Source organism: Bradyrhizobium lablabi, assembly GCF_018129385.1.
Lineage (GTDB): Bacteria > Pseudomonadota > Alphaproteobacteria > Rhizobiales > Xanthobacteraceae > Bradyrhizobium > Bradyrhizobium lablabi_C.
Map to the genome: position 1 here is coordinate 169935 of NZ_JAFCLN010000004.1, position 57671 is coordinate 227605.

Genomic DNA, 57671 nt, shown 5'->3' on the forward strand with positions numbered 1-57671 from the left:
CAGCTCCTTGTAGGTGCGCTGGCGGCCATTGCCGATCAGGGCGGTGTGATCGCCAAAGCCCTTTTCGACCATCCGGTCGGTCAGCTCGACGCCGACATTGAGATACTCAGGGTATTGGAATTCCGGGCGGTCGAGCCGCAACTCGGGCCATTGCTCAGGGGGCGGCAGATTGCGCCGCGCAAAATCATCGACATGGCCGGATGGGCCAAGCTTATGAACGTTAGCCGACATTTGCACCGCCCTCGCTTTCGGGATGGATTTGCCGTCCGGCAGCGGCTGATGCAAAACATTTTATACTTAAAGTAATTTGGCGCAATAGGCCATTTCCGGTCCGTCGCGCACTTTTTGGACCTAGCGCCCCGCCATTTCCTTCAGTCGCGCCACCATCGCTGAGGCGGGATCGGCCAGCGGCGCAATCGCGAGAAAATGGTTCGCGCCCTCGATGGTGGCGAACCGCGTCGGCAGGCCGGCGGCGCCCCACGCATCGGCGATGGTGTTGCTCTGCCGCAGATATTCCGCGCTCTCCTCGCCGCCGACGACGGCATCGAGGCTGCCGCCGGAAGGCGCCTTCCAGAACAGCGGACTGGCGGCGCGGGCCGTCGCTTCATCGAGATGCAGCGCATTGTTGATGGAGGTGCCGACCAGCGGCGTCAGGTCGAACAGACCGGAAATGGCGTAGGCAGCCTTCACGAGATCGGCCGGCAGCGAAGGATCGAACGCGCGCCAATCGGTCGCGAGCATGCAGGCCGCGAGATGCCCGCCTGCGGAATGGCCCGAGATCACCAGCGGCCGTCCAAGTTTTGCCAGCTCACGCGAGGCGGCTCGCATCTCGCTGATGATGTGCTCGATCGTGACCTCGGGACAAAGGCTGTAGCCGGCAATGGCGACGTCGATGCCGTGCGCGTTCAGGCCCGCGGCGAGATGGCTGAACCAGGAAATGTCTAGCGCCTGCCAGTAGCCGCCGTGGATGAAAACGACGATGGGTCCGGTGCCGTCGCCGGCAAAGAAATCGATCTTGTTCCGCACTCCCGGGCCATAGACCATCGCGCGCGGCGCGTGCTGTTCGCGATAGGCCGCGGCATCCCTCGCCCAACCGGCGATATGCACGGGATGTTCGGGAACGCGCGCCCGGTTGTTGTATTCGGCCTCGTAGTCTGGGGCGATCAAGGCGTTACGAGGCTCGCTGTTGCGCGGCTTTTCGCGCGGACGCTTTTGTCTTGGCGAGCAGGCGCATCAATTCGCGCACGTCCTTTGGCGTAAGATCGGCAAAGATGTCGGCGATCCACAGCTCGTGCTCGGCCGCCATTTTGCGAAACTCGGCGCGGCCGGCTTTGGTGAGACGGATCACCTGCACACGGCGATCGGAATCGGAGGTGCGGCGGTCGACATGGCCTGATTCCACGAGGCGCTCGACCAGCCCGGTGACGTTGCCGTTGGAAACCATCATGCGCTTGGAAACGTCTGATAGCGTCATGCCGTCGGGCACCTTGTCGAGCTGGGCCATCAGGTCGAAACGCGGCAGCGTCACGTCAAACCGCTCGCGCAGGCGGCTGCGCACTTCTCCCTCGATCAGGGTCGTGCAGGTCAACAGCCGCAGCCACAGCCTGATCTCGTCGCCGTGGTCCTCCGGGAGTTCGACCGCCTTGGTTTCGGAATCGAGGATCATGATGCAACCTTATGCGATTGTTTGAGCTTCAAGCAATTCAGGCCGTCCCGCAAGAGCCAATTCTTTAGATTTCAAACAATTGGCGCGGGGCTTGCATGACCGTTTGGCGAAAGGCCGCCGCTGCTCGCGTTGCTTGCGGCTGATACCGTCATCAGAATAAGCTTGAGTGTCGGCCGCGTACGGTCACCGATCGGGAGTACAGCATGAAACAGCAATTGAAGATGGCCGGACTGGCAGTCCTGTTGAGCGTGACCGCCGACGGAGCCATCGCGCAGGAAAAAATCAAGATCGGCGTGATCGTGACCTTGTCGGGACCGGCGGCCGCACTTGGTGCGCAGGTCCGCGACGGCTTTGCGCTCGGGGTAAAAGATCTCGGCGGCAAGATGGCCGGCCGTGACGTCGAGATCATCGCGGTCGATGACGAGCTCAAGCCAGACGCCGCGGTGACCAAGGTGAAAGGGCTACTCGAGCGCGAAAAGGTCGACTTCGTGGTGGGGCCGATCTTCTCCAACATCCTGCAAGCAATCCACAGGCCGGTCACTGACAACAAGACATTCCTGATCAGCCCGAACGCCGGACCGTCGAGCTATGCCGGCAAGAATTGCAGCCCGTTCTTCTATGTGACCTCGTATCAGAATGACCAGGTGCATGCGATCCTCGGCAAGGTGGCACAGGATCGTGGCTACAAGCGCATGTATCTCTTGGTGCCGAACTATCAGGCCGGGCGCGATTCCGTTGCCGGCTTCAAGCTCGACTACAAGGGCGAGATCGCCGAAGAGACCTACATGCCGCTCAACTCGCTGGATTTCCAGGTCGAGCTTTCCAAGATGGCGTCGTCCAAGCCCGACGCGCTCTTCACCTTCATGCCCGGCGGCATGGGCGTGACGCTGGTCAAGCAGTTCAGCCAGGCCGGGCTGGCCGACAAGATTCCGGTGCTATCAGCCTTCACCGTCGATGAATCCACCCTCCCCGCGCAGCAGGACGCGGCGGTCGGCATGTTCGGCGGCGCGAACTGGGCGCCTAATCTCGACAATCCCCAGAACAAGAAATTCGTCAGCGCCTTCGAGGCCGCCTACAACATCGTGCCCGGCACCTACGCCATGCAGGGCTATGACACCGCTGTTCTGATCGACAGCGCGGTGAAGGCGCTCAAGGGCGACCTCTCCAACAAGGACGCGGTTTCGGCGGCACTGAGGAAGGCGGACTTCACCTCTCTGCGCGGCAACTTCAAGTTCAACGTCAACGGCTATCCGATCCAGGACTTTTACCTGACCAAGGTCGCAAAACGCCCGGACGGGAAATTTCAGACCGAAATCGTGCAGAAGGTTTTTGAGAGTTACGGCGACAGCTACGCCAAGGAATGCACGCCGGGCAAATAAAGCGTTTTCAAGCGAAACGCCTCAAGGAAGAAGCAAAGGAAACAACCATGTTGAAGGATGAGATTGCGGGCATCACCCGCGCCAATGAAGGCATGCAGGGCATCAGCTGGAATATTCTGGGCCAGACCTATGTGCCGAAGAACCGCACCGAGCACTCCTTCTCGTGGCACGCGACCTTTCCGCCCGGCACGTTCGTGCCGCCGCACATCCATCCCGACCAGGACGAGTATCTCTATATCCTGGAGGGAAAGCTGGACTTCTTCCTCGACGGCGCCGACGAATCCGCAACGCCCGGCGACCTCGTGCGCCTGCCGATGGGCAAGCCGCACGGCATCTTCAACAAGTCGCAACAGAATGCGAAGACGCTGTTCTGGGTGTCGCCGACGCGCCGGCTCTACGAGCTGTTCTGGGCGATCCACAACATGAAGGAGCAGAACCCGGACGACGTGGTGAAGCTCGCCGCCGAGCACAACATCCACTTCCTGCCGCTGCCGCCGGGTTAGGTTAGCTTTCTTCCCTTCTCCCTTGTGGGAGAAGGTGGCGCGGAGCGCCGGATGAGGGGTTGTCTCGGCGAGGCAGACTACCTCATGAAAAATTTGCGATCGCGGAGAGAACCCCTCACCCGTCCGCGATGCTATGCATCGCGTCCACCCTCTCCCACAAGGGGAGAGGGAAAGAAGCGTGACTACCGCGACACTACCCTCGCGGCAAATCCCGCCTTCGCCGCATAGCCGCGCACGATCGCTTCACGCGACTCGTAATTCAAAATCGTATCGATATCCGAAAATCCTTGCGGTGCGAGTTGCTCGACGGCGTCGATCACGCCTTCCGGTCCGCCGCGGCGGTTAGAGGCGACGACGTCGGCGGTCATCGGCAGACGCTGGCGTTCATAGGCAACCAGCGCCTGGCGCGGATGTTCGGAACGTGCGAGCGCATCCGCCAGACAGCGTGCATCGAGGATCGCCTGCGAAGCGCCGTTTGAGCCGACCGGGTACATCGGATGCGCGGCATCGCCGAGCAGCGTGACGCGGCCGCTCGACCAGTACGGCAGCGGGTCGCGGTCACAGCAGGGATATTCCCAGAATTCCGGCGTCGCGTTGATCAGCGCGGCGAAGTCGACCTGTGGAATCGAGAAGCTCGTGACATAAGGCATCATCTCTTCGCGCCGGCCGAGGTTCGACCAGCCCTCACGGCGCGGCGGCGGCGCCGAGCCGTCGCCGATGCGCACCATCACCGCCCAGTTGGTCAGGCGGCTCGCCGGGCTCGATCCTTCCGCGATCGGATAGACCACGGCTTTGGCGTTCAATCCGCCGGCGATGATCATGGAGCGTCCCGTGAGGAACACCGGCCAGTCGGTGGCGCCGCGCCACAGCATATGGCCGTTCCAGCAGGGCGGCCCCTCTTCCGGAAACAGCGTCTGCCGCACTTTTGAATGAATGCCGTCGGCGCCGATCAGGATGTCGCCGCGGGCGGTGTGCACATGCGCGCCGCTGCGGTCGAAGAACCAAGCGGTGACGCCGCCCTCGTCCTGTGTGAACGCGCCGAGCCGGCTGCCGGTGCGGATCGCGTCCGCCCCGAGCCGCTCGATCACCGCCTGGTGGATCACGCCCTGCAAGCGGCCGCGATGGATGGAGAATTGCGGCACGTCGTGGCCGGCATCCAGCCCGCGCTTCTCGTGCCAGACCTGCTGGCCGTAGCGTGTCAGGTAAAACAGCTCATAGGTGCGGATGGCTGCGGCATCCAGCCGGTCGAGCAGGCCGAGGCCGGCGAGTTCGCGGATGGCATGCGGCAGCGTGTTGATGCCGACGCCGAGCTCGCGGATGCTGTCGGACTGCTCATACAATTCGCATGCGATGCCGCGCGAGCGCAGCATCAATGCCGTGGTGAGACCCCCGATACCGCCGCCGACGATAATGGCCTTCATCGCCAGAACTCCACGCAAACCAAACGTGATCTAAAGTTCGCACGGTCCCTTATTCGGCCGCAAGCGGCTTTGTCGCCTCAGCCCTGAGTTCGGCCCGCGTCTTGGGCTTAGCCTTAACCTTAAGCTCCTCAAAGTCCTGACGGTCGCGGACGCTGTTACGGAAGATCTGTTCCTTGCCGGGCAGATATTGCGGCGGACAGAAGGCATCGTCGGCGCCATACCAGGCCGCCGCCTTCATGGTGAAACCGGGATCGACCAGATGCGGTCGGCCGAGCGCAACCAGATCGGCGCGGCCAGCGGCCAGGATAGTATTGACCTGATCGGCCGTGGTGATGTTACCGACGCACATGGTGGCGACGTGGCCTTCGTTGCGCACCTGTTCCGAGAACGGCGTCTGGAACATGCGGCCATAGACCGGGCGGGATTCCCGCACGGTCTGGCCGGTCGAGACGTCGACGAGATCGACACCTGCTTCGCCGAAGGCGCGCGCGATCCTGACCGCGTCATCTCCGGAGATGCCGCCCTCGGCCCAGTCGGTGGCGGAAATGCGCATCGACATCGGTTTGTGCGACGGCCATGCCGCGCGCATCGCCTCGAACACCTCGAGCGGGAAGCGCAGCCGGTTTTCGAGCGAGCCGCCATATTCGTCGGTGCGGCGGTTGGTCAGCGGCGAGATGAAACTCGCCAGGAGATAGCCGTGGGCGCAGTGCAGCTCGAGCATGTCAAAACCGCAGCGTTCGCCGCGCTGCACGGCCTGCACGAATTCGCCTCTGATGCGATCCATCGCCGCGCGATCGAGCTCACGCGGAACCTGGCTGTCGGGGAAATACGGCAGCGGGGACGCCGACACCACGTCCCAACCGCCCGCCTCCAGCGGCCGGTCCATGCCCTCCCACATCAATTTGGTGGCGCCCTTGCGGCCGGCGTGGCCAAGTTGCAGGCAGATCTTTGCGGCCGAATTGGCATGAACGAAATCGACGATGCGCCGCCACGCCGCTTCCTGCTCGTCGTTCCAGAGCCCGGCGCAGCCTGGCGTGATGCGGGCATCGCGCGCGACGCAAGCCATTTCGGTGAAGACGAGGCCGGCGCCACCGATTGCGCGAGAGCCGTAATGCACCAAGTGGAAATCGCCGGGCACGCCCTCCTTCGCGGAATACATGCACATCGGCGATACCACGACGCGGTTGGCAACCTCCATCTCGCGCAAGCGGAACGGCTGGAACATCGGCACGTCAGGGTTTTCGACGTCGACGTCAAAACCCTGCGCCGCGACCTGCCGCGCGAACACGCGATCCGCCTGCTCCACGAACTTCGGCGCGCGCAGCGCAAGATTGTCGTAAGTGATCGCCTTGGAGCGCGTCATCACGCCGAAGGCAAATTGCACGGGATCGAAGTCCCAGAAGCGGTCGACATGCTCGAACCAGACCAGCGACACGTCGGCGGCATGCTGGGTCTTTTCGACCTCCTCGCGGCGGCTCTGTTCGTAGTTCTGAAGGCCCTCGGTCACAGTCGGCGCATCGCGCAGCGCATCGGCCAGCGCGATGGCATCTTCCATCGCAAGCTTGGTTCCGGACCCGATGGAGAAATGCGCGGTCGCTTTGGCGTCGCCCAGCAGGACCATGTTGTCCTTGACCCAGCGGCGGCTGCGGATCATCGGGAAGTTGCGCCACATGGAGCGGTTGATCAGCAGCGGATAGCCGTCGAGGAAGCGCTCAAAAATCCTGGCCATGCGATCGGCGGAAGCCTGCTCGCTCAGGCCTTCCAGGCCGGCGCGCCGAAACGTTTCCGGATCGGTTTCAAAAATCCAGGTCGAGTGTCCGACTTCGTATTGATAGGCGTGGGCAATGAACGGGCCCCACTCCGTCTCTTCAAAGATGAAGGTGAAGGCGTCGAGCGGCTTGGTCGACCCCATCCAGGCGAACTTGTTGGAGCGCAGATCGACCTCGGGCTCGAAATGCGCCCGGTGTTTTTCGCGGAAGCCGCTGTTGATACCGTCCGCCAGCACGATCAGATCGACGTCGGCAAACCGCGCCTCGTCGTCGACGTCTGTCTCAAACAGCAGGTGGACACCGAGTTCTCGCGCGCGATTTTGCAGGATCAACAGCAGCGTGCGGCGCGAGCAGCCGCAAAAGCCGTTGCCGCCGACGCGATGCACCGTTCCCTTGAAGTGGATGGCGATGTCGTCCCAATAGGCGAATTCATCGGTGATGCGATGGTAGCTCGGCGGATCGTACTTCTCGAAATTGTCGAGGGTGGCGTCAGAGAACACCACGCCGAAGCCGAAGGTGTCGTCGGCGCGGTTGCGCTCATACACCGTGATCTCGGCCTTCGGGCGCTGCTTCTTGAGCAGGATCGCCGCATACAGGCCGGCAGGTCCGCCACCGATGATCGCGATCTGCATGGATGCTCCGCGCTTTGATCGATCCGGATTTTATTTTAAGTCTAAAATAATTTCCCGGCAAGCCCCCGCCATGCCGGTTCCGGGGTCAGTTGCCCTGGAAAACCGGCTTCTCCTTGCGGGCGAACGCCTCAAAGGCTCGGTTGAAATCCTCGGTGGTCATGCACAGCGCCTGTGCGATCGCCTCGGACTCGATGGCTTCCTCGACCGACATCGCCCATTCCATCGCCAGCATGCGCTTGGTCATGGTGTTGGCAAAGGTCGGGCCTTCCGCGATCTCCCGGGCGAGGCCCTCGGCCTGATCAAGTACTTCAGCGGATGGCACGATGCGGCTGAAAAAGCCCCACTTTTCGCCCTCGTCCGCCGACATGAAGCGGCCGGTATAGAGCAGTTCCGAGGCGCGGGACTGGCCGATGATGCGCGGCAGGATCGCGCAGGCGCCCATGTCGCAGCCGGCAAGGCCAACTTTGTTAAAGAGGAAGGCGACCTTTGCGCCGGTGGCGGCGAAGCGCATGTCCGAGGCCATGGCGATGATCGCGCCCGCGCCGGCGCAGATGCCCTCGACCGCGGCGACGATCGGCTGCGGACAGGCGCGCATCGCCTTGACGAGATCGCCGGTCATCCGCGTAAAAGCGGTGAGGCCCTTGGTGTCCATCTTCACCAGCGGCCCGATGATTTCGAAGACGTCGCCGCCGGAGGAAAAGTTGCCGCCGGCGCCCGTCACGACAATGGCCTTCACCGCATCGTCGAAGACGCAAGCGCGGAAAAAATCCGTCAGTTCGCGGTAGCTTTCGAAGGTCAGCGGATTCTTGCGCTCGGGCCGGTTCAGCGTCACCGTCGCAACGCCGGCTTTCACCGCGAGCAGAAAATGCTTCGGCGTATAGCTCGCGAGCGGCAGGGTGACGGGGTTGGCGGTCGCGCTCATGGTTGTCTCCGCATTCGGTTGGACGGCGCGGTTGCGCCGCGAAAGGTCAGACTTCTCCGCCGGCCACCGCGATGGCCTGACCGGTGATCGAGCTGGCGCCGGGGCTGCACAGCCAGAGCACGGCGTCGGCGACTTCCGCCGGCGTGACGAGCCGCCCCTGCGGATTGTGCCTTGCGAGTTCGGCAATCGCCTGCTCGCGGCTGCGCCCGGTCTTGCTCATGATGTTGTCGATGCTGCCGGCGACGAGATCCGTGTCAGTGAAGCCGGGGCAGACCGCGTTCACGGTGACGCCGCTGCTCGCCACTTCGAGCGCGAGCGAGCGGACCAGACCGACGACCGCATGCTTGGCCGCCACATAGGCGCTCACATAGGAATAGCCCTTCACCCCCGCGGTCGACGCGATCGCGACGATGCGCCCCTGCTTCCGCTGCACCATCGGCCGCACCACGGCTTGCGCGGCGTAGACCACGCCCATGAAATTGACGTCCATCATTCGGCGGAACATCTCGGCGTCCGTCTTGCCGAACGGCGCGGATTCCGCAGCGCCGGCATTGGCGATGAGAATGTCGATCGGCTGGCGTGCAGCCGCCTCCGCAATCGCGGCATTGACGGCAGCCTGGTCGGCGACGTCGGCAATCACGGCGCCATGGGCAACACCGGCAGCGACGAGTTCATCGAGCGCAGCGCGGTTGCGGCCGAGCACGGTGACGGTGGCGCCCGCCTCCACCAGCGAGGCGGCGATCGCGCGGCCGATGCCGCGCCCTCCCCCGGTGACCAGCGCATGCGACGAACGCAAAAGTCCTGCCATGCGAAAGCCTCCCCGGAGAAGATTTATCTCATGGGCGGATATATTTTAAACTTCAAGCTTTTGCAAACGCGAGAAACCGGTTCGGGAAGTGTTCCATTGCGCCAGCCGTGTCAGGTGGCCAGCATCGAGAGGCCCGCGCGGTACATTCCGGCAGGATTGGCAGGCGTTTACGCGCCGGCCCAGGGGCAAGCCGGCAGCCGCGATGGCGAGGATCGAGCCGGCGCTAGTGCGCGAGCGACCCGGCCTCTGCGGTAGCGGCCGCGCGACGGCCCAACACCCGGCCGTTGCGCTCACCGGCCTGCCGGTCGCGCTCAAAGACCAGGTCCATCGCCGCATCGAACTCCTCGATACGATCGAGCTTGTGCAGCATCCGCCCGAGACCGTTGAAGCCGTCAGCCAGATCAGGCCGCAGCTTGACGACCTCGCGATAGGCGGCGGCAGCGTCGAGATGCTGGCTGAGCGCCTCGCAGGACTGCGCGAGGCACAGCCAGCCCTTGTAGGCGTCGGGCCGGACGCTTGTGAGCGTCTTGAACATCCGCCGCGCCGCCGTGTGGTTGCCGTTCGTGGTCAGCAATTGGCCGAGCCGATGGATGGCATCCGCATTGCCGGGCTCGACCTCGAGAATCTGCCGGTAGCCGCGTTCGGCCTGCGCCAGCTTGCGCGCCTGATGAAGCTCGGTCGCCTCCTTCAGCGCCGCGGCAACCGTGCGGCGATCGATTTTTCCGCCGATATTGCGGCCGTTCTTGGTGCCGATCACGGTGCAGCGGATGCGCCGCTCCTTCACGCCGAAAGAGTATTTGTAGGGCTCGTTGCCGCGCAGGAAGTCATACTCGGTAAAGCCGTTCTCGATCGCGTAGCGGATGCTGTGCGCATGCAGGATCACGCCGGGCGGCGGCCCGTCATAGGTTTCGTCGCGCCCGGTCATGTAAAACAGGAAGGCGCGCTTGCGCCGGTCGACCAGCGTGGCGAGGGCAGCGAGCGGGCGGTCGCCGTGCCAGAGCGTCGGCAGGTAAAGCAGGTCCGACTTGAAGCTGCGCGTCAGCATCGCCCGGTTGGAGCGGACCAGCGTGTGCACGAGATCGCCTTTGCGCGGCGTCCACTTGATCTCCCAGAAGCGCAGCAGGGTATCGAGGTCGCGCTCGATCGTCTCCGGCGTGGCCACCGTGATCCGGTATTCGCCCGAGGCCTCGAGCTGCTTCAGCAGACGCCTGATCTTCTGCCTGGTATTGGCGGAAAGACCGTCGAGATAGGCGTTCCAGTCCGGCGGCAGCGCAGCAAAGGGACACAGCGCATTGTCGATGCTGTCGACCTTGCCGACGCGGCTGACCTGGCTGATCTGGAAATTCGCTTTTGGAAAATGCGCCATCAGGAGGCGGTAGCGCGTCTCGGAGATGCGGGCGTTCTCGAGATTGAAGCGCGCCCAGTTCATCTGCTTTAGCTGCCGCGCAAAGGCCGGTATCGCCTGCGGCTCGAAGCCGGGCCGGCAGAGGATGCCGGTGTAGTCGGCGGCAAAATTGCCCGCCATGTTCAGTTCGTTGTGAAACGGGATTTCCGACGTCTTGACCGAGATCCGCAAGGGCAGAAAGGCGACATAGGGCGCATCCGGCGCCTCGCTCGCCTTCGCCGCCAGGATGAACCACGGGCCGGACAGCCATGCGAGCCAGCCGGCAAGCCACCTGTGCGACATGAACAACTGCGCGTCGGGATCGGCGTCATAGACGGCGTTCCAATCCTGCTCGAGCCGTTCGAACGACGGCATCGTCTCTATGACTTCGACACGCACAGCTTCACTCCCTCGTCAGGTTGCTCATCGCTCGCGGAACGCCCGCATCATGCTGTCGTGGATCGGCCGCACGACATATTGGAAGAATGTCCGCTCGGACGTCTTGATGTAGACCTCCGCCGGCATACCGGGCGTCGGGTGGAAGTTCGGAACGGCCATCGCCTCGGCGCTGTTGAGCTTGACGCGGATGATGTAGATGTCGGTCGGCCCGGTCTGCTGCGACTTGCGCTCGTCCGCCAGCGTATCCGCCGAAAGATAGATCACGTCGCCCGACACCATCGGCGTGATGCGCTGGTTGAGCGCGGTCAGGCGCACCATGGCGTGCTGACCGTATTTGACGCTATCGATGTCCTGCGGGCGCACCCGCGCCTCGATGATCAGCTCCTCCTGGAGCGGCAGGATTTCCATGATGTTCTTGCTGGCCTCGATCACGCCGCCCTCGGTGTGATAGCGCAGCTTGACGACGACGCCGCGGACGGGAGCCGTGATGCGGATGCGGTCGAGCACGCCCTTGGCGGCCGACATCCGCTCGCGGACGTCGGCCAGTTCGCCGCGCACCTCATGCATCTGGTCCACGGCGGCCTTGATCGCCGTCTTCCGCACGCCGTTGATCTGCTCGTTGGCCCGCGCGATGCGATCCCTGGCGTCACCGATATCGCCGAGGATGCGGCCCAGCTCGCCCTCGAGGTTGGCCTTGGTTCGCTGGAGCACCAGCAGTTCCGGTTTGCGAACCAGTCCGGTCTGTAGCAGGTAAGCCTTGGTGGCGATCTCGTCGTCGAGCAGCACGATCTGCCGTTTGACCGCGTCGAGCTGGACCCTCGAGCCCTGAATGCGCTCGTTGAGCGCGTTGATGCTCTCGTTGATCCCGGCGATGTCGCTGTTCACGTTGTTCCTGCGGGCGGTGAACGCCATTCGCTGGCTTTCCAGGATCTCCGCGACCTCCCGATCCGTGTACTGTTCGATCTCATCGGGAAACTTGACCTCGGGCTCCTCCCGCATCTCGGTCTGCAGGCGTGAATCGATCGCCGTGAGCCGTATGCGCCGCAGGAACAGGCGCCGCAACTCCGCGCGCGGCGCCGTTTCATCGAGCAGGACCAGCAACTGCCCCTGCTCGACGGTGTCGCCCTCGCGTACGTGAATGGCGCGGATAACGCCGCCTTCCAGATGCTGGACGATCTTGTTCTGGCCGGTGGCGACGAATACACCTGACGCAACGACGGCGCCCGCGATCGGCGCCATGTTGCCCCATACGCCGAAGCCCGCCACCGTGACGCCCATGATGAGGGCCCCGGCGATGGTCGGGATTTTGGTCGAGCGCGGCAGCGAATCATACCAGGTCGCCTCGACCTCGACGTTCCGGGAAACCGCTTTCGAGCGCGCCATGGCGTATCCTCACGAATTGAGCACGGGCGGTCCGCCGGACCCGTTCGGCTTCTTGCCGCTAATGAGCGGAATGATCTCTTCGCGATCGCCGAAGGCCTGCACCGCGCCGTTCTGCATGATCATGATCTTGTCGACGCTGCGCAGCAGCGCCGCGCGCTGCGTGACGGTGACGACGGTGATCTTCCTTTCCTTGGCACGAAGCAGCGCCCGCGCCAGCGCGCGCTCGCCGTTGGCGTCGAGGTTGGAATTGGGCTCGTCGAGAACCATCAGGCGCGGATTGCCGAAGAATGCGCGCGCCAGTCCGATCCGCTGCCGCTGGCCGCCGGACAGCGGGCTGCCATCCATGCCGACGACGGTCTCATAGCCTTGCGGGAAGCTCGAGATCATCTCGTGCACGTCGGCAAGTTCGGCCGCGTCGAAAATATCCGCATCGCGCGCATCGTCGCGCATCCGCGCGATATTGGCCTTGATCGATGCCGGGAAGAGCTGAACGTCCTGGGGCAAATAGCCGGTGTTCTCGCCGAACTGCCGCGCGTCCCAGTTCCGCAGATCCATCATGTCGAGGCGAACGTTGCCGGCCGTCGGGATGATCGAGCCGACCAGCATGCGCGCCAGCATGGTCTTGCCGGTGCCGGAATCCCCGACGATGGCCATCGACTCGCCGGGCTGTAGCTGGAAGGTGATGCCGTTGAGGATGACCTTCTTGGTCGGCGGCGGAACGTACAGCACGCGCTCGACGCTGAGATGGCCCTGCGGGCGCGGCAGGCGCAGCCGATCGAGATTCAGCGGCGAGCTCTGTAGCAGGGCCTTGATCCGCCCGTAGGCGGAGCGCGCCTGGACGAAGTTGCGCCAGCCTTCGATGGTGCCCTCGAGCGGCGCAAGCGCGCGGCTTGCCACGATCGAGGCCGCGATGATCATGCCGCTGGTCAATTGATTTTCCAGCGCGAGCCACGCGCCCCAGCCGAGGATCGCGATCTGGGTGCACAGGCGCAGGAACTTGGACACGCCCGTCATCATGATGTTGAGGTCTTGCCCGGCAACCTGCGCCTTCAGCGATTCCACGGTCTCGCGGCCCCAGACCACGACGCCTTCGGGGATCATTCCCATGGCATTGATGACCTGGGCATTGCGTGCCATGGCTTCCGCCTGGAGATTGGCGCGCGTGCCGTAGGCGTTCGCCCTGGTGAACGGAATCGCCGTGATCTTCTGGTTGAGCAGGGCTACCCCCATCAGCACCACGCCGGACGACAGCACGATTAGCCCGAGATGCGGATGGATGAGGAATACGACCGCGAAATAGATCGGCGCCACGGGAGAGTCGAACATCGTGAGCAGAACCGGGCCGGTGATGAACGCACGCAGGTGCTGTAGATCGGCAAGTGTCTGGAATTCCCGGCTCGATCCGCCCTGCGCAGCCTTCGCCGCGGCGCTCAGCACCGGGCCGCCCAGCCGGGCCTCGGTCTCGACCGCCACGCGCATCAGGATGATCCGGCGCATCACGTCCATCAGCGCGTGGGCCGCAATCGCGGCCACCACGATCATCGTGAGCATTACCAGCGTGTCGGTGCTGCGGCTCGTCAACACGCGGTCCGACATGTTGAACAGGTAGACCGGGATCGCCAGCACCAGCAGGTTGACCACGATCGAGAAGATGCCGACGGTCACGAGGTTCCGCCGCACGCCGGCGAGGCCCTTGCCAAGCACGTCGCGAAACTCGGCTTCGCTGGATCGCCGATGCAGGGGCGTGGAGCCGCCGCCACCTCCTCCGCCGCCACCGCCGCCACCATTGGGGGCGCCCGAGCCGCCGCCATGCCCGTTCGCTATCGCAGGCAGCGACGCGCCGTTGGAGACGGACGCCTGACCTGACGGTGGCCGCGCCTCGGCTCGCGGAGGCGGCGGTGTTGGCTGGGGCGTTGCTGTCGCTTCCGGACCGACTTGCGGCTTCGCTTCGGGTTTAGCGAGGGCCTGCACGGCGGCGACGGCCCGCTCAAGCTCGATCACGAGCGCGCTTGTGCCTTGGACGCCGGCCGGGCCCGGACGGCCCGCCGCAACGGCTGCGCCGCTGCCCTGCGCTGCCTGCTTTGGCGAAAACGAAACGACATTCGCCGTCTGGAAGCTGACGAAGTCCTCCTCCGTCGATTGCGCTGGAACGTCGGCCGTTCCGTCAACCTCGCCCTCGCCCCGTGCCATTCGCCAGCCTCCTCAGCAACGCTGCGGCCCCTTTGCGGGCCCCCTTCCAATCCTTCCGGCCGCCTGGAGCGGGATGACTTTCCTCGAGTCGTCCCCCCGCCCTGTCTTTTTGTTGGAGCGTGATCTTCTCGGAAAACCGGTATCCACTTTTCCGGATCAAGCTCTAGTGCATGACGTTCGCAACCGCGTCGTCGTGCGGCTGGGTCTGCACCGGCTGAATGGTCTGTTCCTGGTTCTGGGTCTCGTCGACGAAAGCGACCAGCTCCGTGATCAGCGTGTCGGTGTCGCCGTTGACGGCCTTGTCCATGCCGCTCGGCAGCAGGTTTGCCTGAACAAGGATGGTGTCGGTGTACACTTCGCCGTTCACGTAAGTGTCGGTCGCACCGACATCGACGATGACGGCCTCGTTGATCAACTTGTTATTGCCGGCCGATGCCGATTGGGTTCCCGGATCGTCGGGATCAATCGATGCTCCGTCGGCAGGCTTGCCAAGAAGCTGTAGCATGACGTCGACATCGGAGGTGACGTTGGTCTGCCAGATCGCGTTGACGTCGTAGTAGTCGCCGGTGATATAGAGCACGTTGATGACGCCATCCGGTCCGGCCAGAAGCTTGCCGAGCGCAGGATCGAGGCTGGTCTGGCCGCTACCGATCGCGGCGACAAGGGCCTGCGTATTGCCGTTCATCGCTTCGAAATTGTCGCCGCCGAAGGTCTCGATCGTTGCAGAATTGACGAGCTGGTTGTCGCCGGAGCTGACGTCATGGGATGAATTGAACCCGTCGGCAAGCTGCTGAACCTGGTCGTTGTCGAGCAGGATGTTGTTCTGGAAGATCACGTTCATGCCGTGATAGCCGCCTGCCACGATGATCAGATCATAGTGGACATCGCCGTCGAATATTTCCGTCAGGTTGACCTGTCCGTTGCCGCCGGCGACCAGCTCATAGTGGGCATCGGAGCTCGCTTGCACGACCACATCGTCGTCCATCAGCATGTTGGTTTGCGTCACGGTATGGACGCTGTAGTAGTCCCCGTTCACCACATCGACATTCCAGTGCCATCCCCCGAACTTCGCCGAAACCTCCGCGTAGATCCCGGGATGTTCGATGAAATCGGCGATGTTATCGGTCGTATTGTTGCCTGAAGCGACTGCCGGCCCGGCGCCGCCGCCCGCATCGATGTGGTCCTTGTCGATGAGCGAATTGGTCTGGAAGATCGCGTTGGTGCTGAAATAGTCGCCCATCACGATCATGCGCTGGCCAGTTTCCGTCAGATCGACGATCAGGGCAGCGTTGAGGCTGGTGTTGGCCCCGGCTTCGGTCCACTGCCCGACACCGTTGCCGAAATCCGGCTTCTCGTAGAGCTCCAGCGTCGGCAAGGGCGTATCCGGTGCCGGCTCCTGGAGCACGCCGTTCAGGTAGTAGCCGGCGTCGACCGAATGAGGCGACGGAGTGCCGTCACGCTCGGGATCCGAAGTCTGAAGGAATTCGACGACGCCCTGGCCGCTCTGAGGAATCCACCACTCGACGGGAATGGCGTCGTTGGCGTTGTCCGCCATCTCGCGCAGGACGGCGTCCGCATGCACCGAGAGCTGCGCGATATTGCCATCGATCGCCGGCTCCGCGCCGTACCCTTGCAGCAGCACATCATTGTCTGACAGGAGATTGTATTGATTGATCTCGAGCTGGGTTTGCTCGCCGCCGGGTTGGTACGTGACCGATATCATCTTGTCATGCCCACCGCCGCCGCCGCCGCCTCCGCCGCTGGGACGGAGCGGACCGCCGGGTGATCGCAGGTGAGGCTCGAATTCGGACTCGGAGTCCGGCGTCAGTCGCAGCCTGATCGGAAGAAGATGCGCGGCCTGCAATGCATCCAGCAGCGGAAGCTGCGGCGCCGGAGTCCCGCGAATCTCGAGGTCGTCAATATCGGGCGCGTAGACGTACTCGGGGCGCGGCGTCGTGTAGTCGTCCGGCCGATTACCGAATGCCGACGGATCGTACTCGATCCGGTCTCTCGCGATGTCGTGGATGATCTTGAAATGGCCAGCAAAATGCCAAATCGACTCAGTTAAGCCGCCGGGTACCATAGGAGCCTCCCCTGGCCAGGCTCGATTACGAATTTACGTACGGGCCGTATGAAATGATTTTTGTCGCGGAGCAAAAGAGACCCGCGCGGCGCGAAGGCCGCGCGGGTTGAACTGGTCGTTAGCCTAGACTGTGGTCGTCCGCGAAGTCGTTTCCGGCCACGCTCATTTCGATGCTGTTGAACTGGATGTTCGCACCCTGAGTGATGGTCTGGTTGAACGCGGACTGGTCGATGATCGCGTCGGCGGTCGCGTGGACGCCGGTCGCCGAGTCGCCGATAACGTCTTCCATCCTCGCGTCGAGCTTGACGTCGCCGCCTTCGGCCTTGGCGTCGAACTTCACGTCGCCGCCCTTGCCGTCATACGACAGATTCGCCAGCGAGAAGTCGTTGTCGACCAGATTGTTGACCTGATCGATGTTGAACTGGTTGCCGTCACCGTCGAGCTTCTGGTTCACCACGTCCGGCATGATGATCGAGCCGGTAACGCAGCTGAGATCCGAAAGATCGATGACCGGGCTGCTCAGTCCGTCGGCCTTGAGGTCGAGGTCGATGTTGACGTCCACATTGACCTTGGTGTCGACGGTATTCTCGACCTTGTTCTCGACACTGTTGTCGATGTCGTTGTCGACCTTGTTGTCGACGGTGTTGTCGACCTTGTTCTCGACCTCGTTCTCGTTGCTGTTCTTGTTGTCGTTGCTGTTCTTGTTGTCGTTGTCGTTTTCGTTGTCGTTCTCGCTCTTGGAGTCGAGCGACTGAACGGCGAGCTGAGCCTGGGCTTGCGCCTGGCCCTGACCCTGGCCCTGGCCCTGAAGCTGTGCCTGAAGATTGGCTTGCTTCTGGTCTTGATCCTGATCTTGCTTCTGGTCCTGATCCTGGTCCGGATCCTTACGGCGCGGCTTGTAACTCGACATGATGCACTCCCGTTGGGTAGGAGCATCGCGCCGCCTCGGAGATCGCTGATCTTCTACGTCTGCGATGACCGATGCATAACGATGCGGTTAACGTCGGGACTACCGACTGCGATCCCCTCGTAAGTTTTTACGAGACTTCGCAGCGTTAAGGTTGCTCATGAGTTAACAATGGACTAGCCGCACATTCGGGGATGGTGCTTCATCGCGGCATAGCGCGGTGGAGTTATTCGGCTAGTTGCGCCGGCCTCGCGCGTCGCTCGATCGACGAGCGCAATGGCGCCCGTCGGCCGAGAGCCATAACTCGAACGAGGTATAACAAAGGGAGGACTAGCCGTTCGAGTGACGGCGCCTATCCGTTCGGATAGTGCAGCATCGCTGCAATTGTGCAAATATTGTCCCGTTACAGATAATAGCGCGGCGAAGGAAAAGTTCACTACGCACGTCCAAGTTGTCCACCAGAACCTCGTTGGCTGGAGGAAAACTTCGCTGTGCATCGCCTCCCGCGAGGCGTTCAGGAAGGAGGTTTCTCGGTCGAACGCAGGTGGCTTTCGAGACGGGGCAGAAATTCCCAGATGTCGCGGTTGATGCGGGTCATGTCCTTTGTGGTCTTGACCATGCTCCTCAGCCGAGCCGCGTCCATAGGCTTCATTTCGCCGAATTGCAGGCTGTCCCTGGTTTGAACGATCCGCATCGATTGAGTATGGGTGATCTGTCCGCTGGCGTCGACGATGTACATGCAATGGTTGAACTCGTTGCGGACCGCGGTCGACTCGTTGAAGCGTTCGATGATCTTGGCAAGAGCCTTGTCGAGGCTCTTGTCCCTGATCGTGATCTTCGCGAGCCGCTGTATCAGATCAAGCCGCGCGCGCGTCGTGTTGAGAGTCGCGAAGGTGAGTGCCGCCGATTCCTGGCTCGTCCGCAGCAGGATCATGAGGACGTAGATGAACATGCTCTCGTTGTTGGACCAGCTTGAAACGAGATTGCCGATCAGCGCCAGGATTTGCGTGCGCCGGTCGGCCGTCGAAGGCGCGGACGCCGCAATCGCATCGAAATCGGGTTTGGGAGGAAGGCGGCTGGACACCATGTTGCGGTACCGTCCTGACGGCAAAGGACGCGTCGTTGCCGTGCACGTCGTGCACCGGCGTTAACTTCTGGAGCACGCACAGTCGCAAATATACGATCGGGAAATCCGGCGGGCAAGGCAGGAGCAACCGTCGAGCGTGCCTCGACAAGGCCAACGGCATGAGGTGCCGTCATGTGGCAATGGGCGTTAGAGCTGTCCAGGACGCGCAAGGCCCGCAAGGCGGCCGTTGCCGCGCTTTCGCCGATCGTCGACGGCAGCCGCCACCGTCTCGGCGGAATATCTGACGTCGCGTGGTCCGATCCGTATATCATCGGCTTCCTGGTCATGCTGATCAGCATTATTGCAAGACTCGAAAGCAGCAGGATATCCGGAGACTCGCTGTGCCTTGTGCAGTGCCGCGCATGGGAAGATCTCACCGAGATGAACTCGGAGGCGATGGCCGAGCAACTGCTGCTGCTCAGCACGGACCGCAATCGCGATTTCGAACTCGGGTGCCAAAACGCAGCAGCGTTCAGCACGATCCTGTTCGGGACGCAGACGCTCGCGGAAGGTGTCGGCCTTGCGAATCTGGAGCGATGGCCGAATAAACTTGAAGATGAGCCGTTGAAAGCATTCTCACAACGTGAGGACGTCATCGCGGCATGGAATCAATTTTTCGATGCGCATGTTGCGCCGCGCGGTCAAATTGACGCATGACGGTTCCCAATGAACAAAATCATGCTTTCAACCTGACTACAAAACGGCGCAGTGAAGCCGCATTCGGCGAATTCCTGCGACGAAATTGTATCGCCGAGCGCACGCAGCGCACCGTATTGCGTAAGAGTCGAGCAAGCAGTAGTGTGTTCATCGTCACGACACAGTAGTGGTCCATCAACGCGATGGGTAACGGTGCATCAACAATCCGGTGCCCATAATAACGAGAAAGGTTATTTGCGCTACTCCAATTGGAATTGGGAGTTTCGTTATGCGTACTATATCGCATTTGAATTCGCGCATTGAAGTGACCCGGACCTTGAGCAGGTCCTCGAGCAGCTTGCAGGACCAGCGAGTATTGCACTCGCCCCCTGCCTCGGTGAGTTTGAACCCATCGAGACCTCATGAGGCTCGCGGCACAACGGCCGGCAATGGCAATGACATCAAGGCCGACGAGGACATCCTCGGACTACAGGCCTCGCACAACGGCGACGAGGAAGAGCCGTCATCGAAGGAGTTGAAAAAGCCCGGCATCGTCATCATCCACCGTCGCACCGTCTTCCGGGATTGCCTCGCTCTTTGTCTCCAGACCGCCTATGTCGATCACGACGTCCTCTCCTTCTCGAGCATCGCCGAATGGCTGGGTTCAAGAAATCAGAGCACGTTCGACGCCGTGATCATCGTCGTCATCGATGCCATCAACGAATCGAGCACGGCCGACCTGGAGCTTCTCAAGACCAACGCCGTGGCAAATCCGGTGGTGATCGTCTCCGATACGGATGATCTCAATCACATCGTTCGCATTCTCAAGAGCGGCGTGCGCGGCTACATTCCGACCAGCCTGAGCTTCAACGTCGCCGTGGAAGCCCTGCGCCTCGTCAAGGCTGGCGGCGTATTCATCCCTGCCAGCAGTTTCGTGCCTGGCGACGATGAACCGTTGATGGGCGTCAGGAACAGCGCCCTGCTGACAGAGCGGCAGATGAAAGTCGTCGAGGAGATCCGCCACGGCAAGGCCAACAAGCAGATTGCCTATGAACTCAAGATGAGCGAGCACACCGTCAAGGTGCACCTTCGCCACATCATGAGAAAGCTCAAGGCAAGGAACCGGACCGAGGTCGCGGTGCTGTCGGAAACGCTGTTTTCCGGCTTCAAGGAAACGCCAAAGGAAAGTCCGGTCGCCAAGTCCAACGGCGATACACACACCAAGTGAGCCGCCTGTATCGTTTCGCGGCCAGGCCGTGCATCGCTATTTCGGCGTGAAGCCGAACGTGCGCTCGAACCGCTTGGCGTAGTCGGGCCATACCTCCGGATTGACGATGCGCGGCGGTCGTTTGCCGTCGAGCGCGTCCAGCAACTGCTCGGCGGCGATCCGGCCCATATTGATCCGTGCCTCTCGCGTCACGCCTGCGGTGTGCGGGCTTGCCAGCACGTTGTCGAATTGCAGCAGCGGATGCTCGGGCGGCGGCGGCTCCTTGTCCCAGACGTCGAGCCCGGCGCCGGCGATGCGCTTTTGCTTCAGCACTTCATAAAGCGCTTCCTCGTCGTGGATGAAGCCGCGCGCGGTCGTGACGAAGAAGGCGTGCGGCTGCATCAGTGCAAATTCGCGCGCCCCAATCATGCGGCGGCTGCCCTTGTTGAGAGGACAGGAGATCGACACGAAGTCGGAAGCCCGCAGGAGATCGTCGAGCTCGACCTTCTCTCCGCCTCGCGCCGCGATCTCTTCCGCGGACAAATAGGGGTCATAGGCGAGAACCTTCATGTGCAGAAGGCCCTTGCAGAGCTCGGCGATGCGGCGGCCGACATTGCCGATGCCGATGATGCCGACGGTCTTGTCCTTGACCTCGTTGCCGATCAGCGAATTGCGGTTGACGTTGCGCTCACGGCGCAGCGCCCGGTCGGATTCGAGGATGCGCTTCGACAGCGTGATCATCATGCCGAGCGCATGCTCGGCGACCGAATTGGCGTTGCCGCCGGACTGGTTGACGACGACGACGCCGGCTTCCGTACAGGCGTCGACATCGACGGGATCGAAGCCGGCGCCGTTGCTTGAGACGATCAGCAGGTTCGGCGTCCGCTTCAAGAGATCCTTGTCGACATGGAAATGCCGCGCCAGCTCGTCGCGCGCCGCGCCGATCTGGTAGGCATGCGCCGCCGACAGAATCGGCGAAAAGATCTCGGCCGGGCTTTCGTTCTCGAGCCGGTCGAGCCGCACGTCGGGGCGCGCTTTGAGGATTTCGGTGTAGATGTCGTGGGCGAGATATTTGACGTAGAAGACGCGCTTGTTGTTGACCGACATATTCTTCTTTCAGTTGGGAAATTCGTAGAGTTTTGCGGGATGGGTCGCGAGGACATTGTGCTGCGCCGCCTGATTCGGCGTCCACGCGGCGGCTGGCAAACGGGGATCATCAGATTTGCCCTACTCCGGCTTCATGCCGGAAGCCTTGATGATCGGCCCCCATTTTTCGTAGTCGGCATGAATCTTTTCGGTGAACTGGCGCGGCGAGCCGGCGATCGGCTGTGCGCCGAGTTTCTTCAGCCGCTCCTTCACTGAATCGGTGTTGAGCGCCGCGATGAAATCGCCGGCGAGCTTTGCCACGATATCGGCCGGCATGTTGGCCGGCCCGAGCAGCCCCCACCACACTTCGGTGTCGTAGCCCGGCACGGTCTCCGACATCGCCGGCACATCGGGCAGGAACGGCGCCCGCGCGGCCGTGGTCACCGCCAGCGCGCGGACGGCGCCGGCCTGAAGCTGGCCGACCGACTCCGGGCCATTGTTGAACGACATCGGGATTTGTCCACCGATCAGATCGTTCATCGCGGGCGCGCCGCCCTTGTACGGGATCGCGGCGATATCGACCTTGGCGAGGCTCTTGAGCAGTTCGCCGGCCAGATGGGTCGAGGTGCCGTTGCCGGCATGAGCGAAGGACAGGCTCCCCGGTTTCGCCTTGGCCGCCGCAATCACATCCGCGACCGACTTGTATGGTGAGTCCGCACGGACCAGCAGCACGTTGGGCGAGGATGCCAGCAGCGTGATCGGCGTGAAGTCCTTGAAAGTGTCGTAAGGCAGCTTCGCGTAGAGGAATGGATTGGTAGCGTGACCGCTGGCCACCATGATCAGCGTGTAGCCGTCGGGCTGCGAAGTCACCAGCGCCTGGGAGGCGATCAACCCACCTGCGCCGGGGCGGTTTTCGACGACCACTTGCTGGCCCCATTGCTTCGACACGACCTCACCGAGGGTGCGGGTGAGAACATCGACGCCGCCGCCGGCCGGATAGGGCACGAAGATACGAACGGGCTTGTCCGGGAATTGCGCCTGCGCGGCGCTCGCAGCCGCTGCGATGAGAGCCGCAAGCGCAGCCGTCCGGAACCAGCTTCCCATGGCATCCCTCCCCGATGTCTTCATTATCGCCATGATCGCATGACGGCGCGACTGGAGTACGCCGCCGAATGCAGATCACGGTAACGGTCAGCCATGTTGACAATCCCGCCGGTCCCGTCAAGTTGCAGCCCTTAGCGCGGCCGCATGCAGACGACGTCGCGACACAGGGAGACGACAATGGCGGTTGCGGAGGAGAGAACCTCGCCCCAGAGCTGGCCCGAGGTGGTGCTGCAAACGCTCAAGCGCAATGACGTCCGCCTGATCCCCTATGTACCCGACCGCGTGCTGACTGGCCTGATCAAGAGCCTGCACGCCGATCCCTTTTTCACGACCTTCCCCACCGCGCGCGAGGAAGAGGCGGTCGGCATCGTCTCCGGCGCCTGGATGGGCGGCCTGAAGGGCGCGGTGCTGATGCAGACATCGGGCTTTGCGACGCTCGCCAACGTGCTGGCTTCGCTGGTCGTGCCGTCCCAGATCCCGCTGATCATGTTCGTGTCCGAGCGCGGCACGCTCGGCGAATTCAATCTCGGCCAATCGCTGGTCTGCCGCACCATGCGCCCGGTGCTGGATTCGCTCGCGATGGAGCACCACACCTGCACGCGGCTGGACGAACTCGAATTCGTCGTCGACCGCTCGATCAAGCAGGCCGTCACCACCCAGGCGCCGGTAGCGCTGATCCTCTCGCCGCTGCTGACCGGCGGCAAGGTTTTTGACAAGTGAGCGCGCCCATGACGAGCACCCCTGCCCGCAACACCAAGGTGATGAACCGCTTCGATCTCACCTCGCGCCTGGTCGCAAGGCTGAGGAACGAGGAAGCCGTCATCGGCGGCATCGGCAATACCAATTTCGATCTGTGGGCCGCCGGCCACCGCCCGCAGAACTGGTACATGCTCGGCAGCATGGGCCTTGCCTTCCCGATCGCGCTCGGGGTTGCGCTGGCACAGCCGAAGCGACGCGTGTTCGCGCTCGAGGGCGACGGCTCGCTCCTGATGCAGCTCGGCACGCTCTCGACCATCGCGACGCTGGCGCCCAGGAATCTCACCATGGTGATCATGGACAACGGCATCTACCAGATCACCGGCGCGCAGCCGACGCCGGCCGCCACCACGGCCGATCTGGTTGCGATTGCGCAGGCCAGCGGCCTCTCCAACAGCACCTGGGCAGCGGATGAGGAGGATTTCGAGCGGCTAATCGATCAATCGCTTACCTCTGACGGTCCAACGCTGATCGGCGTGCGCATCGACGACAAGCCGGGAACCGGAACCACCAAGCGCGATCCCGTCCAGATCCGGGAGAATTTCATGCGCGGCATGGGCGTTCGGCAGCCGTTCTGACGCCCAAGATTCGGGCATTAACCATAGCGATCGGCCCCTTCGCAGTTGCGGAATACAGGTCTCGTATCTGTGTTATGCGAAGGCGATGACGATCTTCCTCCGCCTCTTGGCCTGGCTGCTGGCCGCCGCTGTCGCCTTTGCAACGCTGGGGCCGCCGCGCTACCGGCCGCATGCCGATCTCGGCCAGAGCGGCGAGCACGCCCTCGCCTTCGTGCTGGTCGGTCTCGCCTTCGGCCTTGCCTATACACGCAACCGCCTGCTCACCGCTTTCATCGCGGTGGCAATGACCGGCGCCATCGAGATCATGCAATTCTGGGCGCCGGGACGGCATGCGCGGTGGATGGATTTTGTCGTCGACGCATCCACGGTCTGTGTCGGACTGGCTGTCGCGGCAGCGCTCGACTGGATGATCAAGCGGACGCGGACGCAGGCCTCCCAATAGAATCCCCGCGAGCCGAGCGCCCGCGGGGTCTTTCATTTCGATAGTTCGCTGCGCGTGCTCGGACACGCATTAGTCGATGATCTTGATCACCCGGCGCGTGCGCGGCTCCACGATCACCCGGCGATCATTGACGACCGCATAGCGATACTCGGTGTGGCTCGGCACCGGCCGCAGCTCAACGGCTTCCGGCAGCGGCTCACCGACGACGACACGCTCATGCACCACCACGGAGCGCTCGCGCGGAACGGCGCCGATCACCGCATTCGGAATCTCTAGGCCAAGGCCAACGGCCGCACCGACGGTGCCGCCGACGACTTCGCCGACCGGGCCACCAACCTGTGCACCGACATGCGCGCCGGTGTTGGCGCCATCGACGGTGGTGGATTGTGCGAACGCCGCGCCCGACGTCATCAACGACGCGGCGACAAGCGAAACAGCAAGACGGGTCTTCATCGTATCGTCCTCCAGCGGTTTGAAGATGCTTTCTTCAACCGCCGGGGTGGTGAGCAGTTCCGGTTCCAGTTGCGGGAAAGTCAAGCAAGGGAAGCGGGTTCCCTTGCTTGCGATGAACATGCGATGAACGTCAGGCGTTGCCGATCTCGTGGTCCGCCATCATCTCCAGCGCCCGCACCATCGCCGAATGATCCCAGGCGCGTCCGCCATGCGCGGCGCACGAAGAGAACAATTGCTGCGCGATCGCCGTGCTCGGCAGCGAGAGGCCGAGCGCACGCGCGCCTTCGAGCGCGAGATTGAGATCCTTCTGATGCAGCTCGATGCGGAAGCCGGGATCGAAATTCCGCTTCAGCATGCGCTCGCCATGCACCTCCAGGATTCTCGATGACGCGAAACCGCCCATCAGCGCCTGCCGCACCAGGGTCGGATTGGCGCCGGCCTTTGACGCGAACAGCAAGGCTTCGCTGACCGCCTCGATGGTCAGCGCGACGATGATCTGGTTGGCGACCTTGGTGGTCTGGCCGTCGCCGTTGCCGCCGACGAGGGTGATGTTCTTTCCCATCTTGTCGAAAATCGGCTTCATGGTCGCGAACGCACGCTCAGGCCCGCCCACCATGATGGTGAGGCTCGCCGCCTTGGCGCCGACCTCGCCGCCGGACACCGGCGCGTCCAGATAGTCGGCACCCAGCGCCTCGATCTTCTTCGCGAATTCCTTGGTGGCCAGCGGCGAGATCGAGCTCATGTCGGTGACGATCTTGCCCTTGGAGATTCCCTCGGCCACGCCGTCCTTGCCGAACAGCACAGCTTCCACATGCGGCGTATCCGGCACCATCACGATGACGGCGTCGGCTTCCTGCGCGACCTGCTTGGCGGATTTGCAGACGACACCGCCCGCGGCAACCAGTTCAGGCGCAATCGTGGCGACGTCGTGCAGAAACAGCTTGTGCCCCGCGTTCAGCAAATGGACGGCCATCGGGCGCCCCATGGTGCCGAGGCCAATGAAACCGATATCGATCATCTCGTTTCTTCCCCAATCGTTTTGGATTTTGTTCTGCGGCTCCATCCTTCGAGACGCCACGCTACGCGTGGCTCCTCAGGATGAGGTTTGAGACCCCTCATGGTGAGGAGCGCGGCAGCGCCGCGCGTCTCGAACCACGAGGCCATTGAATACACCGTATTGATCTACCTGTCCGGAAATACGTGCTCACGTTTCAAATATCTGCGCCGCATGCCAGCCGAGGCCGTCGACCGTCGTCGTCTTCGGTTTGTACTCGCATCCGACCCAGCCACGATAGCCGATCGCGTCGAGATGACGAAACAGGAAAGGATAGTTGATCTCGCCGGTGCCGGGCTCGTTGCGGCCGGGATTGTCGGCGAGCTGGACATGGGCGATGCGGCCGAGATGCTTTTGCAGACCACGCGCGAGGTCGCCTTCCATGATCTGCATGTGGTAGATGTCATACTGGATGAAGAGATTGTCCGAGCGGACGTCGCTGATGAGCTGGGCGGCCTGCTCGCTGCCGCTCAGGAAGAAGCCGGGGATATCGATGGTGTTGATCGGCTCGATCAGGAGCCGGATCTTCTCGCGCGCCAGGGCGGACGCGGCATAGCGCAGATTCTTCACCAGCACGTCGTTGAGCTCGGCCGAGTCGGCACCCGCCGGCGCCACCCCAACCAGGCAATTGACCTGATGGCAGTCGAGCGCCGCCGCATAGTCGATCGCGCGATGCACGCCGTCGCGGAATTCGTCGACCCTGTCGGACAGGATCGCGATGCCACGCTCGCCCGCCGCCCAATTGCCGGCGGGCAGGTTGTGCAAGACCTGCGTCAGCCCGTGCTGCTGCAACTGCTCGCGCAGCGCGGGCTTTTCGAAATCATAGGGAAACAAATATTCGACACCGGAAAAGCCGGCAGCCTTGGCCGCGGCAAAGCGGTCGATGAACGGCATCTCGCCAAAGAGCATGGTGAGGTTGGCGGCAAATTTTGGCACGGGTCGATATCCCCCTGTTTCGGACGATGCGTCAGGCTGGCTGCAGGACAGGTTTGGTGGCAGGCACCTCATCGAGCGGCAGGTCGAGGACCTCCTCGAACTCGATGATGTTGTCGATCTCGGTGCCCATCGAGATGTTGGTGACGCGTTCGAGGATGAACTCCACCACGACAGGCACCTGATGTTCCGCCATCCATTGCCGCGCGGTCGCGAACGCTTCCTGCGCCCGATGGGGATCGGTGACGCGGATTGCCTTGCAGCCGAGACCTTCGGCGACTGCGACATGGTCGACGCCGTAGACGCCGATCTCGGGCGCATTGATGTTCTCGAACGAGAGCTGGACCTGGTAGTCCATCTCGAAGCCGCGCTGCGCCTGACGAATGAGCCCGAGATAGGAATTGTTCACGACCACATGGATGTAGGGCAGCCTGAACTGCGCGCCGACCGCGAGCTCTTCGATCAGGAACTGGAAGTCGTAATCGCCCGACAGCGCGACGATCTCTCTGTCAGGATCGGCAGCGCGCACGCCGAGCGCGGCCGGCAGCGTCCAGCCAAGCGGACCCGCCTGCCCGGCATTGATCCAGTTGCGCGGCTTGTACACGCCGAGAAATTGCGCGCCGGCGATCTGCGACAGGCCGATCACGCTGACGTAACAGGTGTCGCGGCCGAACGCTTTTGTCATCTCGGCATAGACACGCTGCGGCTTGATCGGGATGTCGTCGAAATTGCTTCGGCGGAGCATGGTGCGCTTGCGGTCCTGGCACGAGGCCGGCCATGCCTGCCGCTCCTTCAGCTTGCCGGCCTTGCGCCATTCCTTCGCGACCGAGACGAACAGTTCGAGCGCAGCTTTGGCATCGGAGACGATGCCGAGATCGGGATTGAAGACGCGGCCGATCTGGGTCGGCTCGATGTCGACATGCACGAATTTTCGGCCCTTGGTGTAGGTCTCGACCGAACCGGTGTGGCGGTTGGCCCAGCGGTTACCGATGCCAAGCACGAAATCGGATTGCAGCATCGTCGCATTGGCGTAGCGGTGGCTGGTCTGCAAGCCGACCATGCCCGCCATCAGCGCATGATCGTCGGGAATCGCGCCCCACCCCATCAGGGTCGGCACCACCGGCACGTTGACGGTTTCAGCGAACGTCACCAGCAGATCGGACGCATCGGCATTGATGACGCCGCCGCCCGCCACGATCAGCGGCCGTTCGGCGGCGTTCAGCATGGCGAGCGCCTGCTCGACCTGCGCGCGCGTGGCCGAAGGCCTGTAGACCGGCAGCGGCGCATAGGCCGTATCGTCGAACTCGATTTCGGCGAGTTGCACGTCGAGCGGCAGATCGATCAGCACGGGCCCCGGGCGTCCCGAGCGCATGATGTGAAAGGCCTGGCTGAACACACGCGGCACCAGGCCCGGCTCGCGCACGGTGACGGCCCATTTTGTGACCGGCTTGGCGATCGACTCGATATCGATCGCCTGAAAGTCTTCCTTGTAGAGCCGCGCGCGCGGCGCCTGCCCGGTGATGCAGAGGATCGGAATCGAATCCGCGATCGCCGAATAGAGCCCGGTGATCATGTCGGTGCCGGCCGGCCCCGACGTGCCGATGCAGACGCCGATATTGCCGGCCTTCGCGCGCGTATATCCCTCGGCCATGTGCGAAGCGCCTTCGACATGACGCGCCAGGATATGCTTGATTGAGCCGCGCAGTTTCAGCGCGGAGTAAAGCGGGTTGATCGCGGCGCCGGGAACGCCGAAGGCGATGCTCACGCCTTCCTTTTCCAGTATGCGGACGGCGGCATCGATTGCGCGCATTTTGGCCATGTCGAACCTCGCTTGAAGCGTGTTGTGCGGCTGCGATCATTGCGGCGGCGACGGGTGATCTCAACGGAGGTGATTTTGTTTCCCGCGATGTGGAATGGATGGGGAAAAAGAGCGAGAGATCAGCGGGTTGGAGTGGTAACTTGATGAACAACGTTAGTGTGCTGCCGATGGTCGGCGCCCCATTCATCGACCGTCATCCCCGCGAAAGCGGGGATCCAGTACGCCGCGGCCTCTCGATTCAATCACTTATGTCTCTGGAATACTGGATCCCCGCTTTCGCGGGGATGACGGGTGAGTATGTGGCAGCGTTCTCGCGACACAATTTGCATCCGAGTTTTCCGAATTCGTTGTCCCTCTTCAAAACAGAGGGAGCAGGGAATGCCGGGTGCGCGCTGCACCCGCGGTCTCGTGTGCTGTGCTTGCGCAACAAAAAGGTGCACACGAGCATACAGGTGAGCGGAGAACACTCCGACATCCCCTGCGCAATGGCTTTACGGCTTATATCGCGCTCTCCCTGGTGAGCGGGCTTGTTGTCACCATCGCCTCGCGGAAAGTTCCGCAAGGTTTAGCGCCAGCGTCGCGGCGCCAGGACCACACGACTTCGCCGTACGCCCTTGCCCAGTCGTCTGCTGAACAAGCGCGTCCACCGCATCCCATCCCGACGTTTGGTGGCGACGGCCAACGCCCCTCCTCGGGGATGAGGTGGCGCCGTTATAATTCTGATTTACCGAAATTGGCAAGAGGATTATTTTTACGCAAGGGGCTTGACATTTGTTCTGAAAATCAGAATTGACTTGCCCGGACGGGCTGCTTTCGCGGCGGTTCATTCGAGCTGATTTCGCCGGAAATCCCGGAATGATGGATTGAGGTGCCCGGTCTGGCGAACCGGGAATTATTGCGCCGGCGCAGGCTGCGGCTTGCCGGCGACCTTGGCCGCAAGCCAGGTTTTCCATTCAGGCGTCACGTACGGCCATTTTTCCATCTCGATGCACCATGCCGGGGGGTCGCCCTGAAGAAAGAACCGGTGACGTTCGTCAATGGTCAGGCATCGCGTGACGTCCTGCTTCGCCTGCTCGATCAGATCATTCGTATTGAGAAAGACCTGCGAGATGCGCGCCGTCTTGTCGGACGAGGCGGTTACAACCCGCGTCCCGTTCGGGCTGAAGGCGACGCTGCGAACGGCGCCCTGGTGCATTCTCAGCACCGCGACGGGCACCGCAGTTGCCGCATCCCAGATGCGCGCCGTCTGATCCTGGGAAGCGATCAGGATGCGCGAACCGTCCGGACTGAATGCCGCGCTGTCGAACTGCTGCCCGTTTTCGCTTCGGGCCACCGCGAGCCTCGTCTTGGTTCGCATGTCCCATACGATTGCCCGTGCATCGCCGGTTTCCGATCCGGCCGTGGTGACCATGCGGGTACCGTCCGGGCTTGCGAACGCGCTGATGGGATTCTCGTTGGTCTCCAGAAGGCCCGTTTCGGCGGCGGTGACGGCATCCCGGAATCGCACGATTCCGTCCTCCGTCACCAACATGATCTGCCGGCCGTCAGGCGTGAACGCGGCATCTCCACCCGCCATGACGTTGATCTCGGACTTCTTCTCGATATCCCAGAGGCGCGTCTTGCCATATCCGCTCGCAACGACCCGTGCGCCGTCAGGACTGAATGCGACCGACTGGATCCCCACCCATTTGTCCTCCGTCTTCGCCTTCAACGATGCGATCGGCGAACCGCTCGAACTGTCCCAGACACCCACCGTGCCGTCCTTGGAACCGGTCACGATGCGTTTGCCGTCGTGGCTGAAAGCTGCGCTGTTCACGCCCTTCTCGTGCCTGACGACAACCAGCGGCGCTCCGGTGTTGGCGTCCCACAGGCGCGCTGTTCCATCGGAGGACGCAGTGAGGATGCGCTTGCCGTCAGGGCTGAAGGCTGCGCTGTTCACATCGTCGTCGTGCCTGACAACGACACCCGTCGCGGCCGGAATACTCCAGAGACGAAGCGTTGCACCGGACTGGGTGACAATGCGGGTATTGTCCGGGCTGAACTCGGCAAGCCAGACGCGTTCGTCATGCTCCCCAAGGACGGTGATCTCCTCGCCCGTCTTCGCATCCCAGACGCGAGCCGTCTTGTCTTCGGATGCGGTAATCAGGAGTTTCCCGTCGTTGCTGAAGGCGGCGGCCATCAACAGACCGGTATGCCCCTTGAGCGGGCGAACTTCGATTCCGGTCCTGGCGTCCCACAGGCGCACGGCATCAACCGATTTCGTAAAGAGCCGCGTGCCGTCGGGGCTGAAGGCGGCGCCATTCATCGGATTCTCGTGACCGCTCAGCGTAGCGAGCTTCGCCTGGCCACTGACATCCCACAGGATCGCACTGCTGTCGGATGTCACAAGCCGGCTGCCATCCGGGCTGATGACCGCCCAGACGTTTTCCTCCGCTCCATCATATCTGAAGGTGCCGATCTTCGCGCCGGTCCGGCCGTCCCATATCTGCGCTGTCTTGTCTTCCGACGTCGTGATCAGGCGGGTTCCGTTGGCATTGAAATTCACGCTCCGGAGGTTGCTCTCATGCTTGAGGACAGCAATCTCGGCTGCGGTCGCGGCGTTCCACAGCCGGGCCGTCGCGCCCGCAGAGGTGGTGACGATGCGCAGCCCGTCCGGACTGACAGCGGCTGTTGCCGATGCGCCGGGTTTCTCCAGCACCGCGATCGGCTTTGCGGTTTCGGCACTCCACAGCCGCACGCCCGCTTCGGACGTCGTCACGATCCTCGTTCCGTCTGCCACAAAGGCAGCGCTCCCAACGGACTCATCGATGATACCAAGCGGAGCGCCCGTCTTGCCGTCCCAGATGCGGGCCCGCGCACCGGAGGAAGCGGTAACGATGCGCTTGTTGTCCTGGCTGAAGGCCGCGATCTCCACCTTCCCGTTATGTCCTTTCAGGACCGCAATCGATGCTCCCGTGGTCGCGTTCCAAAGCCGGGCCGTTTTATCGAGCGAGCCACTGACGATGCGCGCTCCATCCGGGCTGAAGGCGACGTGCTGGATCTCGTCGTTGTGACCGGTGAGAACTGCGATCTCCCGCAGCCGCTCGCCTCGTCCAAACCTTCCGGCGTAGAGGCTGACCTCCGCCTCCGGAACGAAGGGCCGTTCGCCCTGCTTGCCGGGCAAGGCTTCGAGCGACAACAGCATCGCGGTCACCTCGTCGCCGGAAGCCGCCCTTTGATGTGCAAGGTCGGCAAGGAAGCGCGACTGCGTCGTGAGCGCCTGATCGCGCTCCTTCACCGCTCGTGCTTCGTTCTCGAGCGCACTCTGCCGCTGTAAATAGGCGACAATTGCGAGCGTGATGCCGATTGCCGCAGCGACCGACGAGCCGGCCATCAAATAGCGCTGACGGCGCGTGGCGGCCTGACGGCTCGCGGTGATATACGCAAGCTGCGCTTCTGTCGGCGGTGGCGCTTCCCTCGGACGACTGTCGCGCCAGCGTTCGGCTTCGAGAATGTCCTCGCCGCTCAGCAGGCCCCGGTCGCGCCGGTTGGCATCCTCCCAACGGCGCGTCAGTTCGCTGATGCGGGTATGCTGGCGGATCCAGGCAATGTCGGTGTCGATCGCCCCGTCGAGCGTGGCGATGCCCGTATCGAAATCGTCGCTTTCCCGGATAAAGATGTAGTTGAGGCGCGACAGGCCGGGCGGCACCTTGCTGTCGTCCACGTCGCGGCGGAGCACCGGAAGCAGCTTCTTTTGCAACCGCCCCGCCTCTTCGATCTCCCAGGCGCAGATGTTCGAGGCGATCGAATCCGGGCTGACGACGAAGATCACCGCGTCGGCGGTGAGGATGAGCGCGCCGATCCGCTCCTTCCACGGCTCGCCCGGCAGGATGTCCTTCTTGTCGAGAAATGCTTCGAAGCCGCGCGCATTGAGAGACGTGACCAGCGTATCGGCGAACGCGGCGTCCTTCCGGGAATAGGAGATGAAGACGCGAGTCTTGCGCTCGGGCGAGGATGCCGACAACGATCCACGCTTGTCCATCGCGAGGGCCTTCGCCATGTGCGCGCCTGCTCCGATCCTCGCCGACCGAGATGGCAAGCCGCCGCCCGGTGCCGAACGCCTGCAAGCTTAAGCTGCCCGCCGCCTCCGCTCAAGCTTGAATTGCAGACGCAGCGTGGCTCGGTGCACTGAGTTTCGGGCCGGCCCCTGCGCCGATCAGTCGAACCGCGCGGTCGAAGTCGTGCCGTCGGGCGCGGTGAATTGAACCGCGCCTTTGGGATTCTCCGGAAGCGCGCCGGCTGCCGTTCCGCTTAACGCCTGCTTTTCCGAGGGCGCGAGCGTGATGCGTTCGGCCTTTCCGCCGACATTGAGGATCGCGACGCCCTTGAAACCTTTTGGATCGATCGGTTTGTCATCATGGCCCCTGAGGAAGACTTCGATCGCCTTGTCCTTCACGACGAGTTCTGCGTGAAAAGCACCGGCGAGGACGATGCGTCCCCCATGGGCGCTTTTCGGGTTGTGCGCATAAGCCGCCGACGCGGTCAGCAGGACAAGGGCGACGGCAAGATGTCTGAACTTCATGGGTGTCTTCCTTTCGGGGTGTACTGGCTAATAGGAATGCGAGGCAGCGCGGCCTGCGAGCTCTTCCTCGGACTTCCGCTGCATCAGCCGCATCAGCGGCTTGCGGCCGAACATCAGGAACAGCACGGGCGTGATCAGGGCGTCGAGCAAGGTTGCGCTGACGAGGCCGCCGAAGATCGTGACCGCGACGGGGTGAAGTATTTCCTTCCCCGGCTCGTCGGCGGCGATCAACAGCGGCAGCAGCGCAAGGCCCGCCGACAGCGCGGTCATCAGCACCGGCGTCATGCGTTCGAGGCTGCCTCGGATGACGAGATCGCGTCCGAACTCCATCCGCTCATGTAGCGCAAGGTTGATGTAGTGGCTGATCTTGAGGATGCCGTTGCGCGTTGCGATGCCGGCCAGCGTGATGAAGCCGACCATGCTGGCGACGGAAAGCGGCTGGCCGGCCAGCGCCAGCGCTGCGACCGCGCCGATCAGGGCGAGCGGCACGCCGCCCATCACGATCAGGGCGAGCATGGCGGAACGGTAGCGGCTGTAGAGAATGGCGAAGATCAGCGCCAGCGAGATGATGGAAAGGATGCCGATCCTCTGGCTCGCTTCCTCCTGGGCCTGGAAGGTGCCCTCAAGGCTCGCGGTGACGCCGGGCGGCAGACTGGTTGCCGCAAGTTCGCTGCGGATGCGCCGCACGATCTCGGCAAGGTCGGTCTTGCCGTCGGAATTCGCGAGCACGACGATGCGCCGGCGGCCGTTCTCCCGCAGGATCTGGTTCGGCCCGTCGGTCTCCTTGACGTCGGCGATCTGGCGCGCGGGGATCCAGCCCGATGGTGTCCTGATCAGGAGATCGCCGAGCTTGTCGGTGGTGCGTAGCTGGTCGGGCAGCCGCATCACGACGTCGTAGCGCTTGTAGCCGTCGACCACGCGCGAGATCACGCGGCCGCTCGACAGGCGCGAGAGCTGATCGGTGACGGCGCCGGGCTGCACGCCGTACAGCGCGGCGCGGGTATAGTCGACGCGGATTTCGAGCTGCGGGATCCGCACCTGTTTTTCGACCTGGAGGTCCTGGATGCCCTCGATCTTCGATAGCCGCTGGCGGAGCTCTTCGGCGCTGCCCCGCAGCGTGTCGAGATCGTCCCCGAACAGTTTTAACGCGAGCTCGGCGCGGATACCCGAGAGCAGATGATCGAGCCGGTGCGAGATCGGCTGGCCGACATTGATCGAGAGCGGCAGCACAGAAAGCCGCGAGCGGATGTCGGCCACGATCTCGGATCTAGCTCGCCCCGATTTCTTGAGATCTACCTCCAGGTCGGACGAATGCACGCCCTCGGCGTGCTCGTCGAGCTCCGCGCGCCCCGTGCGCCGGCCGACGCTGATCACCTCGGGCACATCGAGCAACAGGCGCTCGGCGATGGAGCCGACCCGCGTCGATTCGGAAAGCGAAACGCCGGGGTTGAAGGCGATGTTGATGGTGAACGTGCCTTCGTTGAAGGGCGGCAGGAACGCTCGATTGAGGCCGAAGGCGCCCGCGCCGGCCCCCACAACCGCCAGCGCCGTGACGCCGAGCAAAAGCCCGCGGTGTGCGAAGGCAAAGCTCAGCGCTGCCAGGTTTACCGTCTTCAGCTTCCGGACGAGCCAGCTTTCGCGTTCCGCAAGCCGCTTCATTCCCGGCAACAGGTAGTAGGCCATGACAGGCGTGAGCGTGATCGAAACCAAGAGGCTGGCGACGATCGAGATGATGTAGGCCTGCCCGAGCGGGGCGAACAATCGCCCCTCGATCCCCGAAAGGGCAAACAGCGGCACGAACACCAGCACGATGATCATGGTGGCGTAGACGATGCCCGATCGCACTTCGTTGGAGGCAGAGACCACGACGTCGAACACGGACCGCGGATTGCCCTGCTCCCGGTTTTCGCGCAGCCGTCTAAAGATGTTCTCGACGTCGACGACGGCATCGTCGACGAGTTCGCCGATGGCGATCGCAAGGCCGCCCAGGGTCATGGTGTTGATCGACAGGCCCAGCAGCTTGAAGATGATGGCTGTGGTCAAGATCGAGACGGGAATCGCCGTGAGCGAGATCGCGGTGGTGCGCCAGTTGAGCAGGAAGGCGAACAGGACGACGGCGACGACGAGGCCGGCTTCCAGCAGCACGCGCTCGACATTCGCGATCGAATTCTCGATGAAGGTGGCCTGCCGGAAGATAATCTCGCGGGCGCTGATGCCTGATGGCAGGCTCGGCTCCAGCTCGGCCAACGCCTCCGTGATCTTCTCCGTGAGCTTTACCGTGTCGACATTGGGCTGCTTTTCGACCGAGACGACCACGGCGGGCCTGCTCATATAGCTGCCGTCGCCGCGCTTGACCTTTGGCGCGAACTCGACGCTCGCGACCTGCCAGAGCAGGATCGGACGTCCCTCGATCGTGGTGACGACGATGTTGCGCAGGTCTTCAAGGCTGGTGGTGCGGCCGATATTGCGGATGAGGTATTCGCGGGCGTGCTGGTCGGTGTAGCCGCCGCCGGTGTTGGTGCCGAACTGGCGCAGCGCCGCCTCGATCTGTTCATAGCCGACGCCGAGCGCGCGCAAGGCGGACGGCAGTGGCGCGATGCGGTACTGGCGGACTTCGCCGCCGATCGGGATCACCTGCGCCACGCCGGGGATGGCGAGCAGCCGCGGCCGGATGGTGAAGTCGGCGACCTCGCGCACTTCCATGGGCGAGGCCGTCTTCGAGGTCACCGCAACCAGGAGGATCTGGCCCATGATCGAGCTGATGGGGCCGATCTGCGGGGTGACATTGAGCGGCAACTGGCTCTGCACCTGCGCGAGGCGCTCGGCGACCAGCTGGCGGTTGCGGTAGATGTCGGTGCCCCAGTCGAATTCGACATAGACGATCGAAAGACCGATGCCCGAGACCGAGCGCACCCGGCTGACGCCGGGCACGCCGTTCATCTGGGTCTCGATCGGAAAGCTGACGAGCTGTTCGACTTCCGGCGGCGCGTAGCCTTCCGATTCCGTCATGATGGTGACGGTCGGACGGTTGAGGTCGGGGAACACGTCGACAGGCAATTGGCGCGCGGTGTAGGCGCCGAGCACGACGAGAATGCCTGCGAGGGCAAGGACGAGCAGGCGGTTGCGGAGCGAGACGCTGACCAGGAATGTGAACATCGGCCTGTCCCCCTCAGCGCACGTGATCGAGCAGATCGGTGCCCTGCGATACGATCCGCTTGCCCGGCTCAAAACCGGACACGATCAGCACGCGGTCACCGTCGAGCGGTTCGGTGCGCACGCTCCTGGGCATGAAGCGCTCGGGCGCGACGTGCTCGTAGACGAAATCCTGTCCGTTCGAACCGCGCACCACGCTGCTGCGTGGCACCGCAAGGCCTTGCTTCGTCTCATCGGTCGCCACCAGCACAGTGAGAAACTGGCCGGCGCGAAGGCCTGCGGTTTCGCCGGTGACGGCAAAATGCACCGGCACCGACTGGCTGCGGTCGGCAAAACCGGTGCCGCGATAGACGAGGTCGTAGTTCTTGCCGGTGTAGGTCGAGGCGCGCGCGCCTTGCGAGGGCTCGATGCTCTGAAAGCTCAGGGCTTCCACCCAGAGCTGGGCGGGATCGATGATGTTGAAGACGACCGAGCTCGGCTGGACGATCTGACCGGCCACCGCGCTGCCTTCGGCGATCACGCCGGCGACAGGCGCGATCAGCTCTTCCGGTTCGCGGCGCGATTTTTCGATCTGCGCGCGGCGTTCGCGCAGGCCTTCGAGCTCGAGCCGGGTGTCATCGAGCTGAGTGCGGGAGATGGCGCCGGATGGGGCAAGCTGCTCGTAGCGCGCGTACCTGCGCTCGACGATCGAGATCTGCTGATCGAGCTCGCCCTGGCGCTGGCGCATGTCTGAGACGTCGATCTGCTGAATCGGCGGGGTGACATAGCCGAGCACGTCGCCCTGCTGCACCCGCGTGCCGAGCCGCGGAAAGCCGCCCTTCGGCGCGGACAGACGGCCGCCGACGGCGGATTGTACATAGCCGCTGGCGTTGGGATCGGGGATGATCCGGCCCGGCAGCTCGGTGACTTTCCGGTGCACGGCGTTTTCGGTGACCTGTGTGCGCAGGCCAAAGATGCGCTGCACCGTCTTGGGCACGAACACGGTGCCGTCAGGCTGGCGCTGGGCGCGCTCGCCCGAGACGGTGCGGATCGCCAGTTGCGCCTTGTCTTCCTCGTGGCCGTGGCCTTCGTGGGCCTCTGCCCCGCGCGCCCCGACGAGCAGGAAGACAGCGGCGATCGCCGCAACCCGACGCCGGCCACGCAATGCGACGGCAGCGAGCAAGGCGCCAATGAGAGCGCCGCCCAGTACGGGGAGAACCGACTGCCTAGTGAAAAAACCTTCGTGGGCATGTTCGGTTTGCGCCGCGGCGGGCGCGGTCGAAGGCGCAGTCTGTATCGTCAGTGGCAGGATATCGGTGGTGTCTGCCGCCGTGACCGTGAAGATGAGGTCGGCGCGTCCGCCCTTTGCCAGCCACGGCGCGGCCAATCTGTAGGTGCCGTCGGCGCCCTCCGTTGCCTTCGCGGGACCTCCCGGCGATTCGACCTCGATGGTGGCGCCCTTCACCGGTTCGTTGGTGGCAAAGCGGTCGAGAAAGATCTCGAGATTTTCGCCGTTGGCCACCGCCACGAGTTCGAATGCGGCGGAGGCGGCTTCGCCGCGCGACAATGCGCCGGCCGCGACGGGCTGTTGCTCGTCTTCGTGGTCATGGCCCTCGTGGGCATAGGCGAACGCGATCGCGCCGCCCAGAACCGCGGTCACCGCAAGAGCGCGCAGGCCGCGCCCGAAATGGGAAAGCATGGGTATTCCTCAATCTGAATTGCCATGGGCCCGCGCGCAGCCGCTGGCTGGCGTCGCAAACCCGCATCGCTAAAAGGATTCAGATCGAGGCCTTGGGAGGTCGCCTGATCGACTCAGGCTCGCGGCTCGCCACAATTCGTGACGGAGCAAATGCAAGGCGCGTGATCGAAGGCGAAAAAATCACGGGCTCGAGCGGGTAAAGCAGCGCCGCCGCACAGCAGGCAGCGCAGGCGAATGAACAGCAATCCCCGACGCAATTGCGGTCCGAAGCCGGAATAGCCCCGGCTTCCTTCTGCTGCGACTGCTGCAACAATGCAGGTGCGGCCGGTGGTTCGGATTGCTGTGATGCCGCCTGCCCGGCGTGGCTTCCATGAACGGACGCATGATGCGAGTGGCCGTTATGGGCCTGCGCAACCGACGGCGCGAGCGACAGCGCGACCAAAACGATCGCGGCGCCCAGAACTCGCATGAGTCGTTGCATCATCATCACGGCCTATTGTAGCGCGCTGGATACCGGGAGGAAACGGTGAATTCAAGGGCGCACCGCTGCGAATGCGTGTCAAAACCATTCGCTGCGAGGTGCGGCCGACGTCGCCCTGCGACGAAATGGCCGCTGCCGGTAAGCAACCCACGCAAAAGTGAAAATAGTTGTCACGGTCGACGTGAACGGCACAGGCCCGAAAATCAAGATTTTCTGAAGGTTATCTGGACGCCCGCTCCATGCGGGGAATGCCGCTCCGCGCCATATTGTCCGCCGGATACCCGGCTTCGCAAACAGGGCGTGCGAGTGACGTCCGCTTGTGGCACAAATGAGCATGCCGCCAGTTGCGGGGATGAACGGGCTTAAGGTCAGCGTCCTTTGGAGCACAGCATGGCAACCTTCACGCGATCGCAAAGTTTACTGGCTTCCGTTGGCGCGGCAGCGCTCGGCGGTGTTGCAATGGCGGCACTGCTCGTTGGAACCGGGTTTGTCCTCACGGACGCACGCGCAACCGCTGTGGACGCCTCGCTGCTTGCCGGCGCCGATACTCCGATCTGCGGCGCATCGCGGACAGCCGGCAAGCCGAACATGATGTTTCGCCTCGCAGCGACCGAAGTGCCGCGCGCCGAGATGAGCGCGGCCAACCCTGCGGCGGCCTTCGCGGACAGCGAGGCGCCGCTGTGGGATGGCCTCGGCTCCATCAGCTACAAGATCACCACGGCGAATGAGCGCGCGCAGGCCTACTTCAATCAGGGCCTGCGCCTCGCCTACGCGTTCAATCACGAAGAGGCGCAGCGCGCGTTCCGGATGGGACAAAAGCTCGATCCCGATTGCGCCATGTGTTTCTGGGGCGAGGCCTTCGTGCTTGGTCCCAACATCAACCTTCCGATGCAGGAACCGGCGATCGCGCCGGCCTACGCCGCCGCGCAGAAGGCGAAGGCGCTTGCCGCCAAGGCCAGCCCGCGCGAGCAGGCCCTGATCAATGCGCTCGTGGACCGCTACAGCAGCGATCCGAAGGCCGCCCGACCGCCGCTCGATGCCGCCTACGCGGCCGGGATGGCGAAAGCGGCGAAGCAGTTTCCGGGCGACGACGAGATCGCCACGCTCTATGCCGAAGCGGTGATGGATCTCAGCCCCTGGGATTACTGGAAGCCGGGCGGCCGCGAAGCCAAGCCGCAGAGTGCGTCGATTGTGCCGACGCTCGAGCGCGTGCTGGCGCGCAATCCGAACCATGTCGGCGCGATCCATCTCTATATCCATGCGGTCGAGGCCTCGGATCGTCCCAAGCGCGCCGAGCCCTATGCCGACAGATTGCGCGGCGCGGTGCCGGGCGCCGGCCATCTCGTGCACATGCCGAGCCACATCTATTATCGCGTCGGCCGCTATCTCGATGCGCTGCAAGACAACAAGACGGCCGTGAAGGTCGACGAAAAATATCTCGCCGACACCAACGCGCCGATGGGCGTCTACCGGATGGGCTACTATCCGCACAACGTGCACTTCGTGATGGCCTCCGCACAGATGGCCGGCGACGGCCCGACCGTGATCGCGGCCGCCGAAAAACTCGGCAAGCTCATTCCGGATGAAGCCGCAAAGGGCATTGCCATGGTGCAGCCGGTGAAGGCCGCGCCCTATTTCGCGCATGCCCAGTTCAGCTCGCCCGAGACGATCCTGGCCCTGCCCGATCCCGGCGACGCCGTGCCTTATGTCAAGGCGCTGTGGCTCTACGCGCGCGGCGTGGCGCTGGCGGCGAACAAGGATTTTACGGGCGCCACCGCGGCGGCCGATGCGATCGAGAAGCTGGAGCGCGAGTCGGATTTCAAGCTCTTGAAGGAGTCTGGCATCCCGGCGCAGGAGGTGATGCAGATCGCGCGCACCATGATCCTGGCCCGCGTGGCGCAGGCCAAGGGCGACACAAGCGCCGCGGTCACGCAGTTCGAAAAGGCAGCCGAGCTACAGGACGCCCTGCCCTATACCGAGCCGCCCTATTGGTATTATCCGATCCGGCAGTCGCTGGCCGCGGCTCTGTTGCAGGCCGGCCGCTACGCCGAGGCGCAGCAACAATTCGAACGTGCGCTCAAGCGGGCGCCGGCGAACGGCTGGTCGTATTATGGATTGGCGGAGCTGCAAAAGGCACGCGGTAACGCCGAGGCGGCGCGCAACGCCGAGGCCGATCTTGCGAAGACCTGGATCGGCGACCGCAAGCTGTTGCAGATTTCGAATCTCTGACGCCTGCCGACGAGGCGCCCGCGTATTGTTCCGGCGTCCGCTTTGCCGCGGTGATCAGCATTGGCGTCAATTTGCCGCTCGCCGCGCCGCGCGGGTCGTTTGCTTCGGGACAGGCATCGTCCGATAATCGGTATGTGGAAGTAGGAACCAGCGGGGTACCTGCCATGACCCATATCGAAGAGACTCCGCGCAGACTCACTTTGAAAGCAGGCTCAACGACGCTGACGCTCGACAAGGATTCTGACAAGGCAACGCTGCAGCAAAAAATGCTGCTGTGGAACAAGAAGCCCGTCGAGTTCGCGATCGCCGATATCGACGACATCGCAGTGAAGTCGGACGTTGACGGACTTTCAGGCGCGGCAATCCATCACGGCGTGTTGCACAAGCGTACCGGCGAGACCTTCGTCCTGACGACCGAGGAAGCCAGGGACGCCGCCGAAACCGTCAGAAAACTGCGCGGATTTGTTGGACTATCATAAGGCCGTCATTCCTGCGGGAGGGAGACGCCGGCAAACCACGCCGACGCCTCTCTCGCCGTATCGAGCAAAATGCTTTAGCACGCCCCCGCCCTGCGTTGCCGTTTACGCCGCATATCGCGACTGGCTCGCGGCCGTGAACAGGCGGTTGCGCCTGGGGCCGCCGAAGCAGAGGCCGTTGAGTTCAGACACCTGGTCCTCGCTCATCACGGGATGATCGGGCGACGCATCATCCGATGAGCCACCGCCCCTTATGGATGTCGAACTTGACGAGGCCCTCGTCCCGCATTTTCAGCAGCAGCGACTGGCAGGCTTCCTCATTCGCGACATTGGCGCGTTTCATGACTTCGTAGACCTTCAGCGGCTTCTCGCGAAGCGCATTCAGGATTTTTTCCCGATCGTTCAGCACGACTGGATTCCTGTCGGCATCACCTGCACCCCATTACTGATAATACGAAAGCTGATCTTCCGTAACCACGCGCTCGGTGTTGTCGGATTTGCTCCTGATGCGGTATCTGAGACGCCCGTCCGCCTCGATGGGCATCAACCGCACGATCGTGTAGACCATGGGCGGATCGGCATCGGCACGTCCCTGCGGACCCTGGCGCCGATGTTGAACGTCTTCATTCAGCTTGTAGGCATATGACATGTGTTGACCTCAAAACGGCTGTCCCGTCGCGCGCGTTGCCTTGATGCGCTGGAGCCTGTGAGCTTCCAGCGTGAGCTTGCGAAAACGAAATCGGGCCTGAGTGATGCGCCGGACTGCACCGAGCGTCGGTGACGCTAGCCTAATACCGGCCAAATAGCCATGGCGTATTCGTCTTCGAATGCATGCGTGAATGCGGCGTCACGCCCGGTTCCACCACGATTCTACTTGATTCTTGTTTCGGCTGCGATCAGCTCTTTGCCTTCCGCGGTCCTGATCGTCAGTTGCACCTGTGCGCCGCTGCTGCCGGCGGGAATTGGCGCAGTGATGCGGTTTCCATTTCCCGGGTCGGCCGTCACGGCATCGTTGAGCAAGACCGTCTCGCCGCGCTTCAATGTCACGCGCAGCGGCGTGGCCGGCTCGATGCTGAAGAACTGAAGTACAACGCTGGTTGCTTCAGCCGACAGATTGACCAGCACGTTCCCGTTCGCATGCGTCACGTTGCTCATGCCGACAGTGGGGCTGTAGGTCTCCGGAATCGACACTTCGCCCCGTGGGGGAAATTCGGCGGCGTGGAAGAACTGGTCGGACACGCCCGCCCACAATTCGACATAGGGCCGCTGCGGATTCGGATCCTTGCGCGGATCGGTTTCTTTCGTGAACGAAGAAAATCCCCACGTCCACATCTTCAGCCCCGGCGTGACGCTATTGTCGGCGATGCGAAAAATCCCCTCTTCATTGTCGTGGTTGATCACGCCCCAGAAATTACCGCCCTGCATGTTGGGCGCGGCGTAAGCGATGCCCATCTCAGGCCAGTTCCTGAAATAGCGCACATTCTCGAACAGGCTCCTGCCCTGCCCGACGCTCTCGTCGCCGGCAGCAAGAAAGTTCGACCAGGAAGGCGTGGTGTAGGTCTTGATCGGCGCGATGATTTCGGCGCCGCCGGTCGCTCTGGGATTGTTCGGGTCCGATCCCGGCGCAAGCGTCGTGCAGGTCCAGTATTCGTAAGGGATCGCCTTGTCTTGCGCATTTCTGAGCACCACGCGCGCATCGAGCGCCGCGCGGCCAGCTTTCAGCGTGACATAGTAGGTCGCCTTGATGCCGGTCGAGCCTCTGGCGAACTTTGGCGGCGCCGCCGGATAGGCGAAATTGTCCTCGATCGACATCGACACCGTCACCTCGGCGTCGGTCTGCTTCTCCACCTTGAAGCTCCAAGGCTTCAGCCAGGTCCTGCCGTGCTCGGGATCCGGGAATGTCGGAAAGATGCCGCCATACACCATCAGCCAGTCGTAATAGAAATCGCCGCCCTTGATGCCGTAGGGCACGCCGACCTGTGTGCGATAAAGCTGTTCGTGGCCGGTCGGCTTGTAAATGATGGAAAGGATGCGCCCGCCGAATTCCGGCACCAGCGTCACCTTCAGATAGCGGTTTTCGAGCACGCGGGTCTTGAAGGTGCGATCGACGATGATGCCTTTGTCGAGCGATCCCTCGACAAGACCGTTCTCCGCATCGGTAGCGTATTTGACCGTGCTCCAGGCGATCGAGGACTCTGTGAGGGCTACCCGATCAGGAACGCCGGATTCCGCATGCGCGGTTGCGTAAAACCCGCAAAGCGCGGACAGGACGGAGACCACGACATAGAACCGCGCAAAACTAGCCATTCGCATCGTTCGTCCAACGAGTGGACGGCAATTCTAACCACGCACGCGGCGTGACGCCAGCCAAAGGCACAAGCGGCCAAACGTTGAAGCCACCCCGCGCGTTCGGACTCGGCTTGCCCTCCCTCACCGGTTGCGATATTTTGGTTCCATCAACCGAGAAAGGAGGGCCGCGCGATGACGACATTCTTCCGGCATTACCGCCAGCACGGCCCAGTCAACGCCCTGCAAATGCGTTTGCAGGGCTGACCGAAGGTTCCCCTACAGAACTTCTTCCTGGTCTGCCCTTCGTGGCCATGCAGCGTCAGCGCGCCCGTTGCGCTTGCCTGCATTCATTCATCGCCGCGCTTTGACGGGACATCCCACGACGGCTGCGTGCCCCGGATGACGTGATCGCGGCAAGACCGGAAGAACGATCATGACGCTCATCACCATCCGCAATCTCGGCGTGAGTCTCGGCGCGCCGTTGTTTTCAAAACTCAATCTCGTCGTCAATGCCGGCGACCGGATCGGCCTTGTCGCCGCCAACGGCCGCGGCAAGACCACGCTGCTGCGCTGCGTGGCCGGCCAATCGGAAGCGAGCGAGGGCGAGATCGTCAGGGCGAGAGGCCTGACGCTGGGCTTTGTCGAACAGAACGTGCCTGACACGCTGATGGACAGGCCGCTCCATGCGGCCGTGCTCGAGGCACTTCCCGCAGACCAACGCTCGAGCGAAAGCTGGCGGGTCGATGTGGCGCTGGAGCAGTTGGAAGTACCCGAGGCGCTGCGCGAAAAACCGCTGAAACATCTGAGCGGCGGCTGGCAACACTTTGCCATGCTGGCCCGCATGCTGGTGACGGAGCCCGACATACTGCTGCTGGACGAGCCGACCAACCATCTCGACCTCGAGCGGATCAGCCGGCTTGAAGATTTTCTGAACGTACTGCCGCGCGAGATGCCCGCCGTGATATCAAGCCACGACCGCGCTTTTCTCGATGCGACCACCAACCGGACGCTGTTCCTGCGCCCCGAGCAGTCGCAACTGTTTTCGTTGCCCTTTACGCCGGCGCGCGCCGCGCTGCGCGAGGCCGACGCCGCGGAGGAGCGGCGCTACCAGCGCGACCTCAAGACGGCTCAGCAACTTCGCCAGCAGGCCACAAAACTCAACAATATCGGCATCAATTCCGGTAGCGATCTCCTGCTGTCGAAAACCCGGCAATTGAAGGCGCGCGCCGGGAAGCTGGAAGATGCGGCCAGGCCCGCGCACCTCGAACGCCCGGCCGGCACGATCCGGCTCGCCAATCGCGCCAGCCACGCAAAAGTTCTGGTCACGCTGGAGGACGCCGCCGTCGAGACTCCCGATGGCCGGCTCCTGTTTCGAACCGGCAGGCAGTTCATCGGCAAGGGCGACCGGATCGTACTGCTGGGGCCGAACGGAACAGGCAAGACCCGGCTGGTGACCTTGCTGCGCGGCGCCATCGAAAATCCGGAGGCCGCGCAAGGTGGCATCAAGGCGACGCAGTCGCTGGTGCTGGGTTATTGCGACCAGGCGCTCACCACGCTTGACGACACCAGGACGCCAATGCACGCGATCGCTGGCCGATTCGACGTCGGCGACCAGCGCGCCCGTACGCTGCTCGCGGGCGCGGGCCTTTCCATCGAACGGCAGGGGCGGCCGATCGCAAATCTCTCCGGCGGACAGAAGGCGCGGCTGGGCATGCTGGTGCTGCGGCTGACCCAGCCCAATTTCTATCTGCTCGACGAGCCGACCAATCATCTGGATATCGAGGGCCAGGAAGCGCTCGAAGAAGAATTGCTGGACCCTCAGGCGAGCTGCCTGATCGTGTCGCATGACCGCAATTTCGTGCGAAATGTCGGCAACCGGTTTTGGCTGATCGAGCGGAAGAAACTGGTGGAGGTCGACGGACCGGAGGGATTTTTTGCGGCGGCCGGCGCCGCGGGGTAGTTATACACTGCCCCGCGCAGAACAGTATCGGCGGCGCACGATGCTTGTGCACAATGGCTTTGCTCAAACGGTTCGACGTGATACACGCTGACGTTGCGTGGCTAGATCAACGAGCCCGTTTCCAGGTACCGATCTTTGCGGCAATTATGGTTCTCCCCGTCTCCGGCATTTCCAAAAATCGCTCTCGATTTCATCGCCTCACGTTGGCCATATCGGCGCCGCTGATCATGCTGAGTGGGCTCGGCATCCCGGCTCGAGCAGAGGATCGTCCATCGTCGCCTCAAGTGGTGGTTTCGGCCTGTCGGCCAAACGCCGGACTCGCCGCCTTCGGAAACCCGCCGCAAGCTACGCCCGACATGCTGAAAGGGGCGGCTTTCATCAGGCCTGCGATTCTTCATGCCCAGGCAGGCGATCATGAGCGTGCACTAGCTCTGTTCGATAAGGCGATCGACCTGAACCCTGCAAATCCTTCATTCTACTTGAGCCGGGGCCTAGTATTGACGAACGTTGAGGAATACGGCCGCGCTGTGGAGGATTTCGACAAGGCAATAGCGATCGAGCGCAGTTCTTCTGTCGCCTTCTTCAGCCGGGGGCAGGCCCATGTACGAATGAACAAGTTTGCACAAGGGATCGAAGATCTGGACGAGGCGCTCAAGCTCCTGCCGGGAAACGCCGCGGCCTACACAATTCGGGGAGCCGCCTACACGGCAATGCGCGAGTACGCGCGTGCCATCGAGGAGATCAGTCGGGCCATCGAACTCGATCCCAAATGCTCCGTCGGATTTATCTACAGAGGCATAGCCTACGATCTCAGCGGTGATCGGGAGCGCGCCATGGCGGACTACGCACGCGCGCTTGAATTCAGCGCAAGCCCCACGAGTGCTGATGCGTTTACATATCGGGCATTCGTTCGTAACAAGACGCACGAGTACAACCTGACCATACAGGACCTTGTCCGGGCGCTTGAACTCGCTCCAAAGAACACGCGCATACTGCGCGGTCTCTGTAACGCTCGGGCGACAGCCGGTGCCTTCGACGACGCGCTCGCCGATTGCAATGCCGCGTTGCAGATGCGGCCGAACGATCCGCGCATTCTCGATAGCCGGGCGTTTACCTATCTCAGGAAGGGAGCGCTCGACGAAGCCATTGCGGGTTACGACGACGCGCTGCGCATCAACCCCGGATCGCCACAGTCGCTGTATGGACGTGGTGTGGCCAGGAGGCAAAAGGGAGACACCACCGGCAGCCTGGCCGACATCGAGGCTGCGCAAGCGATCAGGCCGAGTGTAGCCGACGAGATGGCGCTAATCGGAATAAAGTAGCCGCCTCTCCTTGCACCGCGCAACGCATCTACCCCTTAGCGTTTGCCGGCATCACTCCGCCGAGCGCCACCGTCAATTCCGCCGCGACTTCACGCACGGCCTGACCGAGCATCGGCAGGCGCTCGTCGGTGAGACGGCTGGTCATGCCGGAGACGGAGATCGCGGCGAGCGGCTCGGCGCAACCGTTGTAGACGACGGCGGCGACGCAGCGCAGGCCCATGCAGGCTTCCTCGTCATCGACGGCAAAACCCTGGCGGCGGACTTTTTCCAGTTCCTTGAACAATTCGCCCGGCCGCACGATCGACTTTTCGGTCAGGCGCGGCATGCCGTGATGGCGGATGATGGCGCTGACGTCGTCGTCCGAATAGGTCGCGAGCACGGCCTTGCCGACGCCGGAGGCCACCATGGCGACGCGGCCGCCGACCGCGGTGAGCGAGCGCATGATCTCGCGGCTTTCCGCGCGCGTCAGCACCACGATGAACTCGTCGTCGACGACGGCGAGATTGGCGGTCTCGCGCGTGAGGTCGCGCAGCTTGCGTAAGTATGGCACCGCCTGGGCTGAAAAATTGCGGCGGCGGGCGAAGGTGGCGCCGACGGTGAATGCGCGCGAGCCGACATGCCATTTCGATTCGGCGCGGTCGAATTGCACGAACCGGCGGCTTTCCAGTGTGGCGAGCAGGCGATGCACGGTCGAGGTGGACAGGCCGGTGCGGATGGCAAGATCGCTGAGGCGATAGCCCTGGTCGTCTTCGGCCAGCGTTTCCATGATCGATAGCGCGCGATCGACGGACTGCACGCCGCCGTCGCGCGCGTCAGGCTCGCCCGTCTCTTTCGCAGCGATGGCCTTGCGTCGGATCACGTTTCGCCTCGTTGCTGGCGCGTGATGGTTTAAGTACCCTCTCCCCGTTCTTACGGGGAGAGGTACGAAGCGAGCTTCGCTCGCTCGGAGGGTGAGGGGCTGTCTCCGCAAATTCGATAGATATGAGTGCGCGGAGAGTCCCCCCTCACCCGGATTGCATCTTGCGATGCAATCCGACCTCTCCCCGCAAGCGGGGCGAGGTAAGGAAATCGTTGCTCCGCCCCCCTCGTCATTGCGAGGAGCGAAGCGACGAAGCAATCCAGCTTTGTTGCCGCGGCGAAGGAAACTGGATTGCTTCGCTTCGCTCGCAATGACGGCCGGGTCTTACAGCAGTCCCGCGCCGCGGGCCCACTTGTACTTGGCGCCAAGCACCTCGACCGGCAGTTCGGTCGAGTAGGCGTAGGCGGGGATGCCGTTCTGGTAGAGATATTCGGCGGCTTCCTCGACCTCGACGTCGCCGGCGAGCGAAGCCACGATCGGCTTTACAAAGCCCTTGGCTTCCATCTCCTTCTTCACTTCGACCATGTTGCGGGCGAACACCATCGGCGGCGTGACGATGGTGTGCCAGTAACCGAGGATCAGCGAGTGGATGCGCTCGTCCGACAGGCCGAGTTTCACCGTGTTGATGTAGGTGATCGGCGGCTCGCCGCCGGTGATGTCGACGGGATTGCCGGCGGCACCGAAGGGCGGGATGAACTTGCGGAATGCGGCGTCGAGATCCGGCGGCATCGTCATCAGCGACAGGTCGTTGTCGACCACCGAGTCCGACAGCAGCACGCCGGAGCCGCCGGCGCCGGTGATGATCAGAATGTTCTCGCCCTTCGGCGTCGGCAGCACCGGCACGCCGCGGGCAAACTCCAGCAATTGTCGTAAGCTGCGGGCGCGGATCACGCCGGACTGCTTGAGCACGTCCTCGTAGATCTTGTCGTTGCCGGCGAGCGCACCGGTGTGCGAGGACGCCGCCTTCGCGCCCGCCGAAGTGCGGCCGGCCTTAAGCACGATCACCGGCTTCTTCTTGGCGACGCGACGGGCGGCTTCCGCAAAAGCGCGGCCGTCCTTGAGGTCTTCGCAGTGCTGCGCGATCACGGTCGTGTTCGGGTCCTGCTCGAAGAAGGCGAGCAGATCGTCCTCATCGATGTCCGACTTGTTGCCGAGACCAACGATCGCGGAGACGCCCATCTTGGCCGAGCGCGAGAATCCGATGATGGCCATGCCGATGCCGCCGGACTGCGACGACAGCGCCGCACTGCCCTTGACGTCGTATGCCGTACAGAACGTGGCGCATAGATTGGCCGGCGTATAGTAGAAGCCGTAGATATTCGGCCCCATCAGACGGATGTCGTATTTCTTGCCGACCTCGACGATCTCAGCCTGCAATTCGGGCGCGCCGGCTTCCGCAAAGCCCGAGGGAATCAGCACCGCGCCGGGGATTTTCTTCTCGCCGCATTCAGCCAGAGCGCCGGCGACGAATTTAGCGGGAATCGCAAACACCGCGACGTCGATCACGCCCGGCACGTCCTTGACGCTCTTGTAGGCCTTGTAGCCCAGTATCTCGTCGGCCTTGGGGTGGATCGGCAGAATGTCACCCTTGTAGCCGCCGTTGATGAGGTTCTTCATCACGGAGTTGCCGATCTTGCCGTCCTCGGCTGAGGCGCCGATCACCGCAACCGCCTTCGGCTGCATGATGCGGTTCATCGCCGCGACGATCTCTTCGGTCGGGCGCGGCTTCGGCTTGGGCTTGTAGTTGAAATCGACGACGATGCGCACGTCGGCGGCGATGGCATCCTTCTTGGTGGCAAACACCGGGTTGAGGTCGAGCTCGACGATTTCGGGGAAATCGGAGACGAGCTGCGAGACCTTGACGATAACGTCGGCCAGCGCATCACGATTGACGGGATCGCCGCCGCGCACGCCCTTCAGCATGTCATGGGCCTGGATGCCGTCGAGCATCGACAGCGCATCGTCCCTGGTCGCGGGCGCCAGGCGGAAGGTGACGTCCTTCAACACCTCGACCAGCACGCCGCCGAGGCCGAACGCCACCAGCTTGCCGAACGAGCCGTCGGTGATCGAGCCGACGATCACCTCGGTTCCGCCGGCCAGCATTTGCTGCACCTGCACACCTTCGATCTTGGCGTCGGCCTTGTACTTCTTCGCATTTGCGAGAATCGTGTCGTAGGTCTTTTGCGCGTCCTCGGCCGTCTTGACGCCGACCACCACGCCGCCCGCCTCGGTCTTGTGCAAAATGTCCGGCGAGACGATCTTCATCACGACCGGGAAACCCATGGTGGAGGCCAGCTTGCCCGCCTCGACCGCCGACTTGGCCAGACCTTCCTGCGGAACCGGGATGCCATAGGCGTCACACACCAGCTTGCCTTCGGGCGCCGTCAGGCTCGTGCGTTTATCCGCTTTGACAGCATCAAGTACTTTGCGGACGGCATCTTTATTCGACATTGGCGGCTCCTCCTGAAGCACTCTGGCGGTGGCTTCTTTGGCATTTGACATCTCGGCTTCCTCCTGGCACGCAATTTTATGGTATTTGGTATGCCAGAGCAGAAGTTGTCAAGTCAGCATAGCGTGCCAAATCGAGGAAAACAGAGGCAACTTGACATGCTGGTATTTGGCATGCCAAAAACACTCGACAGGTTCTTCTGGTACAACTCATGGCCTCAATGCAGGGAGGACGAGTCGTGCCCGACAACAAACCAACCAAGGCGCCAGCGATGGCTGAAGCTGACATCGCGATCGTGCGGATCGCACCAGAGACGAGCTTCAAGAACAAGGCCTATGAGGCCTTGAAAGAAGCGATTCTCAAGATGGACATCTACACCACGCCCGAGCAGGTGATGCTGGACGAGCGTGCGCTGTCGGAGCGTCTTGGCGTCAGCCGCACGCCGATCCGCGAAGCGATCGCGATGCTCGAGCAGGACGGTTTTGTGAAGACCGTGCCGCGCCGCGGTATCGTGGTGGTCCGCCGCACCAAGAGCGAGATCGTCGACATGATCCGCGCCTGGGCGGCGCTGGAAAGCATGGCGGCGCGCCTGATCACCACCACCGCCCGCAAGCGCGACATCTCGGCGCTGCGCGACTTCTTCAAGGATTTTGGCAAGGACCGCCTGCCGGAAGATCATGTCGAGGAATATTCCAAGGCCAACATCGCCTTCCACCAGGCGCTGATCTCGCTGTCGGAATCGCCAACGCTGATCGACATGACCAACGACATTCTCTTGCACGTGCGCGGCTACCGCCAGCTCACGATCGGACGCAAGGACCGCACCGCGACCTCCCTGCCCGAGCACATGGCGATCATCGAGGCGCTGGAAGCGCGCGACACCGAGCTTGCCGAAAAGCGCGCGCGCGACCACACGCTTGGCCTTGCCGCCTATGTCGAGGCGCACGGGCAGGAACTGTTTAGCTAACTTCACTCAGAAGACGACCAACTCGTCCGGTAAACGATCAGGGAGACTACGCCGATGCTGAATACTGCTGCTAAGTCCGAGGCACCGGGCACCGAGCAAGAACTGACCGATGGCTTCCATCTCGTCATCGACGCGCTCAAGCTCAACGGCATCGACACCATCTATAATGTGCCGGGTATCCCGATCACGGATCTGGGTCGCATGGCGCAGGCCTCCGGCATCCGCGTCATCTCCTTCCGTCACGAACAGAACGCCGGCTACGCCGCGGCGATCGCCGGCTTCCTCACCAAGAAGCCGGGCGTGTGTCTCACCGTTTCGGCGCCGGGTTTCCTCAACGGCCTGACGGCGCTGGCCCATGCCACCACCAACTGCTTTCCGATGATCCTGGTCTCGGGCTCCTCGGAGCGCGAAATCGTCGACCTGCAACAGGGCGACTATGAGGAGATGGACCAGCTCGCGATCGCAAAGCCGTTGTGCAAGGCCGCGTTCCGCGTGCTGCACGCCCAGGACATCGGCATCGGCTTTGCGCGCGCGATCCGCGCCGCGGTTTCAGGCCGCCCCGGCGGCGTCTATCTCGACCTGCCGGCAAAGCTCTTCGGCCAGGTGATGAATGCGGATGCCGGCCAGAAGTCGCTGGTGAAGGTGATCGATGCGGCTCCCGCGCAGATCCCCGCCCCTGCCTCGGTCAAGCGCGCGCTCGACGTGCTCAAGGGCGCCAAGAAACCCCTCATCATTCTCGGCAAGGGCGCGGCTTACGCGCAGGCCGATGAAGCCATCAAGAATTTCGTCGAGAAGAGCGGCGCGCCGTTCCTTCCCATGAGCATGGCCAAGGGCCTCCTCCCCGACCTGCATCCGCAATGCGCGGGAGCTGCGCGCTCGACCGTGCTGAAGGATGCCGACGTCGTCATGCTGATCGGCGCCCGCCTCAACTGGCTGCTGTCGCACGGCAAGGGCAAGACCTGGGGCGAAGCACCGAAGAAGTTCATCCAGGTCGACATCGAGCCGAAGGAAATGGACTCCAACGTCGAGATCGCAGCTCCCGTTGTCGGCGACATCGGCTCCTGCGTGAGCGCGATGCTGGACGCGATGGGCAATAGCTGGACGGCGCCGCCGGCCGACTGGCTCAACGCGGTCAAGACCAAGCGCGACGACAACGTTGCGAAGATGGCGCCGCGCTTGATGAACAACAATTCGCCGATGGATTACCACGGCGCGCTCGGCGTGCTCCGCACCATCATCAAGGAGCGGCCCGATGCGATCCTCGTCAACGAGGGCGCCAACACGCTCGACCTCGCCCGCGGCGTGATCGACATGTACCAGCCGCGCAAGCGGCTCGATGTCGGCACCTGGGGCGTGATGGGCATCGGCATGGGCTCGGCGATCGCGGCTTCCATCGAAACCGGCAAGCCGGTGCTGTGCGTCGAGGGCGACAGCGCGTTCGGTTTCTCGGGCATGGAGGTCGAGACCATCTGCCGCTACAATTTGCCGGTCTGCGTCGTCATCTTCAACAATGACGGCATCTATCGCGGCACCGACAAGAACTCTGTGAACGCCGACCCGGCGACAACGGTGTTCGTCAAGGGCGCGCGCTACGACAAGATGATGGAAGCGTTCGGCGGCGTCGGCGTGAACGCGACCTCGCCGGATGAGCTCAAGCGCGCGGTCAACGAAGCGATGGATTCCGGCAAGCCGACGCTGATCAATGCGGTGATCGATCCGGCGGCGGGCTCGGAGAGCGGCCGCATCGGCAACCTCAACCCGCAAAGCGTCTTGGCGAAGAAGAAGTAAGCGGTCCCCTCAACCAGAAATTCCCTGCGGTTGCGGGGGCAGACAGAATACGGAGCACATACGATGACAAAGGCGCTCAAGGGCGTAAAAATTCTCGACTTCACCCACGTCCAGTCCGGACCGACCTGCACGCAGTTGCTCGCCTGGTTCGGCGCCGACGTGATCAAGGTCGAGCGTCCCGGCGTCGGCGACATCACGCGCGGACAGCTCCAGGACATCCCGAACGTGGACAGCCTGTATTTCACCATGCTGAACCACAACAAGCGTTCGATCACGCTCGACACCAAGAACCCGAAGGGCAAGGAAGTCCTCACCGCACTGATCAAGCAGTGCGACGTGCTGGTGGAAAATTTCGGCCCCGGCGTGCTCGACCGCATGGGCTTTCCCTGGGAAAAGATCCACAGCATCAACCCCAAGATGATCGTGGCCTCGATCAAGGGTTTTGGCCCCGGCCCGTATGAAGACTGCAAGGTCTATGAGAACGTCGCCCAGTGCACCGGCGGCGCGGCCTCCACCACCGGCTTCCGCGACGGCCTGCCGCTCGTCACCGGCGCGCAGATCGGCGATTCCGGCACCGGACTGCATCTGGCGCTCGGCATCGTCACCGCGCTCTATCAGCGCACGCATAGCGGCAAGGGCCAGCGCGTCACCGCCGCGATGCAGGACGGCGTGCTCAACCTCGCCCGCGTGAAACTGCGCGACCAGCAGCGCCTCGCCCATGGTCCGCTCAAGGAATACAGCCAGTTCGGCGAAGGCATTCCGTTTGGCGACGCCGTGCCGCGCGCCGGCAACGATTCCGGCGGCGGCCAGCCCGGCCGCATCCTCAAGTGCAAGGGCTGGGAGACCGATCCCAACGCCTACATCTACTTCATCACCCAGGCGCCGGTGTGGGAGAAGATCTGCGACGTGATCGGCGAGCCCACCTGGAAGACCGATCCGAACTACGCCAAGCCGCCGGCCCGCCTGCCGCGCCTGAACGAAATTTTTGCCCGCATCGAACAGTGGACGATGACCAAGACCAAGTTCGAAGCGATGGAAATCCTCAACAAGGACGACATCCCCTGCGGCCCGATCCTGTCGATGAAGGAATTGATCGAGGATCAGTCGCTGCGCGCCACTGGCACGGTGGTCGAGGTCGATCACCCCACCCGGGGCAAGTATTTTTCGGTTGGCAACCCGATCAAGCTGTCGGACTCCCCCAGCGAAGTCACCCGCTCCCCGCTGCTCGGCGAGCACACCGACGAAATCCTGCGCCAGGTGCTCGGCTTCAGCGACCACCAGGTCGCCGAGATCCACGATTCCGGCGCCCTCGATCCGCCGCGCAAGCAGGCGGCCGAGTAAGCGACGCCTCCGAACAAGACGAAAGGCCGCCGGTTTCGGCGGCCTTTTTGCTGTTGAGTACTTTCCATCGAGAACCCTGATCGAGCCATTTTTGCTGCAATGCGAAAGACCGATTGCTGCTATGCAAACATATCTGTTGTCCGTGGTATCTGGTATACATAGATTGATCGCAGACAACGAAGCGGACCCGCCGCTTCCCAGAAAAAGGGACCCAAGATGTCCAAGACTGCTGCGATCACCCTCGCCCCTACCACGACCCTTTTCGGTCGCCTGATGGCATCGATCGACCGGCTGCTGACTGCCAGCGCCCGCATTGCCATCCGCAACGGCGACCTGCCCCGTTTTGGGCTTTGAGCCCAAAATACGGGCTTTGACGCAGTCTTAGCGTCGAAGCCCCGACCGCTCCTCCCTTCTAAGACACAACTGGCCCCGGTTTCCGGGGCCATTTTTTTGGCCGGCTCCCAAGATGGCCCACGCGCGCTCACCTGCGACAAATCAGCCGAGACGGCGTCCCATGCAATTTATCATTTGCAGTCTGGCATATCGCATACCAAAATCCCTTCCAGGCGCTTGACAGCAAAATCAGAACGCGCGCTAGGGAGGGGTTGATGGACACCACGTCCAACCGGCGATCGCAGATGACGCCGATGCCATGCGCGAACTTGCGCCGCCACCCCGCATCATTCCATTCGATCAGCGCACGTCTCTTAGTCCAAAAGGAGCGGATGCTACGTTGCGCGGTCCTTCTTACAATTCAAGCTGCAACACCGCCGCAAAGATGACCTCTGCGGTACTGTCAATGTGAGCAAAACCCGAAGTTGATCGGGATCGGCCTGGGCAAAAGCCGGCAAAGACCGGCTCGCCCGATTGGGATGGGAGAGAGACAAATGAAAAACTCGATTCTGCGTTTGGCGCTGGCATCGGTTGCGGCCCTCTGCGTGGGCAGTGTCCCTGCTGACGCGGCCTGGGAGCCGGTTCGCCCGGTGGAATTCATCGTACCCGCCGGCACCGGCGGCGGCGCCGACCAGATGGCCCGCACGATCCAGGGCATCGTCACCAAGCACAATCTGATGAAGCAGCCGCTGGTGGTCATCAACAAGTCCGGCGGCGCTGGCGGCGAAGGCTTCCTCGACGTGAAGTCCTCGGCCAACAACCCGCACAAGATCATCATCACGCTGTCGAACCTGTTCACGACGCCGCTCGCGACAGGCATTCCCTTCAGCTGGAAGGACATGACGCCGGTTGCGATGCTCGCGCTCGACGAATTCGTGCTGTGGGTCAACGCCGACAAGCCGTACAAGACGGTGAAGGACTACGTCGATGCCGCCAAGGCCGGCGGCCTCAAGATGGGCGGCACCGGCTCCAAGCAGGAAGACCAGATCATCACGGTCGGCATCGAGAAGGCGACCGGCACCAAGTTCACCTACATCCCCTACAAGGGCGGCGGCGAAGTCGCGGTCCAGCTCGTCGGCGGCCACGTCGATTCCACCGTCAACAATCCGATCGAGGCGGTCGCGCAGTGGCGCGGCGGCAAGCTGCGTCCGCTCTGCGTGTTCGACAGCAAGCCGATGAACTATGACGAGCAGATCGCAGACGGAAAGGCGTGGAAGGACATTCCGACCTGCAAGTCACAGGGCCTCGACCTCGAATATGTGATGCTGCGCGGCATCTTCATGGGCCCCAAGGCCACCAAGGACCAGGTTCAGTACTATGTCGACCTGTTCACCAAGGTACGCGCCACGCCGGAATGGCAGGACTTCATGAAGAGCGGTGCCTTCAACACCACCTTCATGACCGGCGCCGACTACGCCAAATGGGTCGAGGGCGAGGAGAAGCGCCACGAGACGCTGATGAAGGAGGCCGGCTTCATCGGCACCGGAAATTGATCCCGCAAACAGGTCGGGAAGTACAAGAGTCGTAACTTTGCGAATCGATGCAGAACAGCCGCGGCCGCGTGGCCGCGGCTTTGCACGGAGTTTTCATGACCACCAATAGCCATAACGCTGCCGGCCCGACGCAAAAAACCATGGAAGTCGTGATGGCGCTCGCGATCGCGCTGTTCGGCCTGGTCGTGATCGCAGGCAGCCTGAAAGCCGGCATCAACTGGGGCGCCGAAGGCCCGCGCGCCGGCTTCTTCCCGTTCTATATCGGCATCTTCATCGTCGCCTCGAGCGGCATCAATCACTGGCATGCGCTGCAAGACGGCGACAGCGGCCTGTTCGCCGAATGGGGACAGCTTCGCCAGGTGATGAGCGTGGTGATCCCGACCGGGATCTATGTCGGCGCGATGCCGTTCACCGGGCTCTACCTCGCCTCCATGATCTTCATCGCCTGGTTCATGCGCTGGCTCGGCAAATATAGCTGGCCGATGATCGCGGCCGTCGCGATCGGTATGCCGGTCGTCACCTATCTGATTTTCGAACGCTGGTTTTTGGTCCCGCTGCCCAAAGGCCCGATCGAGGAATGGCTCGGTCTCTAACTCAGCAGCTCGCCAGGACCAATACCCATGGAAGAACTCGTCAATCTGTTTCACGGCTTCGCCGTCGCGCTACAGCCCTTCAACATCATGGTGATGGTGCTGGGCATCGTGCTCGGCGTTCTCATCGGCGTGCTGCCGGGACTCGGCGGCGCCAATGGCGTCGCGATCCTGCTGCCGCTCACCTTCAGCATGTCGCCGACCTCGGCGATCATCATGCTGTCCTGCATCTACTGGGGCGCGCTGTTCGGCGGAGCGATCACCTCGATCCTGTTCAACATACCGGGCGAGCCATGGTCGGTCGCAACCACCTTCGACGGCTACCCGATGGCGCAGCAGGGCAAGGCCGGCGAAGCGCTGACCGCCGCCTTCACCTCCTCCTTTGTCGGCGCGCTGTTCGCCGTCATCATGATCACGCTGGTGGCGCCGCTGGTCGCAAGCTTTGCGCTGCAATTCGGCCCTGCGGAAAAATTCGCGGTGTATTTCCTGGCGTTCTGTAGTTTCGTCGGGCTGAGCAAGGAGCCACCGTTCAAGACCATCGCGGCCATGATGATGGGTTTTGCGCTGGCCGCAGTCGGCCTCGACTCCATCACCGGCCAGTTGCGGCTGACGTTTGGATTTACGGAGCTGCTCAACGGTTTCGACTTCCTGATCGCCGTCATCGGCCTGTTCGGCATCGGCGAGATCCTGCTGACGATGGAGGAAGGCCTCGCCTTCCGCGGCGGCAACGGCAAGATCGATCTGCGGGTCGTGCTCAAGACCTGGATGGGCTTGCCAAAATTCTGGATGACCTCGCTGCGCTCCTGCCTGATCGGCTGCTGGATGGGCGTGACGCCGGCCGGCGCCACCCCCGCCTCCTTCATGAGCTACGGCATCGCCAAGCGCGTCGCCAAGAACGGCAAGAATTTTGGCAAGGGCGAGATCGAAGGCGTGGTCGCGCCCGAAACCGCCGCGCATGCCGCCGGCACCGCGGCGCTGCTGCCGATGCTTTCGCTGGGCGTG

At 62.9% G+C, this 57671-nt stretch carries 47 protein-coding genes (2 of these 47 cut by a window edge); 18 read left to right on the forward strand and 29 right to left on the reverse strand.

Annotated features, from left to right (window positions below):
- From JQ628_RS10365 to JQ628_RS10375, 3 genes are all read right to left on the reverse strand, one after another.
- Positions 1-231, reverse strand: partial view of a benzoate-CoA ligase family protein gene (locus tag JQ628_RS10365; protein WP_212222443.1) — the 5' portion only. Its footprint begins 1446 nt before the window's first position; only the first 231 of its 1677 coding nucleotides appear in the window; it begins with the start codon at positions 229-231; its stop codon lies beyond the left edge, outside the window.
- 120 nt (positions 232-351) lie between these two features.
- Positions 352-1167 (reverse strand): alpha/beta hydrolase, encoded by an 816-nt coding sequence (locus tag JQ628_RS10370; RefSeq protein WP_212222444.1) that lies wholly within the window; start codon positions 1165-1167, stop codon positions 352-354.
- Between the two features lie 4 nt (positions 1168-1171).
- Positions 1172-1666, reverse strand: a complete 495-nt coding sequence (locus JQ628_RS10375) for a MarR family winged helix-turn-helix transcriptional regulator (protein ID WP_212222445.1) — start codon at positions 1664-1666, stop codon at positions 1172-1174.
- A 203-nt stretch (positions 1667-1869) separates the two neighbouring features.
- Here JQ628_RS10375 and JQ628_RS10380 point away from each other — a divergent pair, with 203 nt between their 5' ends.
- On the forward strand, positions 1870-3045 hold the full coding sequence (locus JQ628_RS10380) for an ABC transporter substrate-binding protein (protein ID WP_212222446.1): 1176 nt from the start codon (positions 1870-1872) through the stop codon (positions 3043-3045).
- 47 nt (positions 3046-3092) lie between these two features.
- Positions 3093-3548, forward strand: coding sequence for a cupin domain-containing protein (locus tag JQ628_RS10385; RefSeq protein ID WP_212222447.1), 456 nt, complete (start codon positions 3093-3095; stop codon positions 3546-3548).
- 182 nt (positions 3549-3730) lie between these two features.
- Here the strand turns inward: JQ628_RS10385 and JQ628_RS10390 are convergent, their stop codons facing one another.
- The 10 genes from JQ628_RS10390 to JQ628_RS10435 form a co-directional block, all read right to left on the reverse strand.
- Entirely contained in the window at positions 3731-4969 is a 1239-nt protein-coding gene (locus JQ628_RS10390) for a flavin-dependent oxidoreductase (protein ID WP_212222448.1), read from the reverse strand.
- A gap of 49 nt (positions 4970-5018) precedes the next feature.
- The gene (locus tag JQ628_RS10395; RefSeq protein WP_212222449.1) at positions 5019-7370 is read right to left on the reverse strand and encodes a bifunctional salicylyl-CoA 5-hydroxylase/oxidoreductase; all 2352 of its coding nucleotides are present in this window, start codon (positions 7368-7370) and stop codon (positions 5019-5021) included.
- 85 nt (positions 7371-7455) lie between these two features.
- The gene (locus tag JQ628_RS10400; protein ID WP_212222450.1) at positions 7456-8292 is read right to left on the reverse strand and encodes an enoyl-CoA hydratase family protein; all 837 of its coding nucleotides are present in this window, start codon (positions 8290-8292) and stop codon (positions 7456-7458) included.
- A 46-nt stretch (positions 8293-8338) separates the two neighbouring features.
- Positions 8339-9100 carry an SDR family NAD(P)-dependent oxidoreductase gene (locus tag JQ628_RS10405; protein WP_212222451.1) on the reverse strand — a complete coding sequence of 254 codons (762 nt, stop codon included), beginning with the start codon at positions 9098-9100 and terminating at the stop codon, positions 8339-8341.
- Positions 9101-9323: 223 nt separating this feature from the next.
- The gene (locus tag JQ628_RS10410; protein WP_212222452.1) at positions 9324-10883 is read right to left on the reverse strand and encodes a GNAT family N-acetyltransferase; all 1560 of its coding nucleotides are present in this window, start codon (positions 10881-10883) and stop codon (positions 9324-9326) included.
- A 24-nt stretch (positions 10884-10907) separates the two neighbouring features.
- Positions 10908-12266: an HlyD family type I secretion periplasmic adaptor subunit gene (locus JQ628_RS10415; protein WP_212222453.1), complete on the reverse strand. Its 1359-nt coding sequence runs from the start codon at positions 12264-12266 to the stop codon at positions 10908-10910.
- A 9-nt stretch (positions 12267-12275) separates the two neighbouring features.
- A complete protein-coding gene (locus JQ628_RS10420) occupies positions 12276-14456 on the reverse strand; it encodes a type I secretion system permease/ATPase (RefSeq protein ID WP_212222454.1) in 2181 nt (726 codons plus the stop codon).
- Positions 14457-14619: 163 nt separating this feature from the next.
- Positions 14620-16539, reverse strand: coding sequence for a hypothetical protein (locus JQ628_RS10425; RefSeq protein ID WP_212222455.1), 1920 nt, complete (start codon positions 16537-16539; stop codon positions 14620-14622).
- A 118-nt stretch (positions 16540-16657) separates the two neighbouring features.
- Complete coding sequence (locus JQ628_RS10430) at positions 16658-17449, reverse strand: hypothetical protein (RefSeq protein WP_249127724.1); 792 nt, start codon at positions 17447-17449, stop codon at positions 16658-16660.
- 511 nt (positions 17450-17960) lie between these two features.
- Positions 17961-18533 carry a hypothetical protein gene (locus JQ628_RS10435; protein ID WP_212222456.1) on the reverse strand — a complete coding sequence of 191 codons (573 nt, stop codon included), beginning with the start codon at positions 18531-18533 and terminating at the stop codon, positions 17961-17963.
- A 171-nt stretch (positions 18534-18704) separates the two neighbouring features.
- Here JQ628_RS10435 and JQ628_RS10440 point away from each other — a divergent pair, with 171 nt between their 5' ends.
- Positions 18705-19229, forward strand: a complete 525-nt coding sequence (locus JQ628_RS10440; protein ID WP_212222457.1) for a hypothetical protein — start codon at positions 18705-18707, stop codon at positions 19227-19229.
- A 382-nt stretch (positions 19230-19611) separates the two neighbouring features.
- Positions 19612-20436 carry a response regulator transcription factor gene (locus JQ628_RS10445; RefSeq protein ID WP_212222458.1) on the forward strand — a complete coding sequence of 275 codons (825 nt, stop codon included), beginning with the start codon at positions 19612-19614 and terminating at the stop codon, positions 20434-20436.
- A 36-nt stretch (positions 20437-20472) separates the two neighbouring features.
- Here JQ628_RS10445 and JQ628_RS10450 read toward each other — a convergent pair whose 3' ends face one another.
- Both JQ628_RS10450 and JQ628_RS10455 read right to left on the reverse strand, forming a co-directional pair.
- Complete coding sequence (locus JQ628_RS10450; RefSeq protein WP_212222459.1) at positions 20473-21522, reverse strand: hydroxyacid dehydrogenase; 1050 nt, start codon at positions 21520-21522, stop codon at positions 20473-20475.
- A gap of 120 nt (positions 21523-21642) precedes the next feature.
- Entirely contained in the window at positions 21643-22605 is a 963-nt protein-coding gene (locus tag JQ628_RS10455) for a Bug family tripartite tricarboxylate transporter substrate binding protein (protein ID WP_212222460.1), read from the reverse strand.
- A gap of 177 nt (positions 22606-22782) precedes the next feature.
- Here JQ628_RS10455 and JQ628_RS10460 point away from each other — a divergent pair, with 177 nt between their 5' ends.
- From JQ628_RS10460 to JQ628_RS10470, 3 genes are all read left to right on the forward strand, one after another.
- Positions 22783-23325, forward strand: coding sequence for a thiamine pyrophosphate-binding protein (locus tag JQ628_RS10460; RefSeq protein ID WP_212222461.1), 543 nt, complete (start codon positions 22783-22785; stop codon positions 23323-23325).
- An 8-nt stretch (positions 23326-23333) separates the two neighbouring features.
- Positions 23334-23939: a thiamine pyrophosphate-dependent enzyme gene (locus tag JQ628_RS10465; protein ID WP_212222462.1), complete on the forward strand. Its 606-nt coding sequence runs from the start codon at positions 23334-23336 to the stop codon at positions 23937-23939.
- Positions 23940-24024: 85 nt separating this feature from the next.
- Positions 24025-24381 (forward strand): VanZ family protein, encoded by a 357-nt coding sequence (locus JQ628_RS10470; protein WP_212222463.1) that lies wholly within the window; start codon positions 24025-24027, stop codon positions 24379-24381.
- Positions 24382-24450: 69 nt separating this feature from the next.
- On the opposite strand, the gene JQ628_RS10475 is transcribed toward JQ628_RS10470, so the two are convergent.
- The 9 genes from JQ628_RS10475 to JQ628_RS10515 form a co-directional block, all read right to left on the reverse strand.
- Complete coding sequence (locus JQ628_RS10475; RefSeq protein WP_212222737.1) at positions 24451-24834, reverse strand: DUF1236 domain-containing protein; 384 nt, start codon at positions 24832-24834, stop codon at positions 24451-24453.
- A gap of 130 nt (positions 24835-24964) precedes the next feature.
- Positions 24965-25852 carry a 2-hydroxy-3-oxopropionate reductase gene (locus JQ628_RS10480; RefSeq protein WP_212222464.1) on the reverse strand — a complete coding sequence of 296 codons (888 nt, stop codon included), beginning with the start codon at positions 25850-25852 and terminating at the stop codon, positions 24965-24967.
- 186 nt (positions 25853-26038) lie between these two features.
- Positions 26039-26824 carry a hydroxypyruvate isomerase gene (gene hyi, locus JQ628_RS10485; RefSeq protein WP_212222465.1) on the reverse strand — a complete coding sequence of 262 codons (786 nt, stop codon included), beginning with the start codon at positions 26822-26824 and terminating at the stop codon, positions 26039-26041.
- A gap of 31 nt (positions 26825-26855) precedes the next feature.
- On the reverse strand, positions 26856-28640 hold the full coding sequence (gcl, locus tag JQ628_RS10490) for a glyoxylate carboligase (protein WP_212222466.1): 1785 nt from the start codon (positions 28638-28640) through the stop codon (positions 26856-26858).
- Between the two features lie 892 nt (positions 28641-29532).
- A complete protein-coding gene (locus tag JQ628_RS10495) occupies positions 29533-32679 on the reverse strand; it encodes a TIR domain-containing protein (protein WP_212222467.1) in 3147 nt (1048 codons plus the stop codon).
- 156 nt (positions 32680-32835) lie between these two features.
- Complete coding sequence (locus JQ628_RS10500) at positions 32836-33201, reverse strand: hypothetical protein (protein WP_212222468.1); 366 nt, start codon at positions 33199-33201, stop codon at positions 32836-32838.
- Positions 33202-33228: 27 nt separating this feature from the next.
- Positions 33229-36357, reverse strand: a complete 3129-nt coding sequence (locus JQ628_RS10505; protein WP_212222469.1) for an efflux RND transporter permease subunit — start codon at positions 36355-36357, stop codon at positions 33229-33231.
- Positions 36358-36370: 13 nt separating this feature from the next.
- Entirely contained in the window at positions 36371-38032 is a 1662-nt protein-coding gene (locus tag JQ628_RS10510; protein ID WP_212222470.1) for an efflux RND transporter periplasmic adaptor subunit, read from the reverse strand.
- Between the two features lie 79 nt (positions 38033-38111).
- Positions 38112-38522: a hypothetical protein gene (locus tag JQ628_RS10515; protein ID WP_212222471.1), complete on the reverse strand. Its 411-nt coding sequence runs from the start codon at positions 38520-38522 to the stop codon at positions 38112-38114.
- 381 nt (positions 38523-38903) lie between these two features.
- Between JQ628_RS10515 and JQ628_RS10520 the strand changes: the two genes are divergently transcribed.
- Positions 38904-40742, forward strand: a complete 1839-nt coding sequence (locus JQ628_RS10520) for a tetratricopeptide repeat protein (protein ID WP_212222472.1) — start codon at positions 38904-38906, stop codon at positions 40740-40742.
- A 50-nt stretch (positions 40743-40792) separates the two neighbouring features.
- A complete protein-coding gene (locus JQ628_RS10525) occupies positions 40793-41221 on the forward strand; it encodes a hypothetical protein (protein ID WP_212222473.1) in 429 nt (142 codons plus the stop codon).
- A gap of 226 nt (positions 41222-41447) precedes the next feature.
- Here the strand turns inward: JQ628_RS10525 and JQ628_RS10530 are convergent, their stop codons facing one another.
- From JQ628_RS10530 to JQ628_RS10540, 3 genes are all read right to left on the reverse strand, one after another.
- Positions 41448-41627, reverse strand: a complete 180-nt coding sequence (locus JQ628_RS10530; RefSeq protein ID WP_212222761.1) for a hypothetical protein — start codon at positions 41625-41627, stop codon at positions 41448-41450.
- Between the two features lie 33 nt (positions 41628-41660).
- On the reverse strand, positions 41661-41867 hold the full coding sequence (locus JQ628_RS10535; protein ID WP_212222474.1) for a hypothetical protein: 207 nt from the start codon (positions 41865-41867) through the stop codon (positions 41661-41663).
- A gap of 221 nt (positions 41868-42088) precedes the next feature.
- Entirely contained in the window at positions 42089-43525 is a 1437-nt protein-coding gene (locus JQ628_RS10540) for a DUF5107 domain-containing protein (RefSeq protein WP_212222475.1), read from the reverse strand.
- A 415-nt stretch (positions 43526-43940) separates the two neighbouring features.
- Between JQ628_RS10540 and JQ628_RS10545 the strand changes: the two genes are divergently transcribed.
- Complete coding sequence (locus JQ628_RS10545) at positions 43941-45467, forward strand: ABC-F family ATP-binding cassette domain-containing protein (RefSeq protein ID WP_212222476.1); 1527 nt, start codon at positions 43941-43943, stop codon at positions 45465-45467.
- Positions 45468-45520: 53 nt separating this feature from the next.
- Positions 45521-46789, forward strand: coding sequence for a tetratricopeptide repeat protein (locus tag JQ628_RS10550; protein WP_212222477.1), 1269 nt, complete (start codon positions 45521-45523; stop codon positions 46787-46789).
- Positions 46790-46817: 28 nt separating this feature from the next.
- Here the strand turns inward: JQ628_RS10550 and JQ628_RS10555 are convergent, their stop codons facing one another.
- A complete protein-coding gene (locus JQ628_RS10555; protein ID WP_212222478.1) occupies positions 46818-47648 on the reverse strand; it encodes an IclR family transcriptional regulator in 831 nt (276 codons plus the stop codon).
- A 324-nt stretch (positions 47649-47972) separates the two neighbouring features.
- A complete protein-coding gene (locus JQ628_RS10560; RefSeq protein WP_212222479.1) occupies positions 47973-50099 on the reverse strand; it encodes an acetate--CoA ligase family protein in 2127 nt (708 codons plus the stop codon).
- Positions 50100-50368: 269 nt separating this feature from the next.
- Between JQ628_RS10560 and JQ628_RS10565 the strand changes: the two genes are divergently transcribed.
- The 7 genes from JQ628_RS10565 to JQ628_RS10595 form a co-directional block, all read left to right on the forward strand.
- Positions 50369-51064, forward strand: coding sequence for a GntR family transcriptional regulator (locus JQ628_RS10565; RefSeq protein WP_249127728.1), 696 nt, complete (start codon positions 50369-50371; stop codon positions 51062-51064).
- Positions 51065-51118: 54 nt separating this feature from the next.
- On the forward strand, positions 51119-52852 hold the full coding sequence (gene oxc, locus JQ628_RS10570) for an oxalyl-CoA decarboxylase (RefSeq protein ID WP_212222481.1): 1734 nt from the start codon (positions 51119-51121) through the stop codon (positions 52850-52852).
- 63 nt (positions 52853-52915) lie between these two features.
- Complete coding sequence (gene frc, locus JQ628_RS10575; RefSeq protein WP_212222482.1) at positions 52916-54193, forward strand: formyl-CoA transferase; 1278 nt, start codon at positions 52916-52918, stop codon at positions 54191-54193.
- A 216-nt stretch (positions 54194-54409) separates the two neighbouring features.
- Positions 54410-54547 carry a hypothetical protein gene (locus tag JQ628_RS10580; RefSeq protein ID WP_212222483.1) on the forward strand — a complete coding sequence of 46 codons (138 nt, stop codon included), beginning with the start codon at positions 54410-54412 and terminating at the stop codon, positions 54545-54547.
- A gap of 533 nt (positions 54548-55080) precedes the next feature.
- Positions 55081-56079 carry a Bug family tripartite tricarboxylate transporter substrate binding protein gene (locus JQ628_RS10585; RefSeq protein WP_212222484.1) on the forward strand — a complete coding sequence of 333 codons (999 nt, stop codon included), beginning with the start codon at positions 55081-55083 and terminating at the stop codon, positions 56077-56079.
- Positions 56080-56174: 95 nt separating this feature from the next.
- On the forward strand, positions 56175-56672 hold the full coding sequence (locus tag JQ628_RS10590; RefSeq protein ID WP_212222485.1) for a tripartite tricarboxylate transporter TctB family protein: 498 nt from the start codon (positions 56175-56177) through the stop codon (positions 56670-56672).
- A gap of 27 nt (positions 56673-56699) precedes the next feature.
- On the forward strand, positions 56700-57671 hold the 5' portion of the coding sequence (locus JQ628_RS10595; RefSeq protein ID WP_212222486.1) for a tripartite tricarboxylate transporter permease. Its footprint extends 534 nt past the window's final position; 972 of the gene's 1506 nt are visible here — the first part of the coding sequence; its start codon is at positions 56700-56702; its stop codon lies beyond the right edge, outside the window.

What these genes read in the sequence shown, in the direction of transcription:
- JQ628_RS10375 (WP_212222445.1), bottom strand. Translation starts at nt 1,666, where the DNA reads ATGATCCTCGATTCCGAAACCAAGGCGGTCGAACTCCCGGAGGACCAC.
- JQ628_RS10380 (WP_212222446.1), top strand. Translation starts at nt 1,870, where the DNA reads ATGAAACAGCAATTGAAGATGGCCGGACTGGCAGTCCTGTTGAGCGTG.
- JQ628_RS10385 (WP_212222447.1), top strand. Translation starts at nt 3,093, where the DNA reads ATGTTGAAGGATGAGATTGCGGGCATCACCCGCGCCAATGAAGGCATG.
- JQ628_RS10390 (WP_212222448.1), bottom strand. Translation starts at nt 4,969, where the DNA reads ATGAAGGCCATTATCGTCGGCGGCGGTATCGGGGGTCTCACCACGGCA.
- JQ628_RS10395 (WP_212222449.1), bottom strand. Translation starts at nt 7,370, where the DNA reads ATGCAGATCGCGATCATCGGTGGCGGACCTGCCGGCCTGTATGCGGCG.
- JQ628_RS10400 (WP_212222450.1), bottom strand. Translation starts at nt 8,292, where the DNA reads ATGAGCGCGACCGCCAACCCCGTCACCCTGCCGCTCGCGAGCTATACG.
- JQ628_RS10405 (WP_212222451.1), bottom strand. Translation starts at nt 9,100, where the DNA reads ATGGCAGGACTTTTGCGTTCGTCGCATGCGCTGGTCACCGGGGGAGGG.
- JQ628_RS10415 (WP_212222453.1), bottom strand. Translation starts at nt 12,266, where the DNA reads ATGGCGCGCTCGAAAGCGGTTTCCCGGAACGTCGAGGTCGAGGCGACC.
- JQ628_RS10420 (WP_212222454.1), bottom strand. Translation starts at nt 14,456, where the DNA reads ATGGCACGGGGCGAGGGCGAGGTTGACGGAACGGCCGACGTTCCAGCG.
- JQ628_RS10425 (WP_212222455.1), bottom strand. Translation starts at nt 16,539, where the DNA reads ATGGTACCCGGCGGCTTAACTGAGTCGATTTGGCATTTTGCTGGCCAT.
- JQ628_RS10430 (WP_249127724.1), bottom strand. Translation starts at nt 17,449, where the DNA reads ATGTCGAGTTACAAGCCGCGCCGTAAGGATCCGGACCAGGATCAGGAC.
- JQ628_RS10435 (WP_212222456.1), bottom strand. Translation starts at nt 18,533, where the DNA reads ATGGTGTCCAGCCGCCTTCCTCCCAAACCCGATTTCGATGCGATTGCG.
- JQ628_RS10440 (WP_212222457.1), top strand. Translation starts at nt 18,705, where the DNA reads ATGTGGCAATGGGCGTTAGAGCTGTCCAGGACGCGCAAGGCCCGCAAG.
- JQ628_RS10450 (WP_212222459.1), bottom strand. Translation starts at nt 21,522, where the DNA reads ATGTCGGTCAACAACAAGCGCGTCTTCTACGTCAAATATCTCGCCCAC.
- JQ628_RS10455 (WP_212222460.1), bottom strand. Translation starts at nt 22,605, where the DNA reads ATGGGAAGCTGGTTCCGGACGGCTGCGCTTGCGGCTCTCATCGCAGCG.
- JQ628_RS10460 (WP_212222461.1), top strand. Translation starts at nt 22,783, where the DNA reads ATGGCGGTTGCGGAGGAGAGAACCTCGCCCCAGAGCTGGCCCGAGGTG.
- JQ628_RS10465 (WP_212222462.1), top strand. Translation starts at nt 23,334, where the DNA reads ATGACGAGCACCCCTGCCCGCAACACCAAGGTGATGAACCGCTTCGAT.
- JQ628_RS10470 (WP_212222463.1), top strand. Translation starts at nt 24,025, where the DNA reads ATGACGATCTTCCTCCGCCTCTTGGCCTGGCTGCTGGCCGCCGCTGTC.
- JQ628_RS10475 (WP_212222737.1), bottom strand. Translation starts at nt 24,834, where the DNA reads ATGAAGACCCGTCTTGCTGTTTCGCTTGTCGCCGCGTCGTTGATGACG.
- JQ628_RS10480 (WP_212222464.1), bottom strand. Translation starts at nt 25,852, where the DNA reads ATGATCGATATCGGTTTCATTGGCCTCGGCACCATGGGGCGCCCGATG.
- gcl (WP_212222466.1), bottom strand. Translation starts at nt 28,640, where the DNA reads ATGGCCAAAATGCGCGCAATCGATGCCGCCGTCCGCATACTGGAAAAG.
- JQ628_RS10495 (WP_212222467.1), bottom strand. Translation starts at nt 32,679, where the DNA reads ATGGCGAAGGCCCTCGCGATGGACAAGCGTGGATCGTTGTCGGCATCC.
- JQ628_RS10500 (WP_212222468.1), bottom strand. Translation starts at nt 33,201, where the DNA reads ATGAAGTTCAGACATCTTGCCGTCGCCCTTGTCCTGCTGACCGCGTCG.
- JQ628_RS10505 (WP_212222469.1), bottom strand. Translation starts at nt 36,357, where the DNA reads ATGTTCACATTCCTGGTCAGCGTCTCGCTCCGCAACCGCCTGCTCGTC.
- JQ628_RS10510 (WP_212222470.1), bottom strand. Translation starts at nt 38,032, where the DNA reads ATGCTTTCCCATTTCGGGCGCGGCCTGCGCGCTCTTGCGGTGACCGCG.
- JQ628_RS10520 (WP_212222472.1), top strand. Translation starts at nt 38,904, where the DNA reads ATGGCAACCTTCACGCGATCGCAAAGTTTACTGGCTTCCGTTGGCGCG.
- JQ628_RS10535 (WP_212222474.1), bottom strand. Translation starts at nt 41,867, where the DNA reads ATGTCATATGCCTACAAGCTGAATGAAGACGTTCAACATCGGCGCCAG.
- JQ628_RS10540 (WP_212222475.1), bottom strand. Translation starts at nt 43,525, where the DNA reads ATGGCTAGTTTTGCGCGGTTCTATGTCGTGGTCTCCGTCCTGTCCGCG.
- JQ628_RS10545 (WP_212222476.1), top strand. Translation starts at nt 43,941, where the DNA reads ATGACGCTCATCACCATCCGCAATCTCGGCGTGAGTCTCGGCGCGCCG.
- JQ628_RS10550 (WP_212222477.1), top strand. Translation starts at nt 45,521, where the DNA reads ATGGCTTTGCTCAAACGGTTCGACGTGATACACGCTGACGTTGCGTGG.
- JQ628_RS10560 (WP_212222479.1), bottom strand. Translation starts at nt 50,099, where the DNA reads ATGTCGAATAAAGATGCCGTCCGCAAAGTACTTGATGCTGTCAAAGCG.
- JQ628_RS10565 (WP_249127728.1), top strand. Translation starts at nt 50,369, where the DNA reads ATGGCTGAAGCTGACATCGCGATCGTGCGGATCGCACCAGAGACGAGC.
- oxc (WP_212222481.1), top strand. Translation starts at nt 51,119, where the DNA reads ATGCTGAATACTGCTGCTAAGTCCGAGGCACCGGGCACCGAGCAAGAA.
- frc (WP_212222482.1), top strand. Translation starts at nt 52,916, where the DNA reads ATGACAAAGGCGCTCAAGGGCGTAAAAATTCTCGACTTCACCCACGTC.
- JQ628_RS10580 (WP_212222483.1), top strand. Translation starts at nt 54,410, where the DNA reads ATGTCCAAGACTGCTGCGATCACCCTCGCCCCTACCACGACCCTTTTC.
- JQ628_RS10585 (WP_212222484.1), top strand. Translation starts at nt 55,081, where the DNA reads ATGAAAAACTCGATTCTGCGTTTGGCGCTGGCATCGGTTGCGGCCCTC.
- JQ628_RS10590 (WP_212222485.1), top strand. Translation starts at nt 56,175, where the DNA reads ATGACCACCAATAGCCATAACGCTGCCGGCCCGACGCAAAAAACCATG.